The organism is Nocardioides aquiterrae, assembly GCF_039526625.1.
GTDB lineage: Bacteria > Actinomycetota > Actinomycetes > Propionibacteriales > Nocardioidaceae > Nocardioides > Nocardioides aquiterrae.
Window position 1 is genome coordinate 70,214 of sequence record NZ_BAAAJE010000016.1, and the last position, 56,081, is coordinate 126,294.

At 73.2% G+C, this 56,081-nt stretch carries 52 protein-coding genes (2 of these 52 running past the window's edge); 20 read left to right on the forward strand and 32 right to left on the reverse strand.

All coding sequences use genetic code 11. The annotated features are described in order from the left end of the window. The 3 genes in view from ABD086_RS15995 to ABD086_RS16005 are tightly spaced (at most 23 nt apart) and all read right to left on the reverse strand, a layout consistent with a single transcriptional unit that may run on beyond the window. On the reverse strand, positions 1-559 hold the 5' portion of the coding sequence (locus ABD086_RS15995) for an FUSC family protein (RefSeq protein WP_343908573.1). Its footprint begins 389 nt before the window's first position; only the first 559 of its 948 coding nucleotides appear in the window; the start codon lies at positions 557-559; its stop codon lies off the left edge, out of view. Positions 560-580: 21 nt separating this feature from the next. Next, entirely contained in the window at positions 581-1,012 is a 432-nt protein-coding gene (locus ABD086_RS16000; RefSeq protein ID WP_343908676.1) for a nucleoside deaminase, read from the reverse strand. A gap of 23 nt (positions 1,013-1,035) precedes the next feature. Next, entirely contained in the window at positions 1,036-1,521 is a 486-nt protein-coding gene (locus ABD086_RS16005; protein ID WP_343908574.1) for a tRNA adenosine deaminase-associated protein, read from the reverse strand. Positions 1,522-1,623: 102 nt separating this feature from the next. On the opposite strand from ABD086_RS16005, the gene upp reads away from it, so the two are divergent. Next, positions 1,624-2,265: a uracil phosphoribosyltransferase gene (gene upp / locus ABD086_RS16010; protein ID WP_343908575.1), complete on the forward strand. Its 642-nt coding sequence runs from the start codon at positions 1,624-1,626 to the stop codon at positions 2,263-2,265. Between the two features lie 154 nt (positions 2,266-2,419). On the opposite strand, the gene ABD086_RS16015 is transcribed toward upp, so the two are convergent. The 4 genes from ABD086_RS16015 to ABD086_RS16030 form a co-directional block, all read right to left on the reverse strand. Next, entirely contained in the window at positions 2,420-2,590 is a 171-nt protein-coding gene (locus tag ABD086_RS16015) for a hypothetical protein (protein WP_343908576.1), read from the reverse strand. 61 nt (positions 2,591-2,651) lie between these two features. Then, positions 2,652-3,251 carry an RNA 2',3'-cyclic phosphodiesterase gene (gene thpR, locus ABD086_RS16020; protein ID WP_343908577.1) on the reverse strand — a complete coding sequence of 200 codons (600 nt, stop codon included), beginning with the start codon at positions 3,249-3,251 and terminating at the stop codon, positions 2,652-2,654. A gap of 50 nt (positions 3,252-3,301) precedes the next feature. After that, positions 3,302-4,030, reverse strand: a complete 729-nt coding sequence (locus tag ABD086_RS16025; RefSeq protein WP_343908578.1) for a VIT1/CCC1 transporter family protein — start codon at positions 4,028-4,030, stop codon at positions 3,302-3,304. A 52-nt stretch (positions 4,031-4,082) separates the two neighbouring features. Next, positions 4,083-5,522: an MDR family MFS transporter gene (locus ABD086_RS16030; protein WP_343908579.1), complete on the reverse strand. Its 1,440-nt coding sequence runs from the start codon at positions 5,520-5,522 to the stop codon at positions 4,083-4,085. A 131-nt stretch (positions 5,523-5,653) separates the two neighbouring features. Here ABD086_RS16030 and glgX point away from each other — a divergent pair, with 131 nt between their 5' ends. The 4 genes from glgX to ABD086_RS16050 are packed head-to-tail and all read left to right on the forward strand — an operon-like array spanning position 5,654 to position 12,877. Next, the gene (gene glgX, locus ABD086_RS16035) at positions 5,654-7,831 is read left to right on the forward strand and encodes a glycogen debranching protein GlgX (RefSeq protein ID WP_343908677.1); all 2,178 of its coding nucleotides are present in this window, start codon (positions 5,654-5,656) and stop codon (positions 7,829-7,831) included. After that, positions 7,828-10,107 carry a malto-oligosyltrehalose synthase gene (gene treY / locus ABD086_RS16040; RefSeq protein ID WP_343908580.1) on the forward strand — a complete coding sequence of 760 codons (2,280 nt, stop codon included), beginning with the start codon at positions 7,828-7,830 and terminating at the stop codon, positions 10,105-10,107. The genes glgX and treY overlap by 4 nt, the downstream gene beginning before the upstream one ends. Continuing rightward, positions 10,104-11,864 carry a malto-oligosyltrehalose trehalohydrolase gene (gene treZ, locus ABD086_RS16045; RefSeq protein ID WP_343908581.1) on the forward strand — a complete coding sequence of 587 codons (1,761 nt, stop codon included), beginning with the start codon at positions 10,104-10,106 and terminating at the stop codon, positions 11,862-11,864. The genes treY and treZ overlap by 4 nt, the downstream gene beginning before the upstream one ends. Then, a complete protein-coding gene (locus ABD086_RS16050; RefSeq protein ID WP_343908582.1) occupies positions 11,861-12,877 on the forward strand; it encodes a nitronate monooxygenase in 1,017 nt (338 codons plus the stop codon). The genes treZ and ABD086_RS16050 overlap by 4 nt, the downstream gene beginning before the upstream one ends. Position 12,878: 1 nt before the next feature. Here ABD086_RS16050 and ABD086_RS16055 read toward each other — a convergent pair whose 3' ends face one another. From ABD086_RS16055 to ABD086_RS16080, 6 genes are all read right to left on the reverse strand, one after another. Then, positions 12,879-13,580 carry a hypothetical protein gene (locus ABD086_RS16055; RefSeq protein WP_343908583.1) on the reverse strand — a complete coding sequence of 234 codons (702 nt, stop codon included), beginning with the start codon at positions 13,578-13,580 and terminating at the stop codon, positions 12,879-12,881. A gap of 10 nt (positions 13,581-13,590) precedes the next feature. Further along, positions 13,591-14,277 (reverse strand): NAD-dependent deacylase, encoded by a 687-nt coding sequence (locus tag ABD086_RS16060; RefSeq protein ID WP_343908584.1) that lies wholly within the window; start codon positions 14,275-14,277, stop codon positions 13,591-13,593. After that, complete coding sequence (locus tag ABD086_RS16065) at positions 14,274-14,891, reverse strand: class I SAM-dependent methyltransferase (protein ID WP_343908585.1); 618 nt, start codon at positions 14,889-14,891, stop codon at positions 14,274-14,276. The genes ABD086_RS16060 and ABD086_RS16065 overlap by 4 nt, the downstream gene beginning before the upstream one ends. Beyond that, a complete protein-coding gene (locus ABD086_RS16070; RefSeq protein WP_343908586.1) occupies positions 14,888-16,036 on the reverse strand; it encodes a GTPase family protein in 1,149 nt (382 codons plus the stop codon). Before ABD086_RS16070 ends, ABD086_RS16065 begins: the two co-directional genes overlap by 4 nt. A gap of 203 nt (positions 16,037-16,239) precedes the next feature. Further along, positions 16,240-17,655 carry a Re/Si-specific NAD(P)(+) transhydrogenase subunit beta gene (gene pntB / locus ABD086_RS16075; protein WP_343908587.1) on the reverse strand — a complete coding sequence of 472 codons (1,416 nt, stop codon included), beginning with the start codon at positions 17,653-17,655 and terminating at the stop codon, positions 16,240-16,242. Continuing rightward, the gene (locus ABD086_RS16080) at positions 17,655-19,181 is read right to left on the reverse strand and encodes a Re/Si-specific NAD(P)(+) transhydrogenase subunit alpha (protein ID WP_343908588.1); all 1,527 of its coding nucleotides are present in this window, start codon (positions 19,179-19,181) and stop codon (positions 17,655-17,657) included. The genes pntB and ABD086_RS16080 overlap by 1 nt, the downstream gene beginning before the upstream one ends. 195 nt (positions 19,182-19,376) lie before the next feature. Here ABD086_RS16080 and ABD086_RS16085 point away from each other — a divergent pair, with 195 nt between their 5' ends. Further along, the gene (locus ABD086_RS16085) at positions 19,377-20,471 is read left to right on the forward strand and encodes an SDR family oxidoreductase (RefSeq protein ID WP_343908589.1); all 1,095 of its coding nucleotides are present in this window, start codon (positions 19,377-19,379) and stop codon (positions 20,469-20,471) included. 1 nt (position 20,472) lies between these two features. Continuing rightward, positions 20,473-22,326 (forward strand): dehydrogenase, encoded by a 1,854-nt coding sequence (locus tag ABD086_RS16090; RefSeq protein WP_343908590.1) that lies wholly within the window; start codon positions 20,473-20,475, stop codon positions 22,324-22,326. Between the two features lie 28 nt (positions 22,327-22,354). Here ABD086_RS16090 and ABD086_RS16095 read toward each other — a convergent pair whose 3' ends face one another. From ABD086_RS16095 to ABD086_RS16115, 5 genes are read right to left on the reverse strand one after another with little or no spacing between them, the layout of a single operon-like run. Beyond that, positions 22,355-23,488 carry an Mrp/NBP35 family ATP-binding protein gene (locus ABD086_RS16095; RefSeq protein WP_343908591.1) on the reverse strand — a complete coding sequence of 378 codons (1,134 nt, stop codon included), beginning with the start codon at positions 23,486-23,488 and terminating at the stop codon, positions 22,355-22,357. Further along, entirely contained in the window at positions 23,485-26,343 is a 2,859-nt protein-coding gene (locus ABD086_RS16100) for a molybdopterin-dependent oxidoreductase (protein ID WP_343908592.1), read from the reverse strand. The genes ABD086_RS16095 and ABD086_RS16100 overlap by 4 nt, the downstream gene beginning before the upstream one ends. Beyond that, positions 26,340-27,857, reverse strand: a complete 1,518-nt coding sequence (locus ABD086_RS16105; protein ID WP_343908593.1) for a 4Fe-4S dicluster domain-containing protein — start codon at positions 27,855-27,857, stop codon at positions 26,340-26,342. Before ABD086_RS16105 ends, ABD086_RS16100 begins: the two co-directional genes overlap by 4 nt. 2 nt (positions 27,858-27,859) lie before the next feature. Next, positions 27,860-28,093, reverse strand: coding sequence for a sulfurtransferase TusA family protein (locus ABD086_RS16110; protein ID WP_343908594.1), 234 nt, complete (start codon positions 28,091-28,093; stop codon positions 27,860-27,862). 8 nt (positions 28,094-28,101) lie between these two features. Beyond that, the gene (locus ABD086_RS16115) at positions 28,102-28,602 is read right to left on the reverse strand and encodes a DsrE/DsrF/DrsH-like family protein (RefSeq protein WP_343908595.1); all 501 of its coding nucleotides are present in this window, start codon (positions 28,600-28,602) and stop codon (positions 28,102-28,104) included. A 119-nt stretch (positions 28,603-28,721) separates the two neighbouring features. Here ABD086_RS16115 and ABD086_RS16120 point away from each other — a divergent pair, with 119 nt between their 5' ends. The 4 genes from ABD086_RS16120 to ABD086_RS16135 are packed head-to-tail and all read left to right on the forward strand — an operon-like array spanning position 28,722 to position 30,918. Then, positions 28,722-29,858: an MBL fold metallo-hydrolase gene (locus ABD086_RS16120; RefSeq protein WP_343908596.1), complete on the forward strand. Its 1,137-nt coding sequence runs from the start codon at positions 28,722-28,724 to the stop codon at positions 29,856-29,858. Further along, positions 29,858-30,235 (forward strand): YidH family protein, encoded by a 378-nt coding sequence (locus tag ABD086_RS16125; protein ID WP_343908597.1) that lies wholly within the window; start codon positions 29,858-29,860, stop codon positions 30,233-30,235. The genes ABD086_RS16120 and ABD086_RS16125 overlap by 1 nt, the downstream gene beginning before the upstream one ends. Next, positions 30,232-30,537, forward strand: a complete 306-nt coding sequence (locus tag ABD086_RS16130) for a DUF202 domain-containing protein (protein ID WP_343908598.1) — start codon at positions 30,232-30,234, stop codon at positions 30,535-30,537. Before ABD086_RS16125 ends, ABD086_RS16130 begins: the two co-directional genes overlap by 4 nt. A 45-nt stretch (positions 30,538-30,582) precedes the next feature. After that, complete coding sequence (locus tag ABD086_RS16135; protein WP_343908599.1) at positions 30,583-30,918, forward strand: ArsR/SmtB family transcription factor; 336 nt, start codon at positions 30,583-30,585, stop codon at positions 30,916-30,918. Between the two features lie 2 nt (positions 30,919-30,920). Here the strand turns inward: ABD086_RS16135 and ABD086_RS16140 are convergent, their stop codons facing one another. Then, positions 30,921-31,838, reverse strand: a complete 918-nt coding sequence (locus tag ABD086_RS16140) for a 1,4-dihydroxy-2-naphthoyl-CoA synthase (protein WP_343908600.1) — start codon at positions 31,836-31,838, stop codon at positions 30,921-30,923. A 55-nt stretch (positions 31,839-31,893) separates the two neighbouring features. Between ABD086_RS16140 and ABD086_RS16145 the strand changes: the two genes are divergently transcribed. The 3 genes from ABD086_RS16145 to ABD086_RS16155 are packed head-to-tail and all read left to right on the forward strand — an operon-like array spanning position 31,894 to position 35,075. After that, positions 31,894-32,337: a nitroreductase family deazaflavin-dependent oxidoreductase gene (locus ABD086_RS16145; protein ID WP_343908601.1), complete on the forward strand. Its 444-nt coding sequence runs from the start codon at positions 31,894-31,896 to the stop codon at positions 32,335-32,337. Positions 32,338-32,367: 30 nt separating this feature from the next. Continuing rightward, entirely contained in the window at positions 32,368-33,741 is a 1,374-nt protein-coding gene (locus ABD086_RS16150; protein ID WP_343908602.1) for an alpha/beta hydrolase, read from the forward strand. A 17-nt stretch (positions 33,742-33,758) separates the two neighbouring features. Further along, entirely contained in the window at positions 33,759-35,075 is a 1,317-nt protein-coding gene (locus ABD086_RS16155; RefSeq protein ID WP_343908603.1) for an MFS transporter, read from the forward strand. A 131-nt stretch (positions 35,076-35,206) separates the two neighbouring features. Here ABD086_RS16155 and ABD086_RS16160 read toward each other — a convergent pair whose 3' ends face one another. The 4 genes from ABD086_RS16160 to recC all read right to left on the reverse strand — a co-directional run bounded on the left by ABD086_RS16160 (position 35,207) and on the right by recC (position 44,305). Further along, entirely contained in the window at positions 35,207-35,827 is a 621-nt protein-coding gene (locus tag ABD086_RS16160; RefSeq protein WP_343908604.1) for an ACT domain-containing protein, read from the reverse strand. Positions 35,828-36,030: 203 nt separating this feature from the next. Beyond that, positions 36,031-37,776 (reverse strand): exodeoxyribonuclease V subunit alpha, encoded by a 1,746-nt coding sequence (gene recD, locus ABD086_RS16165; protein ID WP_343908605.1) that lies wholly within the window; start codon positions 37,774-37,776, stop codon positions 36,031-36,033. Continuing rightward, positions 37,773-41,039 carry a UvrD-helicase domain-containing protein gene (locus tag ABD086_RS16170; RefSeq protein WP_343908606.1) on the reverse strand — a complete coding sequence of 1,089 codons (3,267 nt, stop codon included), beginning with the start codon at positions 41,037-41,039 and terminating at the stop codon, positions 37,773-37,775. The genes recD and ABD086_RS16170 overlap by 4 nt, the downstream gene beginning before the upstream one ends. Beyond that, a complete protein-coding gene (gene recC / locus ABD086_RS16175; RefSeq protein ID WP_343908607.1) occupies positions 41,036-44,305 on the reverse strand; it encodes an exodeoxyribonuclease V subunit gamma in 3,270 nt (1,089 codons plus the stop codon). Before recC ends, ABD086_RS16170 begins: the two co-directional genes overlap by 4 nt. A gap of 60 nt (positions 44,306-44,365) precedes the next feature. On the opposite strand from recC, the gene ABD086_RS16180 reads away from it, so the two are divergent. Both ABD086_RS16180 and ABD086_RS16185 read left to right on the forward strand, forming a co-directional pair. Next, positions 44,366-44,884: a cupin domain-containing protein gene (locus tag ABD086_RS16180; RefSeq protein ID WP_343908608.1), complete on the forward strand. Its 519-nt coding sequence runs from the start codon at positions 44,366-44,368 to the stop codon at positions 44,882-44,884. Between the two features lie 77 nt (positions 44,885-44,961). Further along, positions 44,962-45,261, forward strand: a complete 300-nt coding sequence (locus tag ABD086_RS16185; RefSeq protein ID WP_343908609.1) for a lipopolysaccharide assembly protein LapA domain-containing protein — start codon at positions 44,962-44,964, stop codon at positions 45,259-45,261. 78 nt (positions 45,262-45,339) lie between these two features. Here ABD086_RS16185 and ABD086_RS16190 read toward each other — a convergent pair whose 3' ends face one another. Continuing rightward, positions 45,340-46,803, reverse strand: a complete 1,464-nt coding sequence (locus ABD086_RS16190) for a benzaldehyde dehydrogenase (protein WP_343908610.1) — start codon at positions 46,801-46,803, stop codon at positions 45,340-45,342. 130 nt (positions 46,804-46,933) lie between these two features. Between ABD086_RS16190 and ABD086_RS16195 the strand changes: the two genes are divergently transcribed. From ABD086_RS16195 to ABD086_RS16205, 3 genes are read left to right on the forward strand one after another with little or no spacing between them, the layout of a single operon-like run. Further along, positions 46,934-47,953 carry a C40 family peptidase gene (locus ABD086_RS16195; RefSeq protein ID WP_343908611.1) on the forward strand — a complete coding sequence of 340 codons (1,020 nt, stop codon included), beginning with the start codon at positions 46,934-46,936 and terminating at the stop codon, positions 47,951-47,953. A 40-nt stretch (positions 47,954-47,993) separates the two neighbouring features. Then, complete coding sequence (locus tag ABD086_RS16200; protein ID WP_343908612.1) at positions 47,994-48,254, forward strand: GlsB/YeaQ/YmgE family stress response membrane protein; 261 nt, start codon at positions 47,994-47,996, stop codon at positions 48,252-48,254. Between the two features lie 42 nt (positions 48,255-48,296). After that, positions 48,297-49,661, forward strand: coding sequence for a pyridine nucleotide-disulfide oxidoreductase (locus ABD086_RS16205; protein WP_343908613.1), 1,365 nt, complete (start codon positions 48,297-48,299; stop codon positions 49,659-49,661). Here the strand turns inward: ABD086_RS16205 and ABD086_RS16210 are convergent. From ABD086_RS16210 to ABD086_RS16220, 3 genes are read right to left on the reverse strand one after another with little or no spacing between them, the layout of a single operon-like run. Further along, positions 49,651-50,280 carry a 3-oxoacid CoA-transferase subunit B gene (locus ABD086_RS16210; protein WP_343908614.1) on the reverse strand — a complete coding sequence of 210 codons (630 nt, stop codon included), beginning with the start codon at positions 50,278-50,280 and terminating at the stop codon, positions 49,651-49,653. The two genes, ABD086_RS16205 and ABD086_RS16210, sit on opposite strands and share 11 nt — an antisense overlap. Then, positions 50,277-50,936 carry a 3-oxoacid CoA-transferase subunit A gene (locus ABD086_RS16215; RefSeq protein WP_343908615.1) on the reverse strand — a complete coding sequence of 220 codons (660 nt, stop codon included), beginning with the start codon at positions 50,934-50,936 and terminating at the stop codon, positions 50,277-50,279. Before ABD086_RS16215 ends, ABD086_RS16210 begins: the two co-directional genes overlap by 4 nt. Continuing rightward, complete coding sequence (locus ABD086_RS16220) at positions 50,933-52,102, reverse strand: thiolase family protein (RefSeq protein WP_343908616.1); 1,170 nt, start codon at positions 52,100-52,102, stop codon at positions 50,933-50,935. The genes ABD086_RS16215 and ABD086_RS16220 overlap by 4 nt, the downstream gene beginning before the upstream one ends. Before the next feature lie 83 nt (positions 52,103-52,185). On the opposite strand from ABD086_RS16220, the gene ABD086_RS16225 reads away from it, so the two are divergent. Continuing rightward, positions 52,186-53,055 (forward strand): LysR family transcriptional regulator, encoded by an 870-nt coding sequence (locus tag ABD086_RS16225; RefSeq protein ID WP_343908617.1) that lies wholly within the window; start codon positions 52,186-52,188, stop codon positions 53,053-53,055. A gap of 11 nt (positions 53,056-53,066) precedes the next feature. Here ABD086_RS16225 and ABD086_RS16230 read toward each other — a convergent pair whose 3' ends face one another. The 5 genes from ABD086_RS16230 to pcaG form a co-directional block, all read right to left on the reverse strand. After that, entirely contained in the window at positions 53,067-53,258 is a 192-nt protein-coding gene (locus ABD086_RS16230) for a hypothetical protein (RefSeq protein WP_343908618.1), read from the reverse strand. A gap of 149 nt (positions 53,259-53,407) precedes the next feature. Then, entirely contained in the window at positions 53,408-53,791 is a 384-nt protein-coding gene (gene pcaC, locus ABD086_RS16235; RefSeq protein ID WP_343908619.1) for a 4-carboxymuconolactone decarboxylase, read from the reverse strand. Beyond that, entirely contained in the window at positions 53,788-54,510 is a 723-nt protein-coding gene (locus ABD086_RS16240; RefSeq protein ID WP_343908620.1) for an alpha/beta fold hydrolase, read from the reverse strand. Before ABD086_RS16240 ends, pcaC begins: the two co-directional genes overlap by 4 nt. Beyond that, positions 54,507-55,580: a lyase family protein gene (locus ABD086_RS16245; RefSeq protein WP_343908621.1), complete on the reverse strand. Its 1,074-nt coding sequence runs from the start codon at positions 55,578-55,580 to the stop codon at positions 54,507-54,509. The genes ABD086_RS16240 and ABD086_RS16245 overlap by 4 nt, the downstream gene beginning before the upstream one ends. Before the next feature lie 4 nt (positions 55,581-55,584). Beyond that, positions 55,585-56,081, reverse strand: the 3' portion of a protein-coding gene (gene pcaG, locus ABD086_RS16250; protein WP_343908622.1) for a protocatechuate 3,4-dioxygenase subunit alpha. It continues 10 nt past the right edge of the window; the window shows 497 of its 507 coding nt (coding positions 11-507); its start codon lies beyond the right edge, outside the window — the gene reads right to left on this strand; it ends in the stop codon at positions 55,585-55,587.

Sequence of the window (56,081 nt, forward strand, 5' to 3'; positions counted from 1 at the left end):
TGTCGCCCTCCCGCAGCCCCTCGGCGAGCTCGACGAGCTGGCCGGCGACCTCCTCGCGCAGCTGGTCCGCGGCCACCGCGGCAGGGGTGATCGGCAGCTGCGGGAACACCGCGTTCACCGCGACGCTGACCAGGGCGCCGAGGGCGAGCAGGCCGCCGTACGCCGCGACGTACCCCACCGGGTGCTCGTGCCCCAGGACCAGGGCGAAGAGCGCGGCGGTCGGCACCCAGCCGCCCATCGCGCCGAGCGGCGGGGACGCGGCGAGCAGCGTGCCGACCCCGACGACCAGCGCGATGTCGACGAGGATCGGGAAGCCGAGCGGCTGCACCCCCACGGCGAGCAGGCAGCCCAGCGACACCGCGGCGGCGGCCTGCCAGGAGGCGCGCAGCGAGCTCACCACGGTCGTCGACATCCCGACCACCGCACCGAGCGGCGCGTAGTACGGGTACTGGTGGATGAAGCCGCCGAGCGGCTGGACCAGCAGCCAGGCCAGCGCGGCCGCCACGGCCGTCTTCGCCGAGAGGATCCAGCGGGGGTGCCGCCACAGGAGGGTACGCATCAGACTCCCGTACCCAATCGCTCAGCGATGCTGCGCGAAGAACTCCTCCAGCAGCGCGGCGGCCTCGTCGGCGAGCACGCCCGCGACCACCTCGGGCCGGTGGTTGAGCCGGCGGTCGCGGACCACGTCCCACAGGCTGCCCACCGCGCCGGCCTTGGGGTCCCAGGCGCCGAACACGACCCGCTCGACGCGGCTGAGCACGGCGGCGCCCGCGCACATCGTGCACGGCTCGAGGGTGACCACCAGCGTGTGGCCGTCGAGCCGCCACTCGCCGCGCGCCCGCGCGGCCTCGCGCAGCGCGACCACTTCGGCGTGGCCGGTCGGGTCGGACTCCGCCTCGCGGACGTTGCGCCCGTGCGCGACCGGCGTACCGTCCGGCCCGAGCACCAGGGCCCCGATCGGGACGTCGCCCGTCGCCAGCGCCGCCCGCGCCTCGTCCAGGGCCGCCCGCATCGGGCCGGCCCAGCGCTCGTCGGTCACGCGGAGGTGAAGCCGACGGCGTCGTCGAAGAGCTCGCCGAACCCGAGGCGGCGGGCCACGTCGGAGAGCATCTCGTCGGGGTAGAGGTCGACGTCGTCGAGCAGCACACCCATGTCCATCGCGTGCATGCCGAGGTCGCCCAGCAGGTCGAGGTCGCCCGCCGGCAGCTGGTCGTCCTCGTCCTCCGGCTGGGGCAGGCCCAGGAAGTCGACCACGGAGCTGGCCAGCTCCCACTCGTCGGCGGCGGTGATGTCGGAGAGCAGCACCCGGGTGGTCGGCCCGGTCACCCGGACGATCACGAAGAAGTCCTCGTCGATGCCGATCATCCCGACCGCACCGCCGTCACCGGGGAACCGGCGCAGCGCGTGGGCGACGGTGTCGATGTCGCCGAGGACGTCGTGCGCGAGCTCGGCGACCGTCCAGGAACCCTCCTCGCGGTAGGCCGCCAGGGCGAAGTCGATCGCGTCGATCTGGTCGACCATGGCACTCCTCCGCTCCTGCTCGGGGTTCCGTGCCCTCCAGACTGTCAGACGGGTGCGACCGGGCCAACCCCTTTGCGGGCCTTACCCACTAGGGTCTGGGCCATGCGTACGCACGTCGTCGACCACCCTCTCGTGGCCCACAAGCTGACCCACCTGCGCGACGAGAAGACCGACTCGCCGACGTTCCGGCGCCTGACCGACGAGCTCGTCACGCTGCTCGCCTACGAGGCCACCCGCGACGTCCGGGTGGACCCGCACGACATCGTCACCCCGGTCGCGCCGACGACCGGCGTCACGCTGGCGTCCCCGAAGCCGCTGGTCGTTCCGATCCTGCGGGCCGGGCTCGGCATGCTCGACGGGATGATGCGGCTGCTCCCGACCGCGGAGGTCGGCTTCCTCGGCATGATCCGCAACGAGGAGACGCTGCAGGCGTCGACGTACGCCGAGCGGCTGCCCGAGGACCTGCAGGGCCGCCAGTGCTACGTGCTCGACCCGATGCTGGCCACCGGCGGCACGCTCGCCGCCGCGATCCGCTTCCTCACCGACCGCGGCGCGGACCACATCACCGCGATCTGCCTGCTGGCGGCCCCCGAGGGCTGCGCGCGGCTGGAGCAGGAGCTCGAGGGCCTCGACGTCCCGGTCACCGTCGTCACCGCCGCCATGGACGAGAAGCTCAACGAGAAGGGCTACATCGTGCCGGGGCTCGGCGACGCCGGCGACCGGTTGTACGGCGTGGCGGGCTGAGCTGCCCCGGGCCGAGCTTGCGAGGACCGGGACCCTGCAGCCAGGTCTCTTTCGCCGCGCGAGCGAGGAACGAGCTCGCGACCGGCGTATCGAGACAGGCTCCGGTCAGCGGGTCTCGATGCGCTCGCTGACGCTCGCTGCTCGACCAACGGCCTCAGCCCGGGAAGATCGGCACCGTCCCCGTGGCGATGAGGACCAGCAGCACGAGCACGAGGAGGCCGAGCGCGGCGTAGGCCCACTCCTTGGAGGTGCGGGTCTCGTCGGACTCGGGCGCGTCGTACCGGTGCCCGTCGGGGCGGACGAAGCGCTCGTCGTCGTCAGTCATGCCCGTCCAACGAGCCAGGGCACGGGACGTCCCGTGTGACCCCAGCGACGTGACCGGCGACTCAGGACGCCGGGCTCGCGTCGCGCCCGGCGCGGCCCCCGGCGAGGGCGAACTCCCCCACGTTGTCGTAGCGAGGCCGGCCGCGCGGCCCCTCCCCCAGGTGGGAGGCGACCAGCGTGATCCGATCCGCCGGCCACCGCGGGCCGGCGTAGCCGTCGAGCAGGCGGACGAAGTTCGACACCTCGGCCGGCCGGCCGAGGCGCGCGACGGTCACGTGCGGCCGGAACCGCTGCCCGTCGACCTCGATCCCCGCCCGGTTGGCGGCGGCCCGGCAGCCGGTCGCCAGCCGGTCGATCTCGGTGCGGCCGCGCTCGTCGAGGTCGAGCCCCGCCCAGAGCACCCGGGCGCGGCCGGCGTTCGGGAACGCACCCCCGCCGGCGATCGCGGTCTCGAACGGCGTGCGCCTCACGGCCGCCCGCGCCAGCCGCTCCTCGAGCTCGTCGAGCCGGCGCTCCTCGACGTCGGCGAGGAAGGCGAGCGTCACGTGGAACTGCTCGCTGGTGGCCCAACGGTACGGCGCGGCGCCGCGGCGTACCTCCAGGAAGGAGTCCAGGTGCTCGACCGCCTCGTCGGGCGGGACCAGCGCTACGAAGAGTCTCATCGGGGCATGCCCGCCGGCGCGCAGCAGGCCATGGGGTCGGCGGTCATGCCCTAGATCTGGGTGCCGAGAGCGGCGCCGATCCCGTAGGTGACCGCCATCGCGAAGAGCCCGCCGGCGACGTTGCGGAGCACCGCGCGGCTCGGCCGGGCGTAGCCCAGCCGCGCGCTCACGAAGCCGGTGAGCGCGAGGGCGACGACGACGACGGCGACCGTGAGCCAGATCCGCAGCGCCTCGGACCCGAGGGTCATGGTGAGCAGCGGCAGCAGCGCGCCGACGGTGAAGGAGAGCATCGAGGCCCACGCGGCGTGCCACGGGCTGGAGATGTCCTCGGGGTCGATGCCGAGCTCGACCTCGGCGTGCGCGGCGAGCGCGTCGTGGGCGGTGAGCGCCGTCGCCACCTCGAGCGCGAGGTCCTCGTCGAGGCCCTTGGCGGCGTACAGGCCGGCGAGCTCGGCGAGCTCCTCCTCGGGCTCCTCGCGCAGCTCGCGCCGCTCCTTGGCCAGCAGCGCGAGCTCGGAGTCGCGCTGGGTGCTGACGGAGACGTACTCGCCCGCTCCCATGCTCATCGCGCCGGCCGCGAGGCCGGCCACGCCCGCGATCACGATCGCCGACCGCTCGTTGGTGGCGCCGACGGCGCCGATCACGATGCCGGCGGTCGAGACGATGCCGTCGTTCGCGCCGAGCACGGCGGCCCGCAGCCAGTTCAGCCGGTTGTTCATCCCACCCTGGTGCGGCTCGTTGTCGTGCGGTCCCACGGGGACCTCCACCTCAGCGGTCATGGCCAAATCCAACGCTGGTGCGGGGGACGCCGCAACCAAGGCGAGCCTGTGCTCACGCCGGCTCGCTGACCCGCTTGGTCATCAGCAGGCCGACCAGCAGCAGGGCCAGCGCGAAGATCGCGGACGCGAGGAACACCGCGTGGATCGCGGGGTGCAGGACGTCGGGTGTCAGGTGCTCCAGGTCCGGGACGCCGCGGCCGAGTCGCGCGGCGACCAGGCCGTTGGCGATGGCGCCGAACACCGCCACGCCGACGGCGCTGCCGACCGAGCGCGCGAACATCGTGCTCCCGGTGGCGACGCCGCGGTGCTGCCAGGTGACCGACGACTGCGCCGCGATGATCGACGGGCTGGCCACGAGCCCGAAGCCCACACCCATCACGAAGCACGGCGCCGCGATCACCCAGATCGAGCTGTGGGTGTCGATGAAGAGCAGCATCGCCGAGCCCAGGAACCCGATCACGCCGCCGATCAGCATCGTGGCGCGGAACCCGATCGTCAGGTAGAGCCGCCCGGCGCTCGACGCCGCGATCGGCCAGCCGAGCGTCATCGCGGCCAGCGCCAGACCGGAGACCAGCGCGCCGTGGCCGAGCACGCTCTGCGCGTACAGCGGGATGTACGACGAGAGGCCCATCATCAGCACGCCGACGACCAGCGAGGCGAGCATCGAGGACAGCAGGACCCGCCGGCGGAAGACCCAGAGCGGCAGCACCGGCTCCGCCGCGCGCCGCTCGACCACCACGAAGCCGGCCAGCAGGACGGCGGCCACCGCGAACAGCCCGAGGCTGGTCGGTGAGTCCCAGGCCCAGCGCACGCCGCCCTCGAGCAGCGCGAGCAGCAGCAGGACGCCGCCGGCGGTCAGCAGCAGCGAGCCCGCGTAGTCGATGGTGTGCCGGCGACGCTCGACCCGCTCCCCGAACCGGCGCCACAGCATCGCGAACGCCGCGAAGCCGAGCGGGATGTTGACGAAGAAGATCCACCGCCAGGACAGGTAGTCGGCGAAGACCCCGCCCAGCGTCGGGCCGACGACCGCGGACAGCGCCCACACGCTCGCGACGTACCCCTGGACCTTGGCGCGCTCCTCGAGCGTGTAGATGTCGCCGACGATCGTCATGCTCATCGGCTGGACCGCGCCGGCGCCGATGCCCTGCACGGCGCGGAACGCGATCAGCGACCCCATCCCCCACGCCAGCCCGCAGAGCAGCGAGCCGAGCACGAACAGCCCGATGCCGACGAGCATCACCGGCTTGCGGCCCACCAGGTCGGCGACCTTGGAGTAGACGGGGACGGTCACCGCCTGCGCGAGCAGGTAGATCGAGAACAGCCACGGGAACTGCGTGAAGCCGCCCAGGTCGGCGACGATCGCCGGCACCGCCGTGGCGAGGATCGTCGAGTCGATCGCGACCAGGCCGATGCTGAGCATCACCGCCAGCAGCACCGGGCCGCGCTCGCTGCGCAGGCCGACGCTGGCCCGGGACACCTGGTTGACCGTCACGTTCGGGCGCAACCCGTCCGGCCACCGGATTTGTTCCCGCCGGTACCGACCCATGTTCGGGGTACCGCTCAAGCGGGTACGACTGCTTTGATCGATCCAAGTGCGAGGGGACTGAACAGGTGGAGGACAAGGTGGAGGTCTGGCCGGGGCGTGCGTACCCGCTGGGAGCGACGTTCGACGGGAGTGGCACCAACTTCGCGCTGTTCAGCGAGGTCGCAGAGAAGGTCGAGCTGTGCCTGTTCGACGCCGACGGCGCGGAGACGCGGGTGGAGCTCACCGAGGTCGACGCCTACGTCTGGCACTGCTACCTGCCCTCGGTGCAGCCGGGGCAGCGCTACGGCTACCGGGTGCACGGGCCCTGGGACCCGGAGAACGGGCTGCGCTGCAACCCGAACAAGCTGCTGCTCGACCCGTACGCGAAGGCGACCGCCGGCGAGATCGACTGGGACCAGGCGCTGTTCTCGTACAACTTCGGTGACGAGGACTCGCGCAACGACGACGACTCCGCGCCGCACATGACCCACGGCGTGGTGATCAACCCCTTCTTCGACTGGGAGGGCGACCGCCGCCTCGACTACCCCTACAACAAGACGTTCATCTACGAGGCGCACGTCAAGGGGCTCACGGAGCTGCACCCCGACGTGCCCGAGGAGCAGCGCGGCACGTACGCCGGCATCGCGCACCCGGCGATCATCGAGCACCTCACCAAGCTCGGCGTCACCGCGATCGAGCTGATGCCCGTGCACCAGTTCGTCCAGGACAGCACGCTGCTGGACCAGGGGCTGCGCAACTACTGGGGCTACAACACCCTCGGCTTCTTCGCCCCGCACGCCGACTACTCCGCGGCCGCCCGCGGCGAGGACGCCGTGGGCCAGCAGGTCCAGGAGTTCAAGGCGATGGTGAAGGCGCTCCACGAGGCCGGCATCGAGGTCATCCTGGACGTGGTCTACAACCACACCGCGGAGGGCAACCACCTCGGGCCCACGCTGAGCTTCAAGGGCATCGACAACGCCGCGTACTACCGGCTGGTCGAGGACGACCAGCGCTACTACATGGACTACACGGGCACCGGCAACAGCCTCAACGTCCGGCACCCCCACTCGCTGCAGCTGCTCATGGACTCGCTGCGCTACTGGGTGACCGAGATGCACGTCGACGGCTTCCGCTTCGACCTGGCCTCCACGCTGGCGCGCGAGTTCTACGACGTCGACCGGCTGTCGACGTTCTTCGAGCTCGTGCAGCAGGACCCGGTGGTCAGCCAGGTGAAGCTGATCGCCGAGCCCTGGGACATCGGCCCGGGCGGCTACCAGGTCGGCGGGTTCCCCCCGCAGTGGACGGAGTGGAACGGCAAGTACCGCGACACGGTCCGCGACTTCTGGCGCGGCGAGCCGTCCCTCGGCGAGTTCGCGTCCCGCCTCGCGGGGTCGTCCGACCTGTACGAGCACTCGGGCCGCCGCCCGTTCGCGAGCATCAACTTCGTCACCGCGCACGACGGCTTCACCCTCCGCGACCTGGTGTCGTACGACGAGAAGCACAACGAGGCGAACGGCGAGGACAACAACGACGGCGAGAGCCACAACCGGTCGTGGAACCACGGCGCCGAGGGCCCGACCGACGACCCGGAGATCCTGGCCGCCCGGGCGCGGGCGCAGCGCAACTTCATCGCCACCCTGCTGCTCAGCCAGGGCGTGCCGATGCTGCTGCACGGCGACGAGCTCGGCCGCACCCAGCAGGGCAACAACAACACCTACGCCCAGGACAACGAGCTGTCCTGGGTGCACTGGGACGAGGCGGACCGGCCGCTGATCGAGTTCACGGCGGCCGTGTCGCGGCTGCGGCGCGAGCACCCGACGTTCCGGCGCAAGCGGTTCTTCACCGGCGGCGAGGTGCGGGTCCCGTCCGGCGGCGAGGGCGACCGGCTCAACGACATCGTCTGGCTGCACCTCGACGGCCGGCCGATGGAGGACGGCGACTGGACCGACGGGGCGCAGGCGCTCGGCATGTACCTCAACGGCCACGGGATCGCCGGCCGCGACGACCGCGGCCAGCCGATCGTGGACGACCACTTCCTGCTGTACTTCAACGCCGACGGCGAGGCGTCGGTGACGCTGCCGCCGGACGAGTACGCCGACGCGTGGGACGTCGTCATCGACACCGGCGGCTCCGCCGACGACGACGGCACCTACAAGGCGGGCGCGTCGTTCACGCTCCCCCACCGCAGCATGATGGTCCTCCGCGAGCACCACGAGCCCGAGGTGGAGCCCGACCTGTCGGTCGCGGCGTCGGTCGCCCAGGCCCAGGGTCGGTGAGCGCCCGCATGCGGACGCCGGTCTCGACGTACCGACTGCAGATCACCCCCGAGTTCGACCTGTTCGAGGCCGCCCGGCGGCTGCCGTACCTCCACGACCTCGGCGTCGACTGGGTCTACCTGTCGCCGATCCTGGCGTCGGAGCCCGGCAGCCAGCACGGGTACGACGTGGTCGCGTTCGACCACGTCGACCCGGAGCGGGGCGGCGCCGAGGGCCTGGCCGCGCTGTCGGCCGAGGCGCGCCGCCTCGGCATGGGCGTGCTGGTCGACATCGTGCCCAACCACGTCGGCGTGGCGACGCCGTCCGAGGACCCGTGGTGGTGGGACGTGCTCAAGCTCGGCCGGGAGTCCGAGCACGCGACGGCGTTCGACGTCGACTGGGCGGCCGGCGACGGGAAGATCCTGATCCCGGTCGTGGGCGACGGCGACGAGGCCGCCATCCGCGTCGAGGGTGGCGAGATCCGCTACCACGACCAGCGCTTCCCGATGGCGCCCGGCACCACCACGCACGAGGAGCAGCACTACCGCCTCGTGAACTGGCACGAGGCCGACGACAACCTCAACTACCGGCGGTTCTTCGCGGTCAACACGCTCGCCGCCGTGCGCGTCGAGGACCCCGAGGTGTTCGCCGAGACGCACGTGGAGGTCCGGCGCTGGTTCGACGAGGGGCTCGTGGACGGGCTCCGCGTGGACCACCCGGACGGGCTGCGCGACCCGAAGCGCTACCTCGACGACCTCGCCGCGCTCACCGGCGGCGCCTACGTGCTGGTGGAGAAGATCCTCGAGCCCGGCGAGAGCCTGCCCACCGACTGGGCGACGCAGGGCACCACCGGCTACGACGTGCTCGGACTGGTCGACCGGGTCCTCACCGACCCCGCCGGGCAGGAGCCGCTCGACGCGCTCGAGGCGAAGCTGCGCGGCGGCGAGATCCACTGGCCGTCGTTCGTCTACGCGCGCAAGCTCGAGGTCGCGAACGGCATCCTGCACTCCGAGGTCCGCCGGATCGTGCGCGAGGTCCGCCACCTCGACGACTCGGTGCCGGAGGCCGCGCTCGACGAGGCGGTCGCCAACCTGCTCGCCGCCTTCCCCGTCTACCGCTCCTACCTGCCCGAGGGCCGCGTGCACCTCGACCAGGCGTTCGAGACCGCGCGGACCCACACCCAGCACGTCGACCCGCGCGCGTTCGACGTCCTCGAGCGGCTGCTGTCGGACCCGTGGACCCAGCCGGCCCGCCGGTTCCAGCAGACCAGCGGCATGGTGATGGCCAAGGGCGTCGAGGACTGCGCGTTCTACCGCTGGTCGCGGCTCACCTCGCTCAACGAGGTCGGCGGCGACCCGTCGGTGTTCTCCGTCGACGTCGACGACTTCCACCACGCGATGACGCTGCGGCAGCGGGACTGGCCGCACGCGATGACCACGCTCTCCACGCACGACACCAAGCGCGGCGAGGACGTGCGGGCGCGGATCACCACCCTCGCCGAGATCCCGGCCGAGTGGGAGGCCGCCCTCGGCCGGCTGCTCGAGCTGGCCCCGGTGCCGGACCCGGGCTTCGGCTCGCTGCTCTGGCAGGCGGTGCTCGGCGCCTGGACGCCCGAGCACCTCCCCGACCTGCCACAGCGCCTGCACGGCTACGCCGAGAAGGCGATGCGCGAGGCCGGGGACCGCACGACGTGGACCGAGCCGGACGAGGAGTACGAGGCCGCCGTGCACGCCGCGGTCGACGCGCTCTTCGCGTCCGAGGACGTCCGGCAGGTGCTGACCGACCTGACCGCTCGGATCGACGAGCCCGGCCGCTCCAACTCGCTGGCCGCCAAGCTCGTCGCGATCACGGCACCGGGCGTGCCCGACGTCTACCAGGGCAGCGAGCTGTGGGAGACGTCGCTCGTCGACCCCGACAACCGGCGGCCGGTCGACTTCGACCACCGCGCGGCGGTGCTCGCCGGCGAGGAGGGCGACGACGCGGTTGACAAGCTGCACGTGACCACCACCGCGCTGCGGCTGCGGCGGGACCGGCCGGAGCTGTTCACGGCCTACGCGCCGGTGGTCGCCTCCGGCCCGGCCGCCGGCCACGTGCTGGCCTTCGACCGGGGCGGGGCGATCACGGTCGTCACGCGGCTGCCGATCGGGCTCGCCGCCGCGGGCGGCTGGGGCGACACGGCGCTCGAGCTCCCCCCCGGCCGCTGGCACGACGTGCTGACCGGCGCGACCACCGACGGCCGGCTGGCCGACCTGCTCGCCACCCACCCCGTGGCGCTGCTCGTGAGGGAGGACGCATGACGACCCGCGGACCCTTCGACGTCTGGGCACCCGCCGCCGGGCGCGTCCGGCTGTCGGTGGGCGATGCCACCGTGGAGATGCAGCAGGGCGCCGACGGCTGGTGGGCGCCGGCGGACTCTCCTGAATTCCTGGGAGTCCCCCACGGCTCGGAGGGAGGGGTCGACTACGGCTACCTGATCGACGATGCGGACACGCCCCGACCCGACCCGCGGTCGCGGCGTCAGCCGGCGGGCGTCCACCAGCGCTCGCGAACCCACGACCCCGCGGCGTACGCCTGGAACGACGCGTCGTGGACCGGGCGGCAGCTCGCCGGGTCGGTGATCTACGAGCTGCACATCGGCACCTTCACCCCGGAGGGCACCTTCGACGCGGCCGTCGAGAAGCTCGACCACCTGCGCGAGATCGGCGTCGACCTGGTCGAGGTGATGCCGGTGAACGCGTTCAACGGCACCCACAACTGGGGGTACGACGGCGTCGGCTGGTTCGCGGTCCACGAGGGCTACGGCGGGCCGGAGGGCTACCAGCGGTTCGTCGACGCCTGCCACGCCGCCGGCCTCGGCGTGATCCAGGACGTCGTCTACAACCACCTCGGGCCGTCGGGGAGCTACCTGCCGGAGTTCGGCCCCTACCTCAAGCAGGGCGCCAACACCTGGGGCGACTTCCTCAACCTCGACGGACCGGGTTCGGACGAGGTGCGGCGCTACATCCTCGACAACGTGCGGATGTGGCTCGACGACTACCACGTCGACGGGCTGCGGCTCGACGCCGTGCACGCGCTCAACGACGCCGGTCACCAGCACCTGCTGGAGGAGATGGCGATCGAGGTCGCGGCCCTGTCGGCGCACCAGCGCCGCCCGCTCACGCTGATCGCCGAGTCTGACCTCAACGACACCCGCCTGGTGCGGCCCCGGGAGGCCGGCGGCTACGGGCTGAACGCCCAGTGGAGCGACGACTTCCACCACGCGGTGCACGTCGCGCTCACCGGCGAGACCGAGGGCTACTACGCGGACTTCGCGCCGCTGTCCGCGCTGGCGAAGGTGTGCGAGCGCGGGTTCTTCCACGACGGCACCTGGTCGTCGTTCCGCGGCCGCGACCACGGCTTCCCGGTGGACCTCCGCGCGATGCCGACCTGGCGGCTGGTCGTCTGCAACCAGAACCACGACCAGATCGGCAACCGGGCCCGGGGCGACCGCATCACCGAGGCGCTCGACGACGACCAGCTCGCGTGCGCCGCACTGCTGACGCTGTGCGGGCCGTTCACCCCGATGCTGTTCATGGGCGAGGAGTGGGCGGCGTCCACGCCGTTCCAGTTCTTCACCTCCCACCCCGAGCCGGAGCTGGGCACGGCCACCGCCGAGGGCCGGATCGCGGAGTTCGAGCGGATGGGCTGGGACCCGGCCGTGGTGCCGGACCCGCAGGACCCGGAGACCTTCGAGCGCTCGAAGCTCGACTGGTCCGAGCCGACGACCGGCCGGCACGCGGTGCTGCTGGACGTCTACCGCGAGCTGGCCCGGCTGCGCCGGGAGCACCCCGACCTGACCGACCCGTCGTTCTCGTCGGTGTCGTGCACCGCCGACGAGGAGGCGCGGGTCTTCACCATGCGCCGCGGGCGCCTGCTGGTCGCCGTGAACTTCGGGGACGAGCCCGCCGAGGTGCCCGTCGACGGCGCCGGGCTGCTCTTCGCCACCCCCTCCGGCGCGACCCTCGACTCCGGGCGGCTGACGCTGCCGCCGCACGCGGGGGCGCTGGTCGGGTGAGCGCGCTCGGCCTCGGCGGCATGCCGGTGCTGGCCGCGCCGATGGCCGGCGGGCCCTCCACGCCCGCGCTGGTGGTCGCCGCGGCCGCGGTCGGCTCGTACGGGTTCCTGCCCGGCGGCTACCGGTCGGCGGCCCAGTTCGCCGACGACCTCGCCGCCGTCCGGGCGAGCACCGAGGACGTCGGGGTGAACCTGTTCGTGCCCGACGACGGTGACGTCGACCGGGCCGCGGTGCTCGCCTACCGCGACCGGCTCGCCCCCGAGCTCGAGCGCGCCGGCCTCGCCGTACCGGAGCCGCGCTGGGCCGACGACGACGACTGGCAGGCCAAGCTCGACCTGCTGGTCGAGCGGCCGGTGCCGTGGGTGAGCTTCACGTTCGGGCTGCCCGGTCCGGAGACGGCGGCCCGGCTCCGCCGTGCCGGGTCCCGGCTGCTGGCGACGGTCACCGACCCGGGCGAGGCGCGGGCCGCGGCGGCACTCGGCGTCGACGGCCTGGTGGTCCAGTCAGCGGCGGCCGGCGGCCACCGCGGCACGTTCGACCAGCACCGCACGCCCGACGACACCCCGCTGGTCGACCTCGTGGCCGGGGCACGGGCGGCGACCGGGCTCCCCGTCGTCGCCGCGGGCGGCGTGGCGGGGGCCGGCCAGGTCGCGTCACTTCTGCACGCCGGAGCCGACGCGGTGCAGGTCGGCACCGCGCTCCTGCTCGCCGACGAGGCGGGCACCCGGCCGGTGCACCGGGCGGCCCTGGCCGACGTCGCGCAGTTCCCCGAGACCGTGACCATGCGGGCGTTCACGGGGCGCGTCGCCCGCGGCCTGCGCAACCGGTTCAGCGCGACGTACGACGCCGCGGCGCCGGCCGGCTACCCGACCGTGCACCACCTGACCGCACCGCCGCGGGCGTGGGCGGCCGCGAACGGCGAGCCGCACCTGCTCCACCTCTGGGCCGGCACCGGGCACCGGAGCGTCCGCTCCGGCCCCGCCGGCGCCGTGCTCGCCTCGCTGGTGCCCTGAGTCAGGCGCCGAGGTTGTCCAGGTCGACGACCTCGTCGGCGGCCGGGGCCGTCACGTCGAACTCCTCGTCGAAGTCCGAGAAGGTCACGCTGCCGGTGTCCGCGCCCTCGGTCTTCTCGATCTTGACGAGGTAGTGCGGGTCGTCGACGAGCACGTAGCCGGTCGACGTGCCGTCCTGGGGGTCCTCGTTGTCGACCTTCACGACGTCCTCGCCGTCGACGGTGTCGGTGCCCTTCTTGGTGTAGGTGGACTTGTCGCTGTTGTCGTCCTTGAGCAGCTGGTCGAGCAGGTCGTTCACGTCGCAGAACTTCTTGATCGAGTCGTCGCCCTCGGGGACGACCACCCACTTGTCGCCGACGATCGAGATGACCTGGTCCGCGCTGTCGCCCGCGAAGGATCGCCAGAACGCCTCGTCCGGCTTCATCCAGGTGTCACCGCCGACGCCGAGCAGCTCGGCCGTGCCGTCACCGATGCCGAGCGAGCCGGTGCAGTCGCCGTCGGAGTTGGCCTGCAGGTCGATCGAGATCGCCTGCCCACTGCTGGTGATCTCGCCCGCGACCTTCACCGCCTTCAGGTCGGCCATGTCGTCCTTGGACGCCTTGACGATGGTGTCCGCGGACTCGTCCGCGAAGTCGCTGCCCCCGCACGCGGCCAGAGCCGCGAACGCGCTGATGCCGGCCAGTGCCAGTCCGATGCGTGCCATGCCGCGCAACCTATCGCAGCAGCTCGTCCACCCACGCGGGGACCAGCGCCGACGCCGGGCCGTGCCGGGCGTCGTCGAACAGGTGCGTGCCCTCGCTGGGCTGCAGGTTGAGCTCCAGCGTGCGGGCACCGCGGCGGGCGGCGTACTGCACGAAGCCGGCGGCCGGGTAGACCGCACCCGACGTGCCGATGGAGACGAACAGGTCGGTCCGCTCCAGGGTGTCCTGGATCCGCTCCATCTCGTAGGGGATCTCGCCGAACCACACCACGTCGGGCCGCAGCTCGCTCGCCCCGCACCTCGGGCACGGCGGCAGGTGGACGAGCGGGTCGGTCCACGGGGTCCGGTCGCCACAGGCCCGGCAGAGCGCGGACCGCAGCTCGCCGTGCATGTGCAGCACCCGGCTCGAGCCGCCGCGCTCGTGCAGGTCGTCGATGTTCTGGGTGACGACGAGCAGGTCGTCGCCGAGCGCGTCCTCGAGCCGGGCCAGCGCCCGGTGCGCCTCGTTCGGCTCGACGCCGCCCAGCGCGGCCCGCCGCTCGTCGTAGAACCGGTGCACCACCGACGGCTGCAGGTCGAACGCCTCCGGCGTCGCCACGTCCTCCACGCGGTGGCCCTCCCAGAGCCCGTTGGCGTCGCGGAAGGTCGGCACCCCGCTCTCCGCGGAGATGCCGGCTCCGGTCAGCACCGTGACCTTCACGCGGGCCTCCGGTAGCTCGCGACCACGTATCCGCCGCCCTCGGCGAACGGCTCGCCCGTCCACGTGCTCCACCGGTCGACCCCGGCGAGGCCGGCGGCGGCCATCGCGGCGTCGACCTCGGCCAGGGGGGTGACCGGACAGTCGCCGGGCAGGTGGTCGCCGTCGAGGCCGAACCCGGCGACGACCGTGCCCCCGGGCGCGGTGTGCGCGGCGAGCCGGTCGCAGGCGGCTCCCAGCGTGCCCTCGTCCAGCAACGGCAGGGTGTTGCCGGCGACGACCACGAGATCGAAGGCCTCGGCCAGGTCGAGCGCGGCCAGGTCGCCGATCCGCCAGTCCAGGTGCGGCGCGGCGGCGCGCGCCTCGGCCACCATGGACGCGTCCACGTCGACGCCCACCACGTCGTACCCCAGCTCGTGCAGGCGTACGGCGACGCGGCCGGTGCCGCACCCGGCGTCGAGGACGCGCGCGGGCGGCGCGACCAGCGCGGCGACGAACGTCGCCTCCCCGTGGACGTCGGCGCCGGTCTCGGCCAGCCGGCGGAACCGCTCGGCGTACGCCGCGGCGTACGCCTCGCCGGCCGTCTGCACCGCGATGCGCTGCCAGCGGGCACTCACGAGGGCAGCCTCCGTCGCGAGGCCTGGGCCTTGAACTCCTCCAGGAACACCTGGTGGATCTGCTTGCCGTCCAGCGCTCCCCCGACCCCGCGCAGCTCGCCGCGCGCCATCCGCTCGCAGACCCGCAGCCAGGCCTGTCCCATCGCGTAGGTGAAGGTGCCGGCGACGGTCGCGTTGATGGTCCCGGCGACCGCGGTGCCGGCACCCGGCACGAACTTGATCAGGTTGCCGACCAGCGACCGGCCCGCGGTGGTCGCCGCCGCGGTGGCGGCGATCGACGCGGCGGTGGAGCGCTCGATCGAGATGCCGTAGGTGACCGCGATGGAGGCCATCATCCCGATCTGGATCGGAACCAGGATCGCCGCGTCGGAGAAGGGGATCGGGGAGGCGCCGGCGGTGGTGGCGGCTCCGGTCGCCATCTTGATCGCAGCCTCCGCGCGCTCGCGCTTGCGGCCGAAGTCAATGCGCTGAGCCGCCGTGATCGCGTGGGCAACGCCCGTAGGCGCACTGCGAAAGGTGGCATCGAGGAGTTCCTGCAGTCCGTACGCCGCCTGGCCGGTGAAGTCGTCGGCCAGCGCCATCGTGTAGTGGATCAGCCCGTCCGCGATCGGCAGCCGCAGGTCGGCGATCTTCGCCGCGAGCGCCTCGGCGTCGGGGTGCACGCGACCGCCTCCCCCGGGACCCACGCTGCGCGGGACCTGGGTGAGCACCATGATCACCGGCACGCCGAGCTCCGCCAGCGCGCGGACGAACTCCGCCTCGGTCTCCTCGAACCGGCGGTCGCCGGCGCGCACGCAGTACCAGGCGACGTGCAGCTGCTCGGCCAACGGCTTGCGGCGCATCCCGTGGAGGTAGTCGCGGAGCTCGGCGATGAGGACGTCGTTGTCCTTGCCGACCTCGAGGCCGCGGGTGTCCAGGACGCCGAGGGTCCCGGACTGGTGCAGGTAGAGGTGCTCCTGCCGGGTCACCGGCTCGCCGATGCCGGTCTGCGCGATCTCGGTGCCGAAGATCGCGTTCACCAGCGTGCTCTTCCCGACCCCCGTCTTGCCGAAGATGGCCAGGTTGAACCGGCCGATCTCGTCGGCCTTGTCCTTCCAGGCCTTCGAGAAGGCCCGGCCGAACCAGTCGTCAGCGGGTGTCGCCATGACACCAATCTCTCAGACACCGGGTGAACCCGGCAGCCGGACAGGAGGCTGCTGGGCAAGACGGGCGAACGCGAGCGGCGTCCGGTGCGTGCGGTGGCAAGGCTCCCGAGGGAAGGCGTGGCAGCGTCACTTCGACCGAGGTGAACGCCGCCAACGCTCCACCGGACGTCGCGTAGCCGCGCGGATTGCCCAGCAGGCTCCTGCTAGCGGGAGGCGCCGGCGGAGAGGTTCGAGAGCTGCCGGACGATGTCCTCGACCCGCTCCTTCGCGTCGCCGAACAGCATGTGGGTGTTGTCGCGGAAGAAGAGCGGGTTCTGCACGCCCGCGTAGCCGACGGCCATCGAGCGCTTGAACACGATCACGTCGCGGGCCTCCCAGACGTGCAGCACCGGCATCCCCGCGATCGGGCTGCCCGGCTCGTCGCGTGCGGCCGGGTTGACGGTGTCGTTGGCGCCGATGACCAGGACGACGTCGGTCTGGGGGAAGTCGTCGTTGATCTCGTCCATCTCGAGCACGATGTCGTAGGGCACCTTGGCCTCGGCGAGCAGCACGTTCATGTGGCCCGGCAACCGGCCCGCCACCGGGTGGATGCCGAACCGGACCTCGACGCCCCGGGCCCGGAGCCGGCTGGTCAGCTCCGCCACCGGGTACTGCGCCTGCGCGACGGCCATGCCGTAGCCGGGCGTGATGATCACGCTGGAGGCATCGGCCAGCAGCTCGGCGACCTCGTCCGCCGAGATCTCGTGGTGCTCGCCGTAGTCGGTGTCCCCGGACGGGCCGGCCTCGATCCCGAACCCGCCGGCGATCACCGAGATGAACGAGCGGTTCATCGCCTCGCACATGATGTAGGAGAGGTAGGCACCGGAGGAGCCGACGAGCGCGCCGGTGACGATCAGCAGGTTGTTGTCGAGGAGGAACCCGGACGCGGCCGCGGCCCAGCCCGAGTAGCTGTTCAGCATCGACACGACGACCGGCATGTCGCCGCCGCCGATCGAGGCGACCAGGTGCCAGCCGAGCGCGAGCGCGACCACGGTCACGGCGATCAGCACGCCGAGGTTCGGGTCGACGACGAACCAGACCGTGAGGATTCCGAACAGCACCAGCGCGCCGAGGTTGATGGCGTTCTTGCCGGGGAGCATCAGCGGCGCGGACTTGATCCGGGCGGAGAGCTTGAGGTTCGCGACGATCGAGCCGGTGAAGGTGACCGCGCCGATGAACACGCCGATCACGACCTCGGCGTCGTGGATCCGCGCGAGCGAGCCGGTCAGGCCCTCGTCGTACAGGTAGCCGTTCCAGCCGACCAGGACGGCGGCGAGGCCCACGAACGAGTGCAGCAGCGCGATCAGCTCGGGCATCCCGGTCATCGCGACCACCCGAGCCCGCCACAGGCCGATGACCGCGCCGATGAGGACCGCGACGACCAGGAGCACGAGCGGCAGCGTCTCGTCGGTCGAGTCGATGAGGAGCCCGACGGTGGCGGCGAGGGCGAACGCCATGCCGGCGATGCCGTACGTCACGCCGTTGCGGGCGCTCTCGTGCCGGGACAGCCCGGCGAGGCTGAGAATGAACAGCAGCGAGGCGACCAGGTAGGCGCCGACGGCGATGCTGACCGCACTCATCACTGGTCCGCCTTCCGGAACATGCCGAGCATCCGGCGGGTCACGGCGAAGCCGCCGAACACGTTGATGCTGGCCAGGAGCACCGCGACGAACGCCAGGGCGCGCACGGCGGTGTCGTCGACGCCGAGCTGGAGCATGGCGCCGACGACGATGATCCCGGAGATCGCGTTGGTGACGCTCATCAGCGGGGTGTGCAACGCGTGGTGGACCTTCCCGATCACGTAGTAGCCGATCACGATCGCCAGCGTCAGCACGAAGAAGTGCTCGGGCAGCGGGGCCGGCGCGGTCGAGGCCACCAGGAACAGCAGCACGGAGACCGCGACGAAGACCGGCCACATCGGCCGCTTCCTCTTCGGCGGCGCGGGCTCCGGCGGCGGGCCGGCCGCGGGCTTCGGCGCGGCGGAGACCTGCACCGGGGGCGGCGGCCAGAGGACCTCGCCGTCGCGCACGACCGTCAGCCCGCGCTGCACCGGGTCCTCGAGGTCGAGGGTGAGGGCGCCGTCCTTCTCGGGCGTCATCAGCGTGAGCAGGTTGACCACGTTGGTGCCGTAGAGCTGGGAGGTCTGGGCCGGGAGGCGGCCGGCGAGGTCGGTGTAGCCGAGGATGTGCACCCCGCGGTCCGTGACGACCTCCTCGTCGGCCACGGTCAGCGCCACGTTGCCGCCGTTGGCCGCCGCCATGTCGACGATGACGCTGCCGGGTTGCATGCCGGCCACGGTCTCCTCGGTGATCAGCCGCGGCGCCGGGCGTCCCGGGATCAGCGCGGTGGTGATCACGATGTCGGCCGCGCGCGCCTCCTCGTCGTACATCGCCGCCGTCGCCTGCTCCTGCTCGGCCGTCATCTCCTTGGCGTAGCCGTCGGAGCTGACCTCGGTCTGCATGTCGACGGTGACGAACTCCGCCCCCATCGACTCGACCTGCTCGGCCACCTCGGGGCGGACGTCGAACGCGCGGACGACCGCGCCCATGGACCCGGCCGCGCCGATCGCCGCGAGCCCGGCCACGCCGGCGCCGACGACGAACACCCGCGCCGGCGGGATCTTGCCGGCCGCCGTGACCTGGCCCGTGAACTGCCGGCCGAAGGCGTGCGCCGCCTCGACGACGGCCCGGTAGCCGGCCACGTTGGCCATCGAGGAGAGCACGTCCATGGACTGGGCCCGGGAGATGCGCGGCACGGCGTCCATCGCCAGCGCGGTCACCCCCGCCGCCGCCAGCCGCTCCACCAGCTCGGGCGAGCGCGCCGGGGCCATCAGCGACACGACCGTGGCGCCGCGCCGGAGGCGCGCGAGCTCGTCGGCGGTGGGCGCGTTGACCTTGACGACGATGTCGCTGGACCAGACCTCGTCGGCGCTCCCCACGGCGACGCCCGCGTCGACGTACGCCTCGTCGGGCTGGCTCGCCGCGGCCCCCGCGCCGGACTCGACGACGACCTCGTAGCCGAGCTTGGCCAGCCGGGCCGCCGACTGGGCGGTTGCGGCCACCAGCGTCTCGCCCACGCGCGACTCCTGCGGAACACCGATACGCACTGGACCTCCTGGGACGACGACCGGGGACACCTCACCAGTCCGGCTCGGCACCTGTCAGTGACCGGAGTCACGTCCGGCGCGTCCGTCCACCTCGTGGACCGGTCGGGCGCGACGCACGCTACCGCGACCGGGGTCCCGGGAAGAAGGGTCCAAGGACCGTCGTCGGGGGCCGTCGGCGGTGGTGGAGTGGTCGCGATGGACACGTTGCTGCTCACCGGCTTCCCGGGCTTCCTGGGCTCGGCCCTGCTGCCGAAGCTGCTGGACCGGCGACCCGACGCCGCCGCCCTCTGCCTGGTCCAGCCGCAGCACCTGGCGACCGCCTGCGACCGCGCCGCGGAGCTCCAGGACGAGCACCCGCACCTGCGCGACCGGATCCAGCTGGTCCCGGGCGACATCACCGCGGCCGGGCTCGGCCTCGAGGAGCGGGCCCGGGCCCGCCTCGACGACGTCACCGAGGTGTGGCACCTCGCGGCCGTCTACGACCTCGCCGTACCGGCCGAGGTAGCCCACCGGGTCAACGTCGGCGGGACCGCCCGCGTCCTCGACCTCTGCGCCGGGCTGCCGCGCCTGAGCCGGATGCAGTACGTGAGCACCTGCTACGTGAGCGGGAGGTACGACGGCGAGTTCGGCGAGGACGACCTCGACCGGGGGCAGCCGTTCCGCAACCACTACGAGTCCACCAAGCACGCGGCCGAGCGGCTGGTGCGCGACGCGATGGCGGGCGGGCTCGCGGCGACGATCTACCGCCCGGGCATCGTGGTCGGCGACTCCCGGACCGGCGACACCCAGAAGTTCGACGGTCCCTACTTCATCGCCGGGTTCCTCCGCCGCCAGCCGGGGCCGGTCGCCCTGGTGCCGCGGGTGGGCGACCCGGACGCCGTCCGGGTGTGCCTGGTGCCGCGCGACTTCGTGGTCGACGCGATGGACCTGCTCTCGGTCCGGCCCGAGTCGGTCGGGAGGACCTACGCGCTGACGGACCCCCGTCCCCCGACGGCCCGCGAGGTCGTGGACGCCTTCGCCGCCCGGCTCGGCAAGCGGGTCGTCTGGGTGCCCCTCCCTCTCGGGCCGACGCACGCGCTGATCGACCGGGTGCCCGGCCTGGAGCGGCTGTTCGGCCTCCCGGCCGAGGCCGTGGACTACTTCGCGTCGCCGACGACGTACTCCACCCGGAACACGACCGCCGAGCTGGCGGGCACCGGCGTGCGCTGCCCGCCGTTCGACGAGTACGCCGGCCGGCTGGTCGACTTCATGCGCGACCACCGCGAGATCGGCTCGAAGGCGATGGTCTGAGATGGACCCGGGGTCGAGCCCGACGGTCGTCGAGTTCCTGGGGCACCCGTTCCGCCTGGCTCCGGACGCGGCGCCTGGCAGCGACGGCCGCGCCCTCGGCGACGTGCTGCAGGAGTGGGCCGTCCGGCACCTGCAGGCCGAGCTGCCCGGTCACCTGGCGAACGCGCGCACGGTGGTGCTCGGCGGGCGCAACCACGCGCGGACGGCGCGGGTGCTGCGGGAGTTCACCGACAACATCGAGTTCGCGGACCCGCTGCTGCGGTTCGACCTGCCCGCCCGGGTCGCCGGCAACCCGCTGCTCGGGCTGGCCGTCGGCGCCGCGGCGCAGCCGCTGCACCTCCTCCCGGACCCGGTGCGGTCCAGGATCCCGACCCCGGGCACGATCGTCAGCCACGCCCTGGCCCGCCGGGCGGCGCGGGACGCCGACGTCGTGGTGGCGACGTACGACGAGCTGGTCGGCTTCGGCCTCGAGGACCTGGCCGGCAAGACGCTGATCACCTCCGCCGTCTCCGACGAGCAGCTGGCCGAGCTGGGCGACCGCGGCGTGGACCTGGTGCTCGACTGCGTCCCGCAGCCGTTCGACGTCACGGTGACCGCGGCGGTGCTCGAGGCGATGATGCGCTCGGTGGCCGGCGGCGGCCGCCTCACCGACGACGACATGCTCGACATGATCGTGGACGCCGGGCTCGAGCCGCGGCTGCTCTACCCGAACGGCTGGCGCCGCAAGAGCCGGTTCGCGTTCGTCATCCACCCGCTGTCGCAGACGTTCTTCTCCGAGGTCGAGCCGCTGGGGACCATCACCCGTCTGGCGCCCGGCGTCGTCAACGACCTCATCGAGAAGGCGGTCGCCTACGCGCCGCCGTTCACCTACAGCCACGTCACCGGCATCACGTCGCCGACCGGCGCCGAGGCGGAGGGCTGGCTGATCACCGTCGGCGGCACCCCCAAGGAGCTGATGGCGCACAGCCCGGAGTTCACCTACGCCCGCCTCCTCCAGGCGGCCGACATCGCCCGCAGGCTCGGCGCCCAGGTGATGGGCCTCGGCGCCTTCACCAAGGTGGTCGGCGACGCCGGGGTCACGGTCGCGAAGAAGGCGCCGCTGCCGGTCACGACCGGGAACAGCTACAGCGCCTCCGGGGCGCTCTGGGCCGCGCACGAGGCGGTGCTCCGCCTCGGGATCGCCGAGGTCGACGACCGGGGCGTCCTGCACGGCAAGGCGATGGTCGTCGGGGCCACCGGCTCGATCGGCTCGGTCTGCGCCCGGCTCCTCGCGCTCGCCAGCGACGAGCTCTGGCTGGTCTCCCCCGAGACCGCGAAGCTGCTGACCCTCAAGCACGAGATCGAGGGCGCGAGCCCGCGGGCCACCGTGCACGTCGCCGCCACCCCGGACGACCACCTCGGGGACATGGACGTGATCGTCACCGCCACCTCGGGCGCGGGCAAGCGGGTGCTCGACATCATGGCGGTCAAGCCGGGCTGCGTGATCACCGACGTCGCGCGGCCGCTGGACCTGTCCGCCGAGGACGTCGCCAAGCGTCCCGACGTGCTCGTCGTCGAGTCCGGCGAGATCGAGCTGCCCGGCGACGTGCGGATGAAGGACATCGGCCTCCCACCGGGCGTCGCCTACGCCTGCATGGCCGAGACCGTCGTGCTCGCCCTCGAGGGCCGCTACGAGACGTTCACCGTCGGCCGCAACATCGAGTGGGAGAAGGTCAAGGAGATCTACCGCCTCGGCCTCAAGCACGGCATGAAGCTCGCGGCGATCTCCGGCGTGAACGGCGTCTTCACCCCCGAGCAGATCGCCGCCATCCGGGCGCGGGCGCTCGAGGCGCGCGCCGTCGTCGCGACCGGGTGAGCGCCGGGCCGGCCCGCCCGGTCGACGGTCACACGACGGTCAAGGGCAGCGACCGGCCGACCAGGCTGCGCCGCGCCACCGGCAGCCGGGCGGCGATCCGGCCCACCTCGACGACCGAGGCGGCGTCGGGCGACGCGACCATGGCCGGCACGCCGAGGTCTCCGGACGACCGGAGGGGGAGGTCGAGCGGGATCTGCCCCAGCAGGGCCGTCTCGATGTCCGCGGCGAGCCGCTCGCCACCGCCGGCGCCGAACAGGGGAGTGTGCGCGTCGCACGACGAGCAGACGTGGGTGGACATGTTCTCGATCACCCCGGCCACCGGCATCCCCGCGTCGCGGGCCATCCTGGCCACGCGCGCGGCCACGTGCTGGGCCGCGGGCTGGGGCGTGGTGACGACCAGCAGCTGGGCGTCCGGCACCAGCTCGAGCAGGGTCAGGGCGACGTCACCGGTGCCGGGCGGCAGGTCGATCAGCAGGACGTCGAGCTCGCCCCAGTGGACGTCGCCGAGGAACTGCTCGATCGCCTTGTGCAACATCGGACCGCGCCAGACGACCGGCTCGTCGTGCTCGAGGAGGAACCCGACCGACATCAGCACCACGCCGTGGGCCGGCAGCGGCAGCATGAGTCCCTTCAGTGCCACCGGCGGGCGGCGGACGCCGAACAGCTGCGGGATCGACCAGCCCCACACGTCGGCATCGAGGACGCCGACCCGCTTGCCCTGCCGGGCGAGCGCCACCGCCAGGTTGGCCGTGACCGTCGACTTGCCGACGCCACCCTTCCCGCTCCCCACGGCATAGACGAGCGTGCTCGACTCGCGCCCGAACGGGTGCCGCGACCCGCGACCCCCACGGAGCCGCGCGGCGAGGCTCATCCGCTCGGTCTCGCTCATCGCCTCCACGTGCACCTCGACGTCGCTCACCCCCGCCACCGCGGTCGCGGCCGACCGGACGTCGCGGATGAGCTCGGCACGCAAGGGACAGGTGGCCGTGGTGAGCCGGAGCACGACGCGGACCGTGCCGCCGCGAGGGAGCCGCACCTCACCGAGCATGCCGGCGTCGGCGAGGGCGAGGTCCAGCTCGGGGTCGCGGACCGCGCCGACGGCGCGGCGCACCGCCTCGAGGTCGACGGCGCCCGCGGCCCGGGCCCGGGCGAGCACCCTCACTGCCCCTCACCGGGCCGGGACGCGCTCGCCATCCGGTAGGCGGAGCGCTTGGGGGTGACGTGGCGCATCATGAACTCCGGTCGGCGCTGACCGTCGGGGCCCGGGCCGGGCCGGGTCATCGACAGCCAGCGGCGGTAGACCGCGCGCGACTTGTTCACGTCGACCTCGACGTCGCCGTACCGGTCACCCTCGTGGGCCTTCTCGATCCGCACCTTCTGGTGCCAGCAGTGCATTCCCGACACGGGATCCGGCTGCACCGGGAAGGTGAGGTTCTGATGCACCCCGGGGTCGTCCCAGTAGATCCGCTCCGAGTCCGGGTCCTCGCTCGGGAACGGCTTGATCCCGTCGACGTAGCGCAGTCTCCAGATGCCGTCGTCGGACCTGTCCAGGTCCACCTTTCCCATCACCCACCGGCTGCCCGGGTGACCCTCCTGCATCCAGCGGCCCATGTGGTGGGAGAGCCCGACGACCCCCGGCCGGATCGCCTCGGTCGCCCAGGCCCGGGCCACGAAGTGGCCGATCTCCGTCGTCACCCGCACGAGGTCGCCGGTGGCGACGCCCAGCGCGTCGGCGTCCCCGTGGTTGAACCACAGCGGGTGGGTGTTGGAGATCTCGTTGAGGTACTTGGCGTTCCCGGACCTGGTGTGGATCAGGGTGGGGAGCCGGAAGTTGGGCATGAGCACGAACTCGTCGTTGGCGCGGTCGATCCTCCTGGCCGAGACGTGCGACTCGACGTATCCCGGGGTCGCGTGCTCCGGCCAGCCCCAGTCGGCCAAGGTCGTGGAGTACAACTCCAGCTTGCGCGAGGGCGACAGCCAGCCGGCGGTCTTCGAACCGTCCGCGTGGACGATCCCCACCGCCCCGGCCTCCCCTACCAGGGGCGGTGCGGAGTCGAGCGTCACCGGCTTGCGCAGCACCCCGTTCTCGTCCGCGACCGCGCCCTCGAGCTCGGCCTCGGTGAGCGGCCTCTCGTCGAGCCGGTACACGTCCTTGGCGATCTCGAACACGCCGTACTTGCGCATGTAGGCCAGCGGGGTCAGTCCCTGCTGCTCCGCGGCCTCGGGCAGGCCGGGGACGCTGTGGGCGAAGAGCGTCTCGTAGTACTCGTCCTGGGTCATCATCTCGCCGGGGCGGTCCTTGGACTCGAAGTATCTCCGGATGCCGAGCGAGCCGTCGGGGTCGATCTGCCAGGACAGGGCGAACCAGAACTCGTTCTCCTCCCAGACCTCGCCGGGGTTGGTGTCGCGGCTGTCCCGGTAGGCGATGCCGCGTTGCTCCATCGCCACCCGGGTGACCGGCTGCCGGAACGCGAGCCACTTCGAGGCATGCGTCTCGAACGACATGGTGTCGTGGCGCTCGGAGGCGTGCCCCATGGGCAGCACGTAGTCGGCGAAGGTCGCCGACTCGCTCCAGGTCGGCGTCAGCGCGACGTGCAGCCCGATCTTGGCGGCATCCTTGAGCACGTCGATCCACGTGAAGCCGTCCGGGTTGACCCACAGCGGGTTGTAGACGCGGCTGAAGTAGACCTCGAGCTTCCCGCGGCCGTCCTTGAGCAGGTGGGGCAGCAGGATCGACATCTCGTTGGTGGTCAGCGGGTACTCGATCGGCCAGAGCATCTCGCTCCAGCTGTCGTTCGGCTCGGGCATGTCCGGGAAGTGCGCGATGAACTTCTCCCACCCGTTGGGATGCGTGCCCCCGACCGTCCCGACGCTGCCGGTCAGGACGTTGAGGAAGAACAGGCTCCGGGCGATCTGCCAGCCGCCGAGGTTGCCCGCCGCGGCCGACCGCCACGTGTGGGTGGCCAGGCTGGTTCCGGCCTGGACGACCAGGCGCGCCAGCTCCTCGATCTGGGCGACCGGCACGTGCGCCTCCTGCGCCGCGAACTCGAAGGTGTAGTGCGCGTAGTCCTCGGTCAGTCGCTCGAGGAACACCTCGAAGTCGGGCTCGGCGTCCGGGTGCAGCCGCCGGAGGTACACCTCCCAGTTCACCCACCGCTTCAGGAAGTCCCTGTCGATGGCACGGGTGCGCAGCAGGTACGACGCCACCGCGAGGAAGATCGCTCCCTCGCTCCCGGGCCACGGCGAGATCCACAGGTCGGCGTGCGACGCCGTGTTCGACAGCCGCAGGTCGAGCACGACGACCTTGGCGCCGTTCTGCTTGGCCTCCATGATCCGCTGGGCGTGCGGGTTGAAGTAGTGACCGGTCTCCAGGTGGGAGGACAGCAGCAGGATCGTCTTCGCGTGGGCGTAGTCCGGCGACGGGCGGTCGTAGCCCATCCAGTGGGTGTAGCCGCTGCGGCCGCCCGACGAGCAGACGTTGGTGTGGCTGTTGTGGCCGTCGATCCCCCACGCCTGCAGCACCCGCTCGGCGAAGCCGTCCTCGCCGGGCCTGCCGACGTGGTACATCACCTCGTCCCGCCGGTTGTCGACGATGGCGGCCCGGATCCGGGTCGCGATGTCGGCGAGCGCGTCCTCCCAGCTCACCCGCTCGAACCGGCCCGAACCTCGCTCCCCCACCCGCTTGAGGGGGTGCAGGATCCGCTCCGGGTCGTGCACCTGGTTGATCGTGGCCGGTCCCTTCGCGCAGTTGCGTCCGCGCGAGCCCGGGTGAGCCGGGTTGCCCTCGAACTTCTTGATCGAGAGGTCCTCGTGGTCGACGTAGGCCAGCAGCCCGCACGACGACTCGCAGTTGAAGCAGATCGTGGGGATCAGCGAGTAGGTGTGCGGGACCTTGCGGGGGTGAGCCTTCGCGTCGTACTCGACGTGGTGGTCCCAGTCCTCGACCGGGGGGAAGTTGCGCAGCCCTTCGTGGCGGCGCTCGCCGGGCAGGTTCACGGGTTCTCCGTTCGTGGTCATGACAGCGGCGGGTCCTGGCCCGCGCGGACGAAGACGCTCTCGTAGGCGATCAGTGCGGGCTGGACGACGAGGCCGGCGACGGCCAGCAGGCCGACCGGCAGCCCGGCCCACGTCAGGGCACCGAGTGCGGCAGCCAGGGCTGCGGGCAGGACCGCGGCGAGCCAGAACAGCCGGGCGTAGCGCCCGCCGGTGACGATGTGCGCGGCGACGGCCGCCTGCCGACTGGCGTGCCGGCCGCCGTACTCGACGGCGAGCACGAGCAGGTGCCCCGCCGTCGAGAGGACGAACGCGACCGCCAGCATCTCCCAGGCCGCGTCGGAGAGGTCCGCGACGAGGCCGGCGATCGCCAGGGCGCCGCTGCCGACCATCACGGCCTGGACCAGCAGGTGCCAGAACAGGAGGGGCGACTGCCAGAGATCCCGGCCCTCGGCCTGGCCGAAGAGGAACGCGGTGTACGCCGCCATCAGCGCGCTGACCGGGAGCCCGAGCCAGGCCAGGGCCGTCATCGCCGCACCGAGGTCCAGGGCCGCCGCAAGCATCCACAGGATCGCGCCGCCGGAGAAGACGGTGAGGACGTAGGCGCCGAGCACCAGCCACGACGTCCAGTTCGACTTCAGGAAGATGTAGAGGAACCGCTCGGGACGCTTGAGGTCCCAGACCAGCAGCGCGCCCGTCGTCGCCGCGCCGAACAGGCCCAACGCCGGGGCGACGTAGTCGCCGACGGGACCCAGCCCGATGCCCATCAGGTGCGCCAGCAGGGCGACGGCGAGCGCACCGGCCCCGATGCCCTTCGTCCACAGGTAGGTCACCACCTTCCACTCCCAGGGGCGGGGATGGGCGGTGTTCAGCGTGGTACGCGCCCCGGTGGTCGGGTCGCGGTCGACGTCACCGGCGATCGCCAGCCGCTGGGCGTCCGGCTTGGCCCAGAGGTAGGTGTCGTCGACCGGTGCCGCCAGCGGGTCGAGGACGGCGCGGTCGGCACCGAGGTAGAAGACGTTGGGTCCCGTGTTCTGCTCCGGGGTGCGCACGGCGGTCTCGTTGGTCGCGACCAGCTTGGCGATCCCGCTCTCCGGGTCCTCGAGATCGCCCACCCAGATGGAGTGCGTGGGGCAGACCACGACACAGGCCGGCTCGAGCCCCTCGTCGACGCGGTGTGCGCACATGTTGCACTTCGCGGCCGTGTGCGTGTCGGCGTCGATGTAGATCGCGTCGTACGGGCACGCCTGCATGCAGCTCTTGCACCCGATGCAGCGCTCGCTGTCGAAGTCGACGATCCCGTCGTCGCGCTTGAAGAGCGCCTGGGTGGGACAGATCTTCACGCAGGGGGCGTCGGTGCAGTGGTTGCACCGCATCACGCCGAACGACCGGGTGGTGTCGGGGAACGACCCCGAGTCGACGTACTTGACCCAGGTGCGGAACTGCCCGAGCGGCACCTCGTGCTCGGTCTTGCACGCGACCGTGCAGGCATGGCAGCCGATGCAGGTCCGCTGGTCGATCGCGAAGCCGTACTGCACGCTCACTTCTTCCGGATGACGTAGCGGTAGAACCCGTCTCCGCTGCTGGTCTCCAGCAGCTCGTTCCCGGTGTCCTTGGCCCACGCGGGGATGTCGCTCCGCGAGCCCCCGTCGGTGGCTTCGACGAGCATGATCTGCCCGGGCTCGATCTTCTTGATGCCCTGCGAGGTCATCAGCACCGGCATCGGGCACTTCTTGCCCTTGGCGTCGACCGTGAGGTCGATCTCGTACTCCATGGGAGCTCCTAGATGAAGAGGTTGACCTGTGACTTGCTCATCTCGGAGAGCGCGGTGGCAGCACCGACGGGCTCGCCCACCCCCTCGACGAGTTGCTCCCGGCGAAGGCCCAGGAGCTCCATGGTCATCTCGCAGGGCCAGAGGTTGACGTCGAGCTCCCGGCACATCTCGATGAGCTCGGCCGGGCTGGAGACCTTCTGCTCGGTGGCCAGCTTCTTCATCATCCAGGGACCGGCGCCGGCCATGTTGAGCTTCGAGAGCTTCATGTGCCCCATGCCGGGCCGGTTCATCGCCGCGAGTGCCTTGGTCATGGTGTTGGTGCCGGTGATCCTGACGTCGTCGCGCACCAGGGGGAACAGCCCCCAGAACGTGAAGAAGATCGTCGTCTGCATCCCGTACGCGGCCCCGGTCGATCCGAGGATCAGCGTCGGCCACATCTTGTCGAGGTCGCCGCTCCAGGCGACGATCGTCATCCGCTGCGGCACCTCGGGATCCTCGTGATCTGACATCGAACGGACTCCCTTCGCGTGCGGCCGGGCGGGGCCAGCCGTTGCCATGTGTGACTTGGGACACTACATTCGTATCTACGCATATAACAAGATGCACGACGAAGTCGCCGGGAGGTGTCGTGGCTCGGACCATCACCGCGCTCGAGCTGTTCCAGGAGCTGGCCGACGGCCGGGTCACCGAGATCCTCGACGTGCGCAACATCGACGAGTTCGAGGCCGGCCCGGTCGAGGGCCCCCGCCCCGCGCCGACGCGCAACGTGCCGGTGTACCGGGTCTTCGAGGAGCTCGAGGAGGAGTGCGCGCGGACGCTCGACGACGCGATCGTGATCTGCGGTCAGGGCAACGGCTCCGAGATGGTCGCGGAGGAGTTCGAGCTGCTCGGCAAGACCGTGCGATCCCTGGAGGGCGGCACGGACGCCTGGAACCGCCTGCTCGTCCCGCGCGAGATCACCGGCCTGCCGGCTCCGGTGCGGGTCTGGCAGTTCCAGCGGCCGGCCAAGGCGTGCCTGTCCTACCTCGTCGGGGTGCCGGGCGAGCGCTGCATCGTCGTCGACCCCACTCGGCACCCGGCGCCGTACCTCGACCTCGCGGCCGAGCACGACATGGTCGTGGCGCACGTGGTCGACACGCACGTCCACGCCGACCACGTCAGCGGCGGCCCCGCTCTCTCCGCCCGGCTCGGGGTGGAGTACCACCTGCCACCCGAGGACTGCGGTGGCGTGGTCCCCTTCCCCAACCGCCCGTTGCAGGACGGCGACGTCCTGGATCTCGGCTCCGCCCAGGTCCGGGTCATGAGCATGCACCTGCCGGGCCACACGCCGGGGACCATCGCGCTGCTCGTCAGTGCCGCGGTGCTCCTGGTCGGAGACACCGTGTTCGTCCGCGGGCTCGGGCGACCCGATCTCACCGGGCAGGCCGAGGACCTCGCCCGGGACCTGTTCCGCAGCGTGCACGACCGGCTTCGGCCGCTCGACCCGCGAACCGTCATCGCCCCGGCGCACTGGTCGAGCTCCGAGGAGATCGACGACAGCGGGCTCGTCGTGACCACGCTCGACGACGTGTTCACCGCGACGCTCCTCAACGAGACGGCGATGGACCGGTTCGTGGAGGAGATCGTCACGTCGCTGCCCGCGGCACCGGAGGCCTACGACACCATCCGGCTGGTCAACTCCGGCAGGCTGGCACCCCCGGAGGACGAGGTCGACATCCTCGACGTCGGCCGCAACCAGTGCGCCGCCTCGACGTCGCTGACCTGATGGACACGCCCCGACGCTCCGCCCGGCCGCCGCTCCACGAGGTCGGCGAGCACCCCGACTACCGCTTCACGCTCGCCAACGAGCGGACGTTCCTGGCGTGGGTGCGGACCGCCCTCGCGATGATGGCGGCGGGCGTCGCCGTGGTGCAGTTCATCCCCGGACTGGACGTGGTCCGCCACGTTCTCGGCGTCCTCCTGATCCTGCTCGGCGGACTGCTCGCGGGCGTCTCGTACGAGCACTGGGAGAGGAACGAGCGGGCGATGCGCATGGGCGCGCCCCTGCCCCGCTCCCCCATCCCCGGGCTGCTCGCAGCCGCGCTCACCCTGACCGCGCTGGTCGCCGTGGTGCTGACGGTCGTGGACCTGGTGCGGACGTGAACCCCGACCCCGGCCTCCAGCCGGAGCGCACGGTGATGGCCTGGCAGCGCACCGCACTGGGCATCGGCGGCGTCTCCGCCCTCCTCCTCCACCATGCCGACGGGCAGATCGGCGGGTCGCTCGCCGGTGGTGCGGGGCTGCTGGTCGCCCTCGGCATGCTGGTCGCGGTCGAGCTCCGCCACGGGCGCCTGGACGAGGACGAGAGCTCACCGATGGGCTTCCGAGCCGTCCGCGGGCTCGCCGTCGTCACCGCCGCGCTGTCTCTCGCCTGCACCGTCGTGGTCCTGACCCGGCTCGGCTGAACCCTACAATCAGCAGGGACGCCGGGGGACGAGGTCGGAGGACGCGTGGACGGACAGGTTGCTGCCGAGCTGCACGAGCTGCACGCTCGGGTGTGCAAGGCGATCGCCGACCCCAAACGGCTGCTGATCATCAACGAGCTGCGGGACCAGGAGCTCAGCGTCGGCGACCTCTGCGAGGCGCTCGACATCAGCCAGTCGAACGTCAGCCAGCATCTCGCCATCCTGCGCGAGCGAGGCGTCGTCTCGACCCGCCGCGACGGGACCCGGGTGCTCTACACCCTGCGCGGGACCAAGGTCATCCAGGCCGTCGACCTGCTCCGCGAGTTCCTCGCCGAGGACCTCGCTGACCGGGGACGCCTGGGGAGCGAGATGACCGGCTGACCTCAGTAGTACCAGGGGAAGGGGGACCAGTCCGGCTCCCGCTTCTCCAGGAACTGGTCGCGGCCCTCCTGCGCCTCGTCGGTCATGTACGCCAGCCGCGTGGTCTCGCCCGCGAACAGCTGCTGGCCGACCAGGCCGTCGTCGATCAGGTTGAAGGAGTACTTGAGCATCCGCTGGGCGGTCGGCGACTTGCCGTTGACCAGCCGGCCCCACTCCAGCGCGACCTTCTCCAGCTCGGCGTGCGGGACCGCGCGGTTGACGGCGCCCATGCGGACGCCGTCCTCGGCGGAGTACTCCTGGCCGAGGAAGAAGATCTCGCGCGCGAACTTCTGGCCGACCTGGCGGGCGAGGTACGCCGAGCCGAAGCCGCCGTCGAAGGAGCCGACGTCGGCGTCCGTCTGCTTGAAGCGCGCCTCCTCGGCACTCGCGAGCGTCAGGTCGCAGACGACGTGCAGGCTGTGGCCGCCGCCGGCGGTCCACCCGGGCACCACGCAGATCACGACCTTCGGCATGAACCGGATCAGCCGCTGCACCTCGAGGATGTGCAGCCGCCCGAGCTTGGCCTTGTCGACGGTGTCCGCGGTCTCGCCCTCCGCGTACTGGTACCCGGCGCGGCCGCGGATGCGCTGGTCGCCGCCCGTGCAGAACGCCCACTTGCCGTGCTTGGCGCTCGGCCCGTTGCCGGTGAGGATCACGCAGCCGACGTCGCTCGACGTCCGCGCGTGCTCCAGCACCCGCAGCAGCTCGTCGACGGTGTGCGGGCGGAACGCGTTGAGCACGTCCGGCCGGTCGAAGGCCACGCGGACCGTGCCGTGCGCCTTCGCGCGGTGGTAGGTCAGGTCGGTCAGGTCCTCGAAGCCGGGCACCGCGTCCCAGTCGTCGGCGTCGAAGATCTCCGACACCCCGTCGATCGCGCTCATGGACGCGAGGCTATCGCCGGGGAATGGAGGAGCCCGGACCGGGCATTGACGGGGTATGACTCTCGAAGGCGAGTACGAGCCCAGTCCCGAGCAGTGGGTCCGCGACCAGGTCGCGGAGTACGAGGCGTCGAACGGGCAGCGCGCCAACATCCTGCGGGGCCACCCCGAGTGGCCGATCGTCGTCATCACGTCGAAGGGCGCGAAGTCCGGCAAGCTGCGCAAGAACCCGGTGATGCGCGTCGAGCACGACGGCGTGTACGCCGCGGTCGCGTCGCAGGGCGGTGCCCCGACACACCCGACCTGGTACCACAACTTCGTCGCGCATCCCGAGGTCGACCTCCAGGACGGCGCGGAGAAGCACACCTACCGGGCCCGCATCGCGGAGGGCGACGAGCGCGCGGAGTGGTGGGAGCGCGCGGTGGCGCAGTACTCGCCCTACGCCGAGTACCAGGAGAAGACCGACCGCGAGATCCCGGTCTTCCTGCTCGAACGGGTGTAGCCCGCCCGGCGGGTCGGTCGTTGACCGGCCATGCGCCGCCTGGTCCTCGCCGCCCTGACCGTCCTCGCCCTGGCCACCCCGGCCGCGGCGTCCGCCGCCGACCCGGCGCCGGGCGACCCGGCGTACACCGCCCGGGACGCGCAGAACGTCGCCGACGCCTACGGCCGGATCACCGGCCCGGGCGGGCAGCTGCAGAACCCGGCGTACCTGCCCGCGCTCGTCGAGCAGACGAACGCGAGGTACGTCGACCAGCTGCTCACCCAGGCCGCGTCGCCGGACCACCCCGCGATCACGCCCGGCAACCTGGTCCCCGGCTGGAACGTCGGGAACCCGCTGCGCGCCGGCTGGAGCGGCACCCGCGGCCTCGCGAAGGCGGTGTCGTTCACCAACCGGTACGGCGCGCTGCTGCGCGGCCACGTCTACCGGCCGCTGCCCGGCGCGACCGACCCGTACACCGGCGATCGGCTGCGCCCGCCGTACCCCGGCGTGGTGATCACCGAAGGATCGGTACAGGGCTCCGAGCAGATGTACGCCTGGCTGGCCCAGGACCTCGCGGAGCGCGGCTACGTCACGATGACCTACGACGTGCAGGGTCAGGGCACCAGCGAGACCCTGCCGCACGGCGAGTGCTGCCCGGGGGTGCCCTCGCAGCAGCTGGACAACTTCACGACCGGCACCGAGGACGCCCTCGACTTCTTCACGTCGCGGGCCAACCCGTTCCGCCGGTTCTTCGACCGCTCGCCCGACCCGAGCCCGTTCACGCCGGGCCGCACCACCCGGATCGCGATCGTCGGGCACTCGCTGGGTGCGGCCGCGGTCTCGAAGGTGCAGGGCACCGACGACCGGGTCGCGGCCGTCGTCGCCCTCGACAAGCTCGCCGGGCCGGGATCCGGCGGCGCGCTCGACGGCACGGGCAACGTGCCGACCGTCCCGGCGCTCGCGGTGCAGTCGGAGTACGGCTTCACCGTCAGCCCGTGGTTCCTGTCCGGCGGCAGCTCGCTCGCCCCGCAGCCCAGCCCCGACGGGCCGGACCCGAGGCGCGAGCGGGCGACCGGGTACGACGCCTGGCGCGCCGCCGGGGTCGACTCGATGCTGGTCGTACCCCGGGCCTCGACGCACCTGGAGTACACCGACATCCCGCTGGTCCTGCCTGCCAGCCGCTACGGGCAGGACCTCACCAGCGTCTACGTGCAGCGCTGGCTGGGGCACTACCTCAAGCACGAGCCGGCCGGGCCGCTGCTCGCCACGTCGTTCCGTTACCTCGAGCCCGTGGGCAACGGCGTCTGGAAGCCGGTCCGGCTCGAGCGTGATGACCACCTGAGCTTCTACTACTGCTCGGCCTACGGCTTCCACGCCGGTGACCGGCTCGTGTCGAGCGGGGACATCACGCGCGTGGGCTGCTGATCTGCCATCCTGCGCGGGTGACGACCGATCTCCCCCCAGGATCGGCGCTGCGGCGCTCGGCGCTGGCCGAGCCGGCCGCGAACCCGCCGGGCCGCTGGATCGCGTTCCTGACGCTGACCAGCATCGGCCTGTGGGCCGGCTTCTTCGGCCCCATCCAGGTGCTGCTCGCGCAGCAGGCCGAGGCGATCGACCCCGACCACAAGAAGGTCGTCCTCGCGGTGGTCCTCGGCCTCGGCGCGTTCGTGTCGGTCGTGTGCAACCCGGTGTTCGGCGCGTTCTCGGACCGCACCACGCTGCGCATGGGACGCCGGGTGCCGTGGGTGATCGCCGGCGCCCTCGGCGGGGCGCTGTCGCTGCTGCTGCTCGCGGTGGCCGACAACGTCGTGGTGATGGCGCTGGGCTGGTGCGGCGTACAGGCCACCCTCAACGCGATGCTCGCCGCGGTCACCGCCACCGTGCCCGACCAGGTGCCGGTCGGCGAGCGCGGCCGGGTCGGCGGCATCCTCGCGATCGCCCAGACCGTCGGCGTGGTCGGCGGGACGGGCATCGCGTCGGCCACCGGCAGCATCGCGGCGGGGTACGCCGTGACCGCGGTCGTGCTGCTCGCGCTCACCGTGCCGTACTGCCTGGACTCGCGCGACCTCGCGCTCGCGCCGGACGAGCAGCCGGACCCGTTCGACTGGGGCGCGTTCCTGCGCTCGTTCTGGATCTCGCCGCGCCGGCACCCCGACTTCGCGTGGGCCTGGATCACCCGCTTCCTCGTCAACCTCGGCAACGCGTTGGGGCTGCTCTACCTGCTCTACTACCTGCAGGACGCGATCGGCTTCACCTCCGACCAGGCCGCGGACCGGGTGTTCGTGCTGACCGCGACGTACGCCGCCGTACTGATGGCGACCGCGGTCTCGTTCGGCATCTGGAGCGACCGCAGCGGCAGGCGCAAGGTCTTCGTGATCTGGTCCGGGGTGGTCGGGGCGTGCGCGACGCTGATGCTCGCGGTCGTGCAGACCTGGCCCGCGGCGGTGGTCGCCGCGGTGCTGATGGGCATCGGGTACGGCATCTACACCTCGGTCGACTTCGCGCTGATCACCCAGGTGCTCCCCGGCGCCGAGGACCGCGCCAAGGACCTCGGCGTCATCAACATCGCCAACGCGCTGCCGCAGGTCGCCGCCCCGCCGATCGCGGCGGTGATCCTGCTGACGGTCGAGGCGCTGGGCGGGGTGACGGAGACGAACGGCGACCGGTTCTCGGTCGGCTACTGCGCGGTCTACGCGAGCGCGTTCGTGGCCGCGATCCTCGGCTCGGTGTTCGTCACCCGGATCCGCTCGGTGCCGTAGGCGCCTGCGCCCCACGGAAGCGGCCGGGGCCGCGACTTGCTGGGCAATGCCTGCACATGTCGGCCGAAACTTCGGCCGACAAGTTCAGGTTTCCCCGGTCGACCGGGGAAACCGTCACCCGGCCACCCGGATCAGCTCGGGGCGGCCGCCCGCCGCGCGATCGACATCGCGAGGCCGACCAGGTGGCCGAGGCGGGCGATCTCCGACTCGAGGAACTCCGGCCCGCCGCGGCGGCCGATGACCACGATCTCGGTCTTGTTGAGCTTCGCCGCGACCATGATCGTGTTCCCGTCGGCCTGGTCGAGCAGCGCGGCGCGGTCGATCGGCTGCCAGGCCAGCTCGGACGGCGCGGCCTCGGTCGCGTTCACGATGCCGCCGTCCTTCGCGACCCGCGCCGCCCAGTCGGCGCGGAACGTCACCGGCAGCAGGTCGACCAGCCGGCCGAGCGGGTCGTCGACGTCGGCGGTGATCTCCTCGACCGCCTCGAGGTCGAGGAACAGGTTGCCGCCCGCGGCGTACCGGCTGATCCAGACGACCTGGACGCCGTCCAGCGCGTTGCACGCGGAGACGATCGAGTCGGGCATCGCGCCCGGCGCGGTCTCGAGCAGGACGTCGTCGACCGCGGTGCCGTCGTGGCGGTGCTCGACGATCTCGATGGCCTCGATGTCGCCGCCTGCCATACCGATGGCCGTCGCGACGCGACCCAGCGACCCGGGGACGTCGGGCAGCTCCACGCGCAGCAGGAAGGGCATGCCCCGACCCTAGCCCGGCCAGGTTGCGGCGGTATTTCGGTGGGTCAGGACTCGGCCGGGAGCCCGCTGGACGAGACGGGCGAACGCGAGCGGCGTCCGGTGCGTGCGGTGGCAAGGCCGCCGAGGGAAGGCGTGGCGGGCCACGTCGACCGAGGGGAACGCCGCCAACGCTCCACCGGACGTCGCGCAGCCGCGCGGATCGTTCAGCGGGCTCCCAGCCGCAGGCGCAGCCCGGTGGCGCGCTGCGCGCGGGTGCCGACGGCGGCGCGGACGGCGGCCTCGGTGCCGACCACGCGGACGTGGTGCCGGGCCCGGGTGACCGCGGTGTAGAACAGCTCGCGGGTGAGCAGGCGGGACCCCTCGTCGGGCAGCAGCACCGTCACCCGGTCGGCCTGGCTGCCCTGGCTCTTGTGGATCGTCATCGCGTGCATGGTCTCGACCGCGTCGAGCCGGCCCGGCGCGAACTCCTTGAGCCGCTCCGACCCCGCCACGAACGCCCGGATCCGCCCGTCCCGGCGCACCACGACCCCGGTCTCGCCGTTGTAGACGTCGAGCGCGTAGTCGTTGCTGGTGACCAGCAGCGGGCGACCGACGTACCACTGTCCGTGGACGTCCACGTCGGCGTCCTCGGCCAGCCAGCGCTCCACGAGGTGGTTCCAGCGGCGTACGCCGAACGGGCCCTCGCGGTGCGCGCAGAGCAGGCGGTAGCGGTCCAGCTCGGCCAGTGCCCGGGCGGGGTCCTCGTCGACGGCCGCCCGCCAGACGGCGCCGGCGGCGGCGACCGAGTCGGGCCGCAGTGCCCGCTCGACCGCCTCGTCGTCGGGCGCCTCCACGAACGACACCTGGTCCGACGGGGAGCGCAGCACGGCGAGCACCGCGTCGGCGTCCTCGTCGCGGAGCGCGGCCGCGAGCGCCTTGATGTCCTCCTCGGAGCGGAAGTTCTCGGTCAGGGCGGCGACCGGCGAGTCGGGGCGACCGTCGTACCCGGCGACCAGGTCGCTGAGCACCGCGCCGGCGCCGACCGACGTGAGCTGGCGCGGGTCGCCGACCAGCACCAGCCGGCTGTCGGGGCGCAGCGCCTCCAGCAGCCGGCCCATCATCGTGAGCTCGACCATCGAGGACTCGTCGACCACGACCACGTCGTACTTGAGCCGGTTGGCGCGGTCGTGCCGGAACCGGGTGGCGTTGTCGGGCCGCCAGCCGAGCAGCCGGTGCAGGGTCAGCCCAGCGGGCCGGCCGACGAGCGCGGCGGCCTCGGGCCAGGTGCGGGCCACGGCTTCGAGCTCGGCGGTCACCGCCTCCTGGAGCCGGGTCGCGGCCTTGCCGGTCGGCGCCGCGAGCGCGACCGAGAGGCCGCCGCCGGCTTGGTCGGCGAGCAGCGCGAGCAGCCGGGCGACGGTGGTCGTCTTCCCGGTACCGGGGCCGCCGGTGAGGATCGTCGTCCGCCGGTGCACGGCGGCCACCACCGCGGCCTCCTGCTCGGCGCTGAAGTGCCCCGACCGCACCTTCTCCAGCGCGGCCGACAGCCGCGGCTCGTCGACCGCCGGCGGCGCGAGCGCGAGCCGGGCGGCGAGGTCGTCGTGCACCTGGGTCTCGAGCCGGTGGTAGCGGTCGAGGTAGAGCAGCCCCCTCTCCCAGCGCAGCACACCCGCCTCGACCAGCGGCGACCGCTCGAGCGGCCACTCGTCGGGCCACGCGAGCTCGGGGGCGACGTCGCGCACGGTGGCGAGGTCGAGGCAGACCGAGCCCCGGCGCACAGCGCGGACCGCGAGCGCGACCGCGAGCAGCACCCGCTCGTCGGCCTCGCCGCCGAGCGCGCCGACCCGGGTGGCGACGTGGACGTCGGAGGCGGTGAGGACGCCGGCGGCGTTGAAGTCCGCGAGCACGCCGGTCGCGGTGGTGGCGATCCGCCAGTCGTGCTCGCCGACCGGCTCGAACAGCTCGGTCACGAGGCACCGTCCAGGAGGTCGGACAGGTCCTCGACCAGCGCGACCGGCGGCCGCCACGAGAAGACGCCGCAGGGGTGGCCGTCGACCAGCGGGGTGTCCGGCCCGCACATGCCGCGCAGGTAGAGGTAGAGCACGCCGCCGAGGTGCTGCTCCGGGTCGTACCCGGGCTGCCGCCAGCGCAGGAACCGGTGCAGCACGGCGGCGTACAGCAGCGCCTGGAGCGGGTAGTCGGAGTGGCCCATCGCGGCGGCCAGCGCCTCGGGGCGGTAGGAGTGCGCGGTCAGCGGCTCGTCGGCGGGGCCGAGCCAGTTGGTCTTGTAGTCGACGACGAGGTACCGCGGGCCGGGCAGGCGGAGGACGACGTCGACCGAGCCGGTGAGGTAGCCGCGCAGGGTCTGGTCGCCGAGCGGGCCGGCGAGCTGGCCGGCGTACTCGCGCACGGGGTCGCCGGGCGGCAGGTGCCGCTCCAGCAGCGGTGCGAGGTCGCCGAGGGTGCGGCCACCCAGCGGCAGCTCGAACTCCATCTCGCGCAGCCGGTCGGTCAGCGGCAGCTGCCGCAGGGTGGTGCCGGCGAGCGGGCCGAGCGGCGAGTCGCAGACCGCGACCAGCGCGTCGGCGAGCTCCTCGCGGTCGAGCTCGACCGGCCACCAGCCGAGCTGGTCGTCGATGTGCGCGAGCAGCTCCGCGCGCAGGTCGGGCGCGTCGGGGTCGGTGTGCTCGAGGACGGCGTGCACCAGCGAGCCGAACGTCGCGCCGACCGGCGCCCCGGCCATCGGCGAGGGGAGGTCGCCGGCGACCGGCGCGGCCTCGATCTCCTCGATCGGCTCGACCGGTTCGTCGTCCTTGCCGCTGACCTCGGGCTCGCTGACGACGGTCCCGGCCGGCCCGGTCGCGACGTCCAGCCGGCTCAGCGAGGAGTACGACGCGCGCCGCCACTCGGTGTCCACCTCGCGGGTGAACGTCCGGGCCGCCAGCGCCGGCGGGTCCGGCAGCGGCGGGTCGGCGCCGGGGTCGGCGTGGAGGGCGGGCTCGGGGGCCGGGCCGCCGCGGTCGCGCCATTCGGCGAAGAGACCGATCACGTCGTCGTCGTTCGGGACGGGAGGAGACGGCGGCACATCGGAGCTCTCGACATCGCGCATCAGCACGCGGTGCAGCGGCGAGGCGACGGCGTTCTTGGTGGGCGCCCACCACGCGACGACCTGCGACTTCGCGCGGGTGATCGCGACGTAGAGCAGCCGCAGCCACTCGCCGGCCTCCTCGTCGGCCCAGCGCCGGCAGTGGTCGGCCCAGTCGGCGCCACCCCCGCCGACGTTCAGGCAGCGGATGCCCTCGTCGTCGTGGAACAGCGGGCGGGTCGGCTTCGGGACGAACCGGTCGGCGAGCGCGGGCAGGTAGACCACGGGGTACTCCAGCCCCTTGCTCGCGTGGATCGTCACCAGCTGCACGGCGGCCGCGTCGGAGTCGAGCCGGCGGGTGCGCTCGACGCCGCGGCCGGCGCGGCCCTCGGCGACCTGCTCGCGCAGCCAGGTCAGCAGCGAGACCAGCCCGTGCCGCTCGGTGAGCGTGACCTCGTGCAGCGCCTCGCCGATGTGCCGCAGGTCGGTGAGCCGGCGGTCGCCGCCGACCTCGGCGAGCACCCGCTCCGGCAGCCCGGCCACGTTCGCCGCCTCGAGCACCGCAGCGACGCCGCGGTGGGTGAACAGCTCCACCCAGCCGCGCAGCGTGTCCGCGACCTCGTCGGTCAGGTCGTCGCCGCGCGCGTCGAGCTCGGCCGCGGTGCGGCCGAGGAAGCAGGTGAGGGCCGCCGACCGCACGCGCGCCGACCGGTGCGGCTGCTCCAGCGCCTCGAGCAGCGTCAGCCACTCGACCGCGGCGGGGGTCGCGAACACGCTGCCGCCGCCGGCGATCACCGCCGGGATCCCCTCGGCGAGCAGCGCCTCGCGCACGTCGGCGAGGTCGGCGTGCCGGTAGCTGATCACCGCGACGTCGCGCGGCCGGATCGGCTCGCCGCAGTACGTCGCCCCCGAGGCGAGCAGCCGGCGTACGTCGAGCGCCAGGTCCCGCGCGATGTGCGGACGGACCTGGCCGACGGTGAGCATCGCGCTGCCGCTGCGGCGGAACGCGTCGCGGCGTACCACCCGCACCCGGAACGGGTTCGGAGCCGGCGCTCCGGCCAGCCGGCTCTCGCCGTGGTGGGCCTCGACGTCGCGCACGACGATCCGCTCGTCGCCGAGCGCGGCGCCGGCCATCAGCCGCTGGAAGGAGTCGAGCAGCGGGGCGTCGCTGCGCCAGTTGACCGACAGCGTCTGCCGGGTCGTCGCCGTCTCGGCGGCCTGGAGGTACGTCGTGACGTCGCCGCCGCGGAACGCGTAGATCGCCTGTTTCGGGTCGCCGATCAGCACCATCGTCGCGTGGCCGGAGAACGCGCGGTCGAGCACCTGCCACTGCACGGGGTCGGTGTCCTGGAACTCGTCGACGAGCACGATGCTCCACCGGGCGCGCATCCGCTGGGCGGCGGCGCCGTCCTCGTCGGCGAGCGCGTCGGCGAGCTGGGTCAGCAGGTCGTCGTAGGACAGGATGCCGAGCCGCCGCTTGCGCCGGTCGAGCTCGGTGCGGACCGCGTCGGCGAAGCTGACCCGGCGGCCGACCGGCGTGCTGCGGTCCTCGGCCGCGGGCTCGAGCCGGGCCTGCGGGTCGCCGACCGCGGCGCGCGCGATCGCCAGCGCCTCGGCGCGGGTGAAGACCGGGCCGCCCTCGTCGAACGCGAACGCGCGCAGGTAGAGGTCGTCGACGGTCTCCTTGACCAGGTCGTCGAGGTCCTCGACCAGCCGCGCTCTGGAGTCGGTGTCGCCCGCGACCCCGAGCGAGTCGAGCACCATCGAGCAGAACTGGTGGGTGGTCGCGATCGTCGCGCCGTCGAACCCGGCCAGCGCCTCGGTCACCCGGCGGTGGCCGAGCCGGCGCCGCTCGGGGTCCCACGACCGGAGCAGGTCGACCAGCACCGACTCCCCGACGCCGCTGGCGGCCGGGTCGTCGGACAGCACCCGCTCGGCCTCGACCAGCTGCGCGCGCACCCGCTCGCGGAGCTCCTGGCTGGCGGCGCGGCCGAACGTCACGACCAGCATCTGCTCGAGCCGGGCGTGCCCCTCGGCGACGTAGCGGGTGACGAGCGCGCCGATCGTCCACGTCTTGCCGGTGCCGGCGCTGGCCTCGAGCAGGACCGTGCCCGAGGGCAGCTCGTCGGTGATCCGGAACGGGGTCACAGCGGCCCCACCCTCTCGCCGCCGGAGAGCAGCGGCTCCCAGACCCGCCACGCGTGCGTGCCGAGTCCGGCGTCGACGAGCACGTCGAGCGGCGCGCGGGCGCCGTACACCCGCTGGTGGTGGACGTCGGCGTCCTCGCCCTCGATGCCGAACTGGTTGAACGGATCGGTCTCCCACTCGCGCAGCGCGGCGGCGTACGGCGGGGTGTCCTGCCCCATCAGCTCGCGCACGTGCGCCTCCGCCCAGGCGGCGCCGGTCTTCACCGGCAGCGGCAGCGGCTCGCGCAGCCCGAGGTCGCGCAGTTCCACGAGGTCGCGCAGCCACTCGACCGCGCGGTGGTCGAGCGGACCGGACAGCGCGCGCTTCGGGCCGGCGCGGTCCTTGCCGACGGCGTGGGCGGTCCAGTGCTCGTCGGGGTACGTCGCGCTCAGCGCCAGCAGGTCGACCCAGGTCTGGAGCCGCTGGCGGGCGTTGAGCCGCGAGTAGCCGAGCGAGACGACCCGGTTGCCGTAGACGCCGGGGACGGTGCCGGTCAGCCGGCGGCCGCCCCCGAGGTCGACGTCCACGTCGACCGAGCGCCGCTCGCCCGCGCGCAGGTCGGCGGTGCGCGCCCAGAGCCGCTGGCACTCCTCCACGACCTCGTTGAGGGCCCGGGTGCCGAGGCCGCCGGGCGGGAGCGTGCCGCTGAGCTGCTCGGCGGTCATCACCGCGACCGGGTCGTGCCCGGCGAGCAGCTCGCGCAGCAGCCGGTCGCCGATCTGCCACTTCTCCAGGCTGTCCAGCGTCACCGGGATCGCGTCGGCGAGGTCGTCGGGCTCGAACGGGGTCGCGACGTCGAGCCGCTCGCGCAGGAACGAGCGGACCGGGTGGACCAGGAACGCCTTGAGGTCGGCGAGTGACACGTCCTCCGTCGCGCGGGCGGGCAGCGGCCCGGTGAGAAGCGGCGGCGGCTCCCGGCGCACCGACCACGCGGAGCGGGCGCCGGCGAGCGCCGCGGCGTCGAAGCTGAACGGCCGCGCGGGCTCGAAGTTGCGCGCGTCGTACGGCTGGAGCGGGTGGTGGGTGAGGACCCGGTCGCGGACCGGCTCGGCGGTGGTGCGGTCGGCGGCGTCCAGGATCTCGCCGAGGGGCACGGCGGGCGGCCGCCGCGCGCCGGACTGCTCGTTCGCTCCCGTGTAGGTGATGACGAGGTGCTCGGTGGCGGCCATCACCGCGTCGAGGAGCAGCTGCCGGTCCTCGCTGCGGGCGTCGCGCTCGCCGGTGAGCGGGCGCCGGCCGAGCACGTCGTCGCCGTCGACCGCGGCCGCGCGCGGGAAGACGCCGTCGTCGAGGCCGACCAGGCAGACCACCCGGTGCGGCACCGAGCGCATCGGCACCATCGTGCAGACGGTGAGCGTGCCGGTGCGGAAGTTCGCGCGGGTCGGCCGACCGGCCAGCCGGGACTGGAGCATCGCGCGCACGTCGGAGAGCCGCAGCTCGATCTCGCCCTCGTGCGAGGACGCCGCCGCGCGGGCCAGCTCGCGCTCGAACTGCGGCAGCTGCCACGCGTCGTCGTCCGCGACGTCGGTGAGCCCGCGGACGCCGTCGCGCAGGCAGGCCGTCCAGTCGGCGACCGTGCGCGCCGCGGCCAGCCCGGTCAGGCAGGTGTCGAGCCGCTCGACCAGCTCGGCGAGCCGGCCGGCGAGGTCGATCTCGTTGCTGCCGACGTCGTCGAGCGGCAGCCCGCGGCCGAGGTGGCGGTGGTCGTCGCCGCTCATCGCGACGCCGAGCAGGATCCGGTCGAGGCCGGTGCGCCAGGTGTTGTGCGGGAACCGCTCCATCCGGAACGCCGCCCGCGACTCCTCGTCGAGCCCCCACCGCACGCCCGCGCGGGCGACCCAGCGACTGACCCGGTCGAGGTCGTCGTCGGTGAACCCGAACCGCCGCCGGCACGGGTCGCTCGCCGCGAGGTCGAGCACGTCGGCCGCCGTCACCCGGCCGCCGGACAGCTCCAGCAGCGAGCCCGCGACGGCGAGCAGCGGGTTGGTGCTGGTGAGGGCGCGGTCGGCGAGCTTCACGCGCAGCAGGTGCGCGGGGTGCCCCTCGGCGGTCGCGAGCCCGAAGCCGGCCGAGATCAGCGGCGCGTAGGTCTCGATGTCGGGGCACATCACGAGGATGTCGCGCGGCTCGAGCGTCGGGTCGTCCTGGAGCATCCCGACCAGCACCTCGCGCAGCACGTCGATCTGCCGCGCCGCGCCGTGGCAGGCGTGCACCTGGAGCGTCCGGTCGCCGTCGGCGAGGTGGCGGCCCGCGCGCTCGTCGTACGACGGGGCGTGGTTGGCGCGCAGGTCGTGCTGGAGCCAGCCCAGCATCGTCGTCGGCGCGAGCGCCTCGACGGGAACCAGCTCGGCCGGGATGCCGTCGAGCGTGCGCCGCAGCTCGCGGGCGTCGCGGCCGAGCGAGGCCAGCAGCGGGTGGCCGACCCGGTCGGCGGAGGTGTCCTCCTCGCGGGGGACCACGCCGCCGAGCCCGGCGAGCGCGTCCCAGAGGTCCGGCGAGGGCTGCGGCAGGTAGAGGTGGACGTCGCGGTGCTCGCCGAGCGCGACCAGCAGCTCGACCTCGGTGACCGGGATCCGGGTGTGGCCGAACAGCGACAGCCGCCCGGGCAGCGGCAGCCCGTCGCCCCCGGCGCGCAACGCGGCGAGCGTCTCGGCGTGCCGGACGTCGGGCGGGGCTGCGTCGACCCGCGGCAGCACCCGGCGCCACAGCTCGGCCTGCCAGCGCAGGTCCGCGGCCAGGTCGCCGTCACTCTGCCCGCTTCCGGCCTCCCGCCAGCCGGTGATCAGCGACGGCCGCTGCCGCGCGTACGACGCGAACAGCCCCGCCAGCCGGATCGCGACCGAGTAGCGGCGGTTGCGCCGCATCTCGCCGTCCAGGTGCGCGGTGAGCGTCTCGAACCCGGCCTCGCCGACGCAGTCGTCGATGGTCGCGAGCACCGGCCAGACCAGCCGCTCGGGGTCCCACGGGTCGTCGCGCTCCCGGCCGAGCAGCAGGCTCACCAGCGAGTTCGGGTTGAGGAACCGCACCCCCGCGCAGACCCCGTCGCCGCCCCGCGGGCCGGTGCCGAGCCGGTGCGACAGGCGCTGGGTCAGCCACCGCTCGACGCCCCGCGCCGGCACCACCACGACCTCCTCGGCGAACGGGTCGTCGAGCGGCGTGGCCAGCAGCTCCCCCAGCCGGTCCGCGAGCGCGTCGGTGCGTGCGGCGCGGTGGAGCTGGAGGGTCACGCGGGGCACCTTACGGCGAACCGGGGACACGGGCTCACCGCGTCCCTACGCTCCTTGAGCATGAAGCGTTTCCTCCTCCCGGCCGCCGGCCTGTCGCTGGTCGCCGCGGGCTTCGGAGCCGGCCTCGCCGTGTCCGCCACCGCCGCGGACGACGCCGCCCCCGTCACCGTGACCCGCCAGTCCCTGGCGGAGGTCAAGAACCCGACGGGCGGCCACGGCCGCACCCTCGGGCTCAGCAAGGTCGTCGTGATGCCCGGTGCCGAGCTGGCCCCGCACCACCACCCCGGCTCCCAGCTCGGGTACGTCGCCGAGGGGGTGCTCACCTACACCGTCGACACCAAGCGGGCGCGGTTGATGAAGGGCCCCGGCGACGCCGCGACGCTGGTCGAGGTGATCAAGCCGGGGATGACGGTCAAGGTGCGTCCGGGCCACTGGCTGGTCGAGGAGCAGGGCGAGATCCACCACGCGACGAACGCCGGCGACGTCCCCGTGGTCATCTACCTCTCGACGCTGTTGAAGAACGGCGAGCCCGCGGCGATCCCGGACCCGCCGGAGACGGTGCCGCCGCCGCGCGACTGACGCGAGGTCTCGCCGCGTCGGCTGCTGGGAACAGCGGTCCGGGCCTGCCCCGGAGCGCGGGTGGGTACGTCCCCGGCATGACCGAGCAGCAGCCGACCAGCGAGACCCTGACCAACGCGGACGACCCGCTGCGCCGCTCGCGCACCAGCGGCGCCTGGGTCGGCGTCGTCGCGGCGGCGGTGCTGCTCGTCCTGCTCGTGGTGTTCATCGCGCAGAACACCCAGGACGTGCACATCTCGTTCCTCTGGGTCGACGGCACCGCGCCGCTGTCGGTGGCGCTGCTGATCGCGGCAGCCACCGGCATCCTGCTCACCGCCCTGGTCGGCACGCTGCGCATCCTCCAGCTGCGCCGCCGCATCCGCCGCGACCGGCACTGACCGGCGCCCGCCGCCGGGACGTCATACGGACGGTGTGTCCCCCTCCACTGTCCGTATGACGTCCTCGGGGCGCAGCGGTCAGAACGGGTACTGCGCCGGCTCGCCCCGCATGGTGATCCACCGGGTCTCGGTGAACGCCTCGACGTTCGCCGCGGCGCCGCCGAAGCGGGAGCCGGTGCCCGAGGCCCGCACGCCACCGAACGGCGCCACCGCCTCGTCGTTCACGGTCTGGTCGTTGATGTGCACGATGCCGGTGGGGATCTGCTCGGCGACCGCGAGGCCGTGCATCACGTCCTTGGTGACGATGCCGAGCGAGAGGCCGTACTCGCTCTCGCCGGCCAGCCGCACGGCGTCCTCGACCGAGGAGACCCGGGTCACCGGGGCGACCGGGCCGAAGACCTCCTCGGCGAACGCCGGGGACGTGAGCGGGACGTCGGCCAGCACGGTCGGCCGGTAGAACAGCTCCTCGTACGTGCCGCCGGACGCGACCCGGGCGCCCTGGTCCGCGCTCGCGCTGACCATGCCGTGGATCTTGTCGCGCTGGCCGGCGTCGATGACCGGGCCGAGCGCGACCTGCTCCAGGTGCGGGTCGCCGACCGGGAGCTTCCCGGCCTTCTCGGCGAGGCCGGCGACGAAGTCGTCGTACACGCGGTCGGCCACCAGGTGCCGGCCGGTCGTCATGCAGATCTGGCCCTGGTGGAGGAACGAGCCCCACGCGGCCAGGTTCACCGCGGCCTCGACGTCGGCGTCGTCGAGCACCAGCAGCGCGGAGTTGCCGCCGAGCTCGAGGTGCGCGCGCTTGAGGTGCTTGCCGGCGAGCTCGCCGATCCGGCGGCCGACAACCGTCGAGCCGGTGAACGAGATGACCCGCACGTGCGGGTCGGTGATCAGCGCCTCGCCGACCTCGGGGCCACCGGGCAGCATCTGCAGCAGGCCCGGCGGCAGCCCGGCCTCCTCGAAGATGCGGGCCAGCAGGGTGCCGCCGGTGACCGCCGTGCGCGGGTCGGGCTTGAGCAGGACGGCGTTGCCGAGCGCGAGCGCCGGCGCCACCGAGCGGATGGCCAGGATGATCGGGACGTTGAACGGGGCGATCACGGTGACCACGCCCGCCGGCACCCGGCGGGCCATCGACAGCCGCGGCTGCTCGGTCGCGAGCAGCTCGCCGACCGGGCGGCCGGGCAGCGAGGCGGCCTCGTAGCACTCCTCGGCCGCGACGTGCAGCGCGAAGCCGGCGATGGCGGGGACGGCGCCGACCTCGCGGATGTTCCAGCCGGTGATCTCGTCGGCGTGTTCGAGCCAGAGGTCACCGGCCTTGCGGAGCACCGCGGCGCGGGCGGTGTACGGCAGCGCGGCCCAGTCGCGCTGCGCCTCGGCGGCGGCGGCCGCGGCCTCGGCGACGTCCTCGGTGCTCGCCGAGCCCATCCGGCCCAGCTCGGCGCCGGTCGCCGGCTCGAGGACGGCGTAGTCACCCGCGCCGCCGGGCTGCCAGCGGCCGGCCTTGAAGATGTTTCCCTGCCAGTCGACAGAGTCCAGGAGTGCCACGCGCGTTCCTTCCGTTGGTGAGCCAGCACGATGCGGTCGAGCATGCGTCGCGGGACCGTGTCGGTCAACGAGGACCGACACGAGCCCTTCGGCCCTGCCGCCGGCGACCATCCTGACGCACGATGGAGACATGACCCGGAAGGCGGCCCTGCCCGCCCTCGTCCTCGCCCTGGTCCTGGCCGCGGCGTGCGGCGGTGCGGCCGCGCCCGCGCCGTCCTCGTCACCCTCCCCGTCCTCCACGGCGCCCCGGCCCGCGCCGGCCGCCGCTCTGCGCGTGGGCCACCTGGCGTGGGTGTCCGTCTCGGTCGCGACGCTCTGGCGCTCGCCGTCCTCGCCCCGGGCGGTCGACGCGCCGGCGCTCGGGCGCCCGGTCCGGATCGAGAGGTGGCTCGGCGCGATGACGCTCACCGAACGGCGCGCGCTCAACGGCCGCGCCGACACCCAGGCCCTGCTCGGCGACCGGGTCCGCGTCGTGGACCTGCGGCCCGGCTGGGCGAAGGTGGTGGTCCCCGACCAGCCGACGCCGCTCGACGCCCGCGGCTACCCGGGCTGGGTGCCGAGGCGGCAGCTCACCGCGGTCCGGCCGGTCCGGACCCCGCGCGTGGCGACCGTCGTGGAGCGGACGCCGTGGCTGCGCACCGGCGACTCCGCCGCCCGGCCGCTGTTCCGCGTCAGCTTCGGCACCCGGTTCCCCCTCGCCGCCGCCGGCCACCGGTACGTCCGCGTCCACCTCCCCACCGGCGGCGTACGCCGGATCGCCCGGGCCTCCGTCGCCCTCCACGACCGCGGCACGCCCGCCCTGCCGACGAGCCGGACGGACCTGCTCGTCAGCGCGACGTCGTTCGCGGGGCTGGACTACCTGTGGGCCGGTGCGTCCGGCTTCGGCGTCGACTGCTCGGGCCTGACCTGGCTCAGCTACCGCGTGCACGACGTCCGGATCCCCCGCGACGCGTCGGCGCAGTGGGCCGCCGGGACGCCGGTCGCGCACCCTCGTGTCGGGGACCTGCTGTTCTTCGGCGACCCCGTGCACCACGTCGGCTTGTACGCCGGGCGCGGGTCGATGGTGCACGCGCCCGGCACCGGCCAGCAGGTGCAGATGGCGCCCGCGGCTCGCGACGACTTCGCCGGTGCCCGCCGGCTGCTGCCCTGACGGCGCCGGGCACGTTGGGGTGCCCCGGCACACTGGAGACATGATTGGTTTCCTGGTGGCCGGCCTGATCATCGGCGCGCTCGCTCGCCTGCTCAAGCCGGGCCGGCAGAACCTCGGCCTCCTCGCGACCCTCGGTCTCGGCCTGGTGGGATCGCTGATCGGCGGCACCATCGCGTGGCTGCTCGGCACCGGCAGCATCTGGGAGCTCAACGTCCTCGGGTTCGTGCTGTCGGTCGTCGCCGCCGTCCTGCTGGTCGGCACCGCCGAGGCCGTGGCGGGCAAGAACCGCGCCGTTCGCTAGTCCCGCTGGACGCCCCCGGTCCCGCGGTGCTTTCGTGACCGCGTGACGCACACCGTCGAGGCCGACTACCTGGTCATCGGGGCCGGTGCCATGGGTATGGGCTTCACCGACACCCTGGTCGACCACGCCGACGCGCGGGTCGTCCTGGTCGACCGCCGACACGCTGCGGGCGGGCACTGGCTGGCGGCGTACCCGTTCGTCCGGCTGCACCAGTCCTCGACGTTCTACGGCGTCGCGTCGACGGTCCTCGGCGGCCGGCTCCAGGAGCACGGGCCCGAGGCCGGGCTGCACGAGCGCGCCGACCAGCCGACGATCACCGCGTACTACAGCGCCCAGCTGCAGCGGCTGGTCGACACCGGCCGGGTCGAGATGTACGGCGGCTGCGAGTACGTCGGCGACCGCACGTTCGTGTCGCGCGTCTCCGGCCGGCGGTACGCCGTCCCCGAGCGCTGCCGGATCGTCGACGCCCGCTACCTCTCCCCGGACGTCCCCGCCGAGACGCCACCGCCGTTCGGCGTCGACGGCGCGCGGGTCATCGCTGCGGGCGAGGTCGTCGGAGTGGAGGAGCCGCCGAGCCAGTGGGTCGTGGTCGGGTCCGGCAAGACCGCGACCGACACCTGCGTCTGGCTGCTGGGCCACGGCGTGGACCCGGACGCGATCTGCTGGGTGCGGCCGCGCGACCCGTGGATGCTCAACCGCGCGCTGATCCAGCCGGACCCGGCGATCTACCTGGCGATGGTCGCGGACCTGCTCGAGGCCGCCGCCGCTGCGCCGTCGCTGCCGGACCTGTTCCTGCGGCTCGAGGAGCTCGGCATCATGCTGCGCGTCGACCCCGCCGTGACGCCCACGATGGCGAAGGCGCCGACGCTCGGCGCCTGGGAGCTGGAGCTGCTGCGCAGCATCGAGAACGTCGTCCGCCTCGGCCACGTGCGCACCGCCCACCGCGGCCGGCTCGAGCTCGACGGCGGCGACGTCGCGATCGCCGACGACGCGGTCGTGGTCCACTGCGCCGCGGACGGGCTGAAGCTGCCCGGCCGGGTCCCGATCTGGCAGCCGGACGCGATCACGCTCCAGCCGGTGCGGGCCGGCTTCCCGTGCTTCGGCGCCGCGGTCACCGGGTACGTCGAGGCGACCCGCGGCGACGACGCCGAGAAGAACCGGCTGTGCCCGCTCTCGTCGTTCGGCAACACGCTGGCCGACTGGGCGCAGATGAACGTGACCGGGTTCCGCGCCACGGCGTCGTTCGGCGCCGAGCCCGACATCAGGGACTGGTCGAACCGGGTGGCCCTCAACCCCGCCCGCGTCCCGCCGGACACGGTGCCCAGCGCCCGGCTCGACGACGCACTCGCCCGGCTCGCCGCGCACACCGCGCCGGGCATCGCCCGGCTGGCCGAGCTCAGCGGCTGAGCGGGACGTCGAGCCGCTCGGCGAGCTCGTCGTACGAGATGCCGAACGTCTCGCGGACGACGACCCCGTCCGCGGTGAGGTCGAACGTCGCCAGGTCGGTGTAGACCCGGTCGACGCAGCCGACACCGGTGAGCGGGTAGGTGCACGCGGGCACCAGCTTCGGCGAGCCGTCCTTGGCGAAGAGCGTCATCATCACGAACACGCTCTTCGCGCCGATGGCGAGGTCCATCGCCCCACCCACGGCGGGGATCGCGTCCGGGTCGCCCGTGTGCCAGTTGGCGAGGTCGCCGGAGGCCGACACCTGGAACGCGCCGAGCACGCAGACGTCGAGGTGGCCGCCGCGCATCATCGCGAACGAGGCCGCGGAGTCGAAGTACGACGAGCCGGGCAGCTCGGTCACCGGCTGCTTGCCGGCGTTCGTCAGGTCCTGGTCGGCCTCGTCGCCCTGGGCGGCCGGGCCCATGTTGAGCATGCCGTTCTCGGTGTGCAGCACCACGCCCGACCCCTCCGGCAGGTGGTCGGCGACCAGCGTGGGCTGGCCGATCCCGAGGTTCACGTAGGCGCCGTGGGGGATGTCGCGCGCGACCAGCGCGGCCATCTCCTGCTTGCTGAGGCTCATACCCGCACCACCCGGTCCACGAAGATCGACGGCGTCACGACCGTCTCGGGGTCGAGGTCGCCGACGTCGACGACCTCGGTCACCTGCGCGACCACGGTGGTCGCGGCGGTCGCCATCACCGGCCCGAAGTTGCGCGCGGTCCTGCGGTAGACCAGGTTGCCCATCCGGTCCGCGCGGTGCGCGCCGATCAGCGCGACGTCGCCCTTGATCGGGTGCTCGAGCACGTAGGTCCGCCCGTCGATCTCCCGGGTCTCCTTGCCCTCCGCGAGGGGGGTGCCGACGCCGGTCGGGCTGAAGAAGGCGCCGATCCCGGCGCCGGCCGCGCGCATCCGCTCGGCGAGGTTGCCCTGCGGCACCAGCTCGAGCTCGATCCGCCCGTCGCGGTAGAGGCCGTCGAACACCCAGGAGTCGTGTTGGCGCGGGAAGGAGCAGATCACCTTGCGCACCCGGCCCCGGGCGAGCAGCGCGGCCAGCCCGGTGTCGCCGTTGCCGGCGTTGTTGGACACCACGGTCAGGTCGGTCGCGCCCTGGTCGATGAGCGCGTCGATCAGCTGCACCGGCATGCCGGCCAGGCCGAACCCGCCGACGAGCACGGTCGACCCGTCCTCGATCCCGGCCACCGCCTCCTCGGCGGTGGCGCAGATGGTGGCGCTCATCCGACGTTCTCCAGCACCACCGCCAGCGCCTGGCCGACGCCGATGCAGATCGCGGCGACGCCGTACCGGTCGCCGGACTCATGGAGCCGCGCGGCGAGGGTGCCGAGGATCCGGCCGCCGGACGCGCCGAGCGGGTGGCCGATCGCGATCGCGCCGCCCTTGGCGTTCACGATCTCGGGGTCGACGCGCCAGGCGTCGACGCAGGCCAGCGACTGGACGGCGAACGCCTCGTTCAGCTCGATGGCGGACACGTCCTGCCAGGTGATCCCGGCGCGGGCGAGCGCGCGGTCGGCGGCCTCGACGGGGGCGTAGCCGAACATCGGCGGCTCGACCGCGGAGACGCCGCGGCCGGCGATCCGCGCGATCGGGTCGACGCCGATCGGCGCGCTCTCCGACCCGAGCAGGACGGCGGAGGCCCCGTCGTTGAGCGGGGACGCGTTGCCGGCGGTGATGGTGCCGTCCTTGCGGAACGACGGCTTGAGGCCGGCCAGCTTCTCCGCGGTCGAGCCGGGGCGGATGCCCTCGTCGCGGGCCAGGTCGGCCACGGGGACCACCAGGTCGTCGTAGAACCCGGCGTTCCACGCGGCGTCCGCGAGGTGGTGGGACCGGGCGGCGAACTCGTCCTGCCGGTCCCGGGAGATGGAGAACTTCTCGCCGAGCAGCTCGTTGGCCTCGCCGAGCGAGACCGTCCACTCCTCCGGCATGTTCGCGTTCACCAGGCGCCAGCCGAGCGTGGTCGAGACCGCGGTGACGTTGCCCGCCGGGAACGCCTTCGACGGCTTCGGCAGCACCCACGGGGCGCGGGTCATCGACTCGACCCCGCCGGTCAGCACCACGTCCGCGTCGCCGGACTCGATCGCCCGCGAGCCGATGATCGCGGCGTCGAGGGAGGAGCCGCAGAGCCGGTTGACCGTGGTCGCCGGGACCGACACCGGCAGCCCTGCGAGCAGCACCGCCATCCGGCCCACGTTGCGGTTGTCCTCGCCGGCCTGGTTGGCGCAGCCCCACGCCACGTCGCCGATCGCGGCCGGCTCCAGGCCGGGGGTCTTCGCGAGGACCCCCGAGATCGCGGTGGCGGCCAGGTCGTCGGGGCGCACCTCGGCGAGGGCGCCGCCGAAGCGGCCGAACGGCGTGCGGGCGGCGGCGTACACGAACGCGGAGCTCATGCCCCGAGCCTAGGTCGCCGACAGTGATCGCTTCCAATACTGAATCAGACTTGATTGATAACGCCGGCTGATAACCTCGGCGCATGGAGCTGCGGCACCTGCGGTCGTTCGTCGTCCTCGCGGAGGAGCGGCACTTCGGCCGCGCGGCCCAGCGGCTGCACGTCGCCCAGCCCGCCCTGTCGCAGCAGGTCAAGCAGCTCGAGCGCGAGCTCGGCGTCTCGCTGTTCACCCGGACCACGCGCCGGGTCGAGCCGACCGAGGCCGGGCTGCGGTTCGCCGAGCACGCGCGGTCGGTGCTCGCCGACGTCGACCGGGCGCGCGAGGACATGGCGGCGCTCGCCGGCGGCCACGCGGGCCGGGTGTCGATCGGGTTCGTCGGCACCGCGACGTACGACGTGCTCCCCCGCGTCGCCCGCGAGGTGCGCCGCTCACTGCCCGGCGTCGAGCTCGACCTGCGCGGCGAGCTGCTGTCGCCGCAGCTGGCCGCCGGCCTGGCCGACCGCACCTACGACCTCGCGCTGCTGCGACCGGGCGAGCCCGGCGTGGACGCCCGGGTGCTGCGCACCGAGCGGCTGGTCGCCGTCCTGCCGGCCCAGCACCCGCTGGCCGGGGGCCGACGGATCGGCCTGGCCCGGCTGCGGGACGAGCCGTTCGTGATGCACCCGTCCGGGCACCGGTCGTCCATGCACGCCCGGGTGCTCGACGCGTGCGCCGCCGCGGGCTTCGCGCCGGCACCGGTGATCGAGGTCGCCGAGACCGCGACGCTGGTGGTCTTCGTCGCCGCCGGTCTCGGCGTGGCCCTGGTGCCCGAGCCGGTCCGCAGCCTCGGGCTCGAGGGGGTCTCCTACGTGGCGCTCACCGACGCGCCCACCATCGACCTGGCGCTCGCCGCGCGCGCCGACGCGTCGCCGGCGGCCCGGCAGGTCGCCGCGATCGTGCAGCGGTGCGTCTAGCTCGCGCGGTCCTACCGCCCGTTGCCGTAGCCCTGGCTCCGGGTGGTGACGTCGTGCTGGTTCTTGGCCGCCGCCACCCCGGAGTCGCGCAGCGGCGCGTCCTGGCTGATGGTGCGACCGGGCGTGTTGCGGGTGCGGATCTGGTGCCACACCACCGCGACGACGAGCACGACCGCCACCGCGATCAGGAGGTACGTGAACATGGAGTTCCCCCGTTCGATCCGAGGACTCCAGCGTAGGGCCGCCGTCGCAGCTTCACCATGGGACGTGGTCGAGCCTGCACTGCCCACGGTGGGCACGGCATGGGCGGTGCCGGTTCACCCACGGACCATGGTGAACCTGCGACAGGCCCCTACAGCGCGCCCTCGTCGGACAGCACCTGCTGCGCGATCCGGAACGCGGTGTTCGCGTCGGGCACGCCGCAGTAGATCGCGCACTGCAGCAGCACCTCCTTGATCTCGTCGACCGTGAGGCCGTTGCGCAGCGCGGCCCGCACGTGCATCGCGAGCTCCTCGTGGTGGCCGCGGGCGACCAGCGCGGTGAGCGTGATCATCGAGCGGCTGCGCCGGTCGAGCCCGGGCCGGGTCCAGATCTCGCCCCACGCGTACGCCGTGATCAGCTCCTGGAAGTCGCGGGTGAACGCCGTGGCGTTCGCCGTCGCCCGGTCGACGTGCTCGTCGCCGAGCACCTCGCGCCGGACCTCCATGCCCTCGTCCCCCTTGTCGTGATGGCTCATCTGGCTCCTTCCCGGCAGAACTCGCGGATCAGGTCGGCGACCGCCGCCGGCGCCTCGGCCGGGGCGAGGTGGGCGACGCCGGGCAGGCCGACGTACCGCCCGTCGGGTACGCCGTCGGCGACCTCGCGCAGCAGCGCGGGCGGGCAGACCGCGTCCTCCTCACCGGCGACGGCGAGCACGGGTGCGGCGATCTCGCCGAGGCGCGGCCGCACGTCGAACGCCGCGAGCGCGCCGCACACCGCGACATACCCCTCGTCGTCGGCGTCGCTCAGCGCGTGCAGCAGCGCGGAGGCCCGCGCCGGCTCGCGCTCGATGAAGCCGGTGCCGAACCAGCGCTGTGCCGACGCGCTCACCAGCCCCGGCGTGCCGGAGGCGCGGACCTGCGCGATCCGCTCGGCCCAGGACTCCGCGGTGCCGATCCGCGCGCCGGTGCACAGCGCGACGACGCCGCGCACCCGGTCCGGCGCGTCCAGCGCCAGCTGCAGCCCGACCGTGCCGCCGACCGAGTCGCCGGCGTACCAGAACGGGCCGTCGACGCGGTCGAGGACGTACGCCGCCAGGTCGGCCATCGTCACCGGCCCTTCGACCTCGCGGTTCGTCCCGTGGCCCGGCAGGTCCCACGTCACCACGTCCAGCTCCTCGCGGAGCAGCGCCGCGCAGTCGTCCCACAGGGCCGCGGCCGAGGTCCCCAACGACGGCCCGAGCACCAGCGTCGTCACCGGGTCGTCTCCTTCGTCTGGGCGACGACCTCGTCGACGTACGCCGCCGCGTCGCCGAGGTACGTCGGCGCCGGGTCGTGGGTGAGGCTGCGCTGCTCGGCGAGCACGGCGTCCCCGGCGGCGGCCAGCGTGGCAGCCATCCGGTCGGCGTCGACCCGCAGCCCCGCGATCAGCGAGTCGGTCTGCGACGCCGCGACCAGGGTCCGGCGGACCAGGTCGCGCAGCGTCGCCCACTCGGCGTGCCAGCCGCCGTCGGCGCGGTCGTCGACCTGCTGGGCGGCGGCGAGGTGCAGGGTGGCCGCGAGCTGCGGCGTGGTGAGCGCGGCGCGCCGGATCAGCACGGACAGGGTGGGGTTCGACTTGTTCGGCATCGTCGACGAGCCGCCGCCGGCGCCCTCGGCGAGCTCGCCGATCTCGGGCCGAGACAGCACCAGCACGTCGTTCGCGATCCGCGCGCACGCGTCGGTGCACCCGGCCAGGGCGTCGCCCAGCCGGGTCATCGGCGCGCGGGTGGTGTGCCAGCGGGGGGTGCCGGGCGGCACCGGGCGTCCGAGCTCGACGATCGCGGCGCGGGTGCCCGCGGCCCCGCCGACCTGCCGGGGGAACTCGAGCCGGGCCAGGTCGTCGTACGCGTCGAGGACGCCGGTCAGCCAGGTGGCGACGCGGAAGCCGAACGTCGTGGGGACGGCGTGCTGGGTCAGGGTGCGGGCGACCATCGGGGTGTCGCGGTGCCGCTCGGCGAGCCCGGCCAGCCGGCCGGCGACGGAGCCGAGGTGCCGGCGCAGCTCCGCGCAGGCCGCGGCCGCCATCAGCATCAGCGCGGAGTCGACGACGTCCTGGCTGGTGAGCCCGCGGTGCACCTCGTGGTCCTGCGCGCGGAGCCGCCGGACCAGCGGGATCACGGGGTTGCCGCCGGCCTCGGCCTCGAACGCGATGTCGTCGACGTCGTCGGGCACCTCCAGCACCTCGCCGAGCCACTCCGACTCGACCTCGACCATCGCGCGCACGAACTCCAGCGCCGTGAAGTGCTCGCCGGCGCGCTCGTCGCCGGGCCAGAAGGGGTCCGCCATGCCCTCAGTCTCGCGTGAAGTCGAGGAAGACGGTCTCGTCCTCGCCCTGCAACCGGATGTCGAACACGAACCCGCGGTCGTCCGCCACCGCGTCCAGGCTGCGCAGCGCCGCCGGCGCTGCCCCGGGCAGGTAGGCCCGGGTGAAGAGCCGGTCCAGGAGGCCGCGGGCGAAGACGGTCAGCGCGAAGTACGGCGCAGCACGGCCCGGCCGCAGCGTCGTGAACGAGTAGTGCCCGGTGCGGTCGGTGGGGGCCCGGCCCCAGCCGGTGAAGGTGTAGCCGTCGCGGCGCAGCGAGCCGGGCTCGTGCACGACCGCGCCGTCCGGCCCGGACTGCCACAGCTCGAGGATCGCGTCCGGCACCGGCTCCCCTGCGCCGTCGAGCACCCGGCCGTGCAGCCGGACCGCGTCCGGCCGGGTCGCGGGGACGAGCTCGTGGTCGCCGGCGTACGGCAGCGCGTAGTGGAAGAACGGCCCGACGGTCTGGCCGGGGGTCGGAACGA

Excerpts from the sequence above, each read along its gene's own strand:
- pntB (WP_343908587.1), bottom strand. The coding sequence starts at position 17,655 with ATGAGTGCGGTCAGCATCGCCGTCGGCGCCTACCTGGTCGCCTCGCTG.
- ABD086_RS16000 (WP_343908676.1), bottom strand. The coding sequence starts at position 1,012 with ATGCGGGCGGCCCTGGACGAGGCGCGGGCGGCGCTGGCGACGGGCGAC.
- treZ (WP_343908581.1), top strand. The coding sequence starts at position 10,104 with ATGACGACCCGCGGACCCTTCGACGTCTGGGCACCCGCCGCCGGGCGC.
- ABD086_RS16225 (WP_343908617.1), top strand. The coding sequence starts at position 52,186 with ATGGAGCTGCGGCACCTGCGGTCGTTCGTCGTCCTCGCGGAGGAGCGG.
- ABD086_RS16005 (WP_343908574.1), bottom strand. The coding sequence starts at position 1,521 with ATGGTCGACCAGATCGACGCGATCGACTTCGCCCTGGCGGCCTACCGC.
- pcaC (WP_343908619.1), bottom strand. The coding sequence starts at position 53,791 with ATGAGCCATCACGACAAGGGGGACGAGGGCATGGAGGTCCGGCGCGAG.
- ABD086_RS16015 (WP_343908576.1), bottom strand. The coding sequence starts at position 2,590 with ATGACTGACGACGACGAGCGCTTCGTCCGCCCCGACGGGCACCGGTAC.
- ABD086_RS16245 (WP_343908621.1), bottom strand. The coding sequence starts at position 55,580 with ATGGCGGACCCCTTCTGGCCCGGCGACGAGCGCGCCGGCGAGCACTTC.
- ABD086_RS16195 (WP_343908611.1), top strand. The coding sequence starts at position 46,934 with ATGACCCGGAAGGCGGCCCTGCCCGCCCTCGTCCTCGCCCTGGTCCTG.
- ABD086_RS16025 (WP_343908578.1), bottom strand. The coding sequence starts at position 4,030 with ATGACCGCTGAGGTGGAGGTCCCCGTGGGACCGCACGACAACGAGCCG.
- ABD086_RS16215 (WP_343908615.1), bottom strand. The coding sequence starts at position 50,936 with ATGAGCGCCACCATCTGCGCCACCGCCGAGGAGGCGGTGGCCGGGATC.
- ABD086_RS16055 (WP_343908583.1), bottom strand. The coding sequence starts at position 13,580 with ATGGCACGCATCGGACTGGCACTGGCCGGCATCAGCGCGTTCGCGGCT.
- thpR (WP_343908577.1), bottom strand. The coding sequence starts at position 3,251 with ATGAGACTCTTCGTAGCGCTGGTCCCGCCCGACGAGGCGGTCGAGCAC.
- upp (WP_343908575.1), top strand. The coding sequence starts at position 1,624 with ATGCGTACGCACGTCGTCGACCACCCTCTCGTGGCCCACAAGCTGACC.
- ABD086_RS16115 (WP_343908595.1), bottom strand. The coding sequence starts at position 28,602 with ATGTCAGATCACGAGGATCCCGAGGTGCCGCAGCGGATGACGATCGTC.
- ABD086_RS16085 (WP_343908589.1), top strand. The coding sequence starts at position 19,377 with ATGGACACGTTGCTGCTCACCGGCTTCCCGGGCTTCCTGGGCTCGGCC.
- ABD086_RS16125 (WP_343908597.1), top strand. The coding sequence starts at position 29,858 with ATGGACACGCCCCGACGCTCCGCCCGGCCGCCGCTCCACGAGGTCGGC.
- ABD086_RS16090 (WP_343908590.1), top strand. The coding sequence starts at position 20,473 with ATGGACCCGGGGTCGAGCCCGACGGTCGTCGAGTTCCTGGGGCACCCG.
- ABD086_RS16070 (WP_343908586.1), bottom strand. The coding sequence starts at position 16,036 with ATGGCGACACCCGCTGACGACTGGTTCGGCCGGGCCTTCTCGAAGGCC.
- ABD086_RS16210 (WP_343908614.1), bottom strand. The coding sequence starts at position 50,280 with ATGAGCCTCAGCAAGCAGGAGATGGCCGCGCTGGTCGCGCGCGACATC.
- ABD086_RS16145 (WP_343908601.1), top strand. The coding sequence starts at position 31,894 with ATGACTCTCGAAGGCGAGTACGAGCCCAGTCCCGAGCAGTGGGTCCGC.
- ABD086_RS16200 (WP_343908612.1), top strand. The coding sequence starts at position 47,994 with ATGATTGGTTTCCTGGTGGCCGGCCTGATCATCGGCGCGCTCGCTCGC.
- ABD086_RS16180 (WP_343908608.1), top strand. The coding sequence starts at position 44,366 with ATGAAGCGTTTCCTCCTCCCGGCCGCCGGCCTGTCGCTGGTCGCCGCG.
- ABD086_RS16110 (WP_343908594.1), bottom strand. The coding sequence starts at position 28,093 with ATGGAGTACGAGATCGACCTCACGGTCGACGCCAAGGGCAAGAAGTGC.
- ABD086_RS16185 (WP_343908609.1), top strand. The coding sequence starts at position 44,962 with ATGACCGAGCAGCAGCCGACCAGCGAGACCCTGACCAACGCGGACGAC.
- ABD086_RS16160 (WP_343908604.1), bottom strand. The coding sequence starts at position 35,827 with ATGCCCTTCCTGCTGCGCGTGGAGCTGCCCGACGTCCCCGGGTCGCTG.
- ABD086_RS16220 (WP_343908616.1), bottom strand. The coding sequence starts at position 52,102 with ATGAGCTCCGCGTTCGTGTACGCCGCCGCCCGCACGCCGTTCGGCCGC.
- ABD086_RS16140 (WP_343908600.1), bottom strand. The coding sequence starts at position 31,838 with ATGAGCGCGATCGACGGGGTGTCGGAGATCTTCGACGCCGACGACTGG.
- ABD086_RS16230 (WP_343908618.1), bottom strand. The coding sequence starts at position 53,258 with ATGTTCACGTACCTCCTGATCGCGGTGGCGGTCGTGCTCGTCGTCGCG.
- ABD086_RS16100 (WP_343908592.1), bottom strand. The coding sequence starts at position 26,343 with ATGACCACGAACGGAGAACCCGTGAACCTGCCCGGCGAGCGCCGCCAC.
- ABD086_RS16150 (WP_343908602.1), top strand. The coding sequence starts at position 32,368 with ATGCGCCGCCTGGTCCTCGCCGCCCTGACCGTCCTCGCCCTGGCCACC.